The organism is Lutimaribacter pacificus (genome assembly GCF_900142185.1).
Classification (GTDB): Bacteria; Pseudomonadota; Alphaproteobacteria; order Rhodobacterales; family Rhodobacteraceae; genus Lutimaribacter; species Lutimaribacter pacificus.
The window spans coordinates 1-54,334 of the sequence record NZ_FQZZ01000014.1; the positions used below are offsets into that span (position 1 = coordinate 1).

At 64.9% G+C, this 54,334-nt stretch carries 59 protein-coding genes (1 of these 59 cut by a window edge); 38 read left to right on the forward strand and 21 right to left on the reverse strand.

Features of this window, described 5'->3' with window-relative positions; translation table 11 throughout:
- Nucleotides 1-123 precede the first annotated feature (123 nt).
- The 3 genes from F3H87_RS20330 to F3H87_RS20340 form a co-directional block, all read right to left on the reverse strand.
- Entirely contained in the window at nt 124-348 is a 225-nt protein-coding gene (locus tag F3H87_RS20330; protein WP_149789759.1) for a helix-turn-helix transcriptional regulator, read from the reverse strand.
- 106 nt (nt 349-454) lie between these two features.
- Complete coding sequence (locus tag F3H87_RS20335) at nt 455-1,135, reverse strand: hypothetical protein (RefSeq protein ID WP_149789758.1); 681 nt, start codon at nt 1,133-1,135, stop codon at nt 455-457.
- Nucleotides 1,136-1,228: 93 nt separating this feature from the next.
- Nucleotides 1,229-2,416, reverse strand: coding sequence for a site-specific integrase (locus F3H87_RS20340; protein WP_149789757.1), 1,188 nt, complete (start codon nt 2,414-2,416; stop codon nt 1,229-1,231).
- A 467-nt stretch (nt 2,417-2,883) separates the two neighbouring features.
- On the opposite strand from F3H87_RS20340, the gene F3H87_RS20345 reads away from it, so the two are divergent.
- The 6 genes from F3H87_RS20345 (at nt 2,884) to F3H87_RS20370 (ending at nt 7,914) form a co-directional block, all read left to right on the forward strand.
- Complete coding sequence (locus F3H87_RS20345) at nt 2,884-3,117, forward strand: hypothetical protein (protein WP_149789756.1); 234 nt, start codon at nt 2,884-2,886, stop codon at nt 3,115-3,117.
- 135 nt (nt 3,118-3,252) lie between these two features.
- A complete protein-coding gene (locus F3H87_RS20350; protein ID WP_223228157.1) occupies nt 3,253-3,612 on the forward strand; it encodes a hypothetical protein in 360 nt (119 codons plus the stop codon).
- Between the two features lie 104 nt (nt 3,613-3,716).
- Complete coding sequence (locus F3H87_RS20355) at nt 3,717-5,480, forward strand: SulP family inorganic anion transporter (protein WP_149789755.1); 1,764 nt, start codon at nt 3,717-3,719, stop codon at nt 5,478-5,480.
- Between the two features lie 9 nt (nt 5,481-5,489).
- On the forward strand, nt 5,490-6,134 hold the full coding sequence (locus F3H87_RS20360; protein ID WP_149789754.1) for a 2-dehydro-3-deoxygalactonokinase: 645 nt from the start codon (nt 5,490-5,492) through the stop codon (nt 6,132-6,134).
- 117 nt (nt 6,135-6,251) lie between these two features.
- Nucleotides 6,252-6,848, forward strand: coding sequence for a LysE family translocator (locus F3H87_RS20365; protein WP_149789753.1), 597 nt, complete (start codon nt 6,252-6,254; stop codon nt 6,846-6,848).
- A 103-nt stretch (nt 6,849-6,951) separates the two neighbouring features.
- On the forward strand, nt 6,952-7,914 hold the full coding sequence (locus F3H87_RS20370) for an acetyl-CoA carboxylase carboxyltransferase subunit alpha (RefSeq protein ID WP_149789752.1): 963 nt from the start codon (nt 6,952-6,954) through the stop codon (nt 7,912-7,914).
- A gap of 12 nt (nt 7,915-7,926) precedes the next feature.
- Here F3H87_RS20370 and F3H87_RS20375 read toward each other — a convergent pair whose 3' ends face one another.
- Nucleotides 7,927-9,339, reverse strand: a complete 1,413-nt coding sequence (locus F3H87_RS20375) for an FAD-binding oxidoreductase (protein ID WP_149789751.1) — start codon at nt 9,337-9,339, stop codon at nt 7,927-7,929.
- A 170-nt stretch (nt 9,340-9,509) separates the two neighbouring features.
- On the opposite strand from F3H87_RS20375, the gene F3H87_RS20380 reads away from it, so the two are divergent.
- Complete coding sequence (locus F3H87_RS20380) at nt 9,510-10,031, forward strand: glutathione peroxidase (RefSeq protein ID WP_149789767.1); 522 nt, start codon at nt 9,510-9,512, stop codon at nt 10,029-10,031.
- On the opposite strand, the gene F3H87_RS20385 is transcribed toward F3H87_RS20380, so the two are convergent.
- Genes F3H87_RS20385 through F3H87_RS20395 form a run of 3 tightly spaced genes read right to left on the reverse strand, consistent with a single transcriptional unit; the run spans nt 10,032 to nt 12,331 of the window.
- Complete coding sequence (locus tag F3H87_RS20385) at nt 10,032-11,144, reverse strand: CaiB/BaiF CoA transferase family protein (RefSeq protein WP_149789750.1); 1,113 nt, start codon at nt 11,142-11,144, stop codon at nt 10,032-10,034.
- Nucleotides 11,144-11,809, reverse strand: a complete 666-nt coding sequence (locus tag F3H87_RS20390; RefSeq protein WP_149789749.1) for a DsbA family protein — start codon at nt 11,807-11,809, stop codon at nt 11,144-11,146. Before F3H87_RS20390 ends, F3H87_RS20385 begins: the two co-directional genes overlap by 1 nt.
- Nucleotides 11,810-12,331 (reverse strand): DUF721 domain-containing protein, encoded by a 522-nt coding sequence (locus F3H87_RS20395; protein ID WP_149789748.1) that lies wholly within the window; start codon nt 12,329-12,331, stop codon nt 11,810-11,812.
- Between the two features lie 82 nt (nt 12,332-12,413).
- Here F3H87_RS20395 and mutY point away from each other — a divergent pair, with 82 nt between their 5' ends.
- Complete coding sequence (gene mutY, locus F3H87_RS20400) at nt 12,414-13,508, forward strand: A/G-specific adenine glycosylase (protein ID WP_149789747.1); 1,095 nt, start codon at nt 12,414-12,416, stop codon at nt 13,506-13,508.
- Nucleotides 13,501-14,658: an alkane 1-monooxygenase gene (locus tag F3H87_RS20405; protein ID WP_149789746.1), complete on the forward strand. Its 1,158-nt coding sequence runs from the start codon at nt 13,501-13,503 to the stop codon at nt 14,656-14,658. The genes mutY and F3H87_RS20405 overlap by 8 nt, the downstream gene beginning before the upstream one ends.
- Nucleotides 14,659-14,662: 4 nt before the next feature.
- Here the strand turns inward: F3H87_RS20405 and F3H87_RS20410 are convergent, their stop codons facing one another.
- A complete protein-coding gene (locus tag F3H87_RS20410) occupies nt 14,663-15,370 on the reverse strand; it encodes a Crp/Fnr family transcriptional regulator (protein WP_149789745.1) in 708 nt (235 codons plus the stop codon).
- Nucleotides 15,371-15,536: 166 nt separating this feature from the next.
- On the opposite strand from F3H87_RS20410, the gene F3H87_RS20415 reads away from it, so the two are divergent.
- Nucleotides 15,537-16,922, forward strand: a complete 1,386-nt coding sequence (locus F3H87_RS20415) for a cytochrome P450 (RefSeq protein WP_223228159.1) — start codon at nt 15,537-15,539, stop codon at nt 16,920-16,922.
- A 2-nt stretch (nt 16,923-16,924) separates the two neighbouring features.
- Nucleotides 16,925-18,067 carry an alkane 1-monooxygenase gene (locus F3H87_RS20420; RefSeq protein ID WP_149789766.1) on the forward strand — a complete coding sequence of 381 codons (1,143 nt, stop codon included), beginning with the start codon at nt 16,925-16,927 and terminating at the stop codon, nt 18,065-18,067.
- Here F3H87_RS20420 and ubiV read toward each other — a convergent pair whose 3' ends face one another.
- The 3 genes from ubiV to ubiT are packed head-to-tail and all read right to left on the reverse strand — an operon-like array spanning nt 18,068 to nt 20,495.
- Nucleotides 18,068-18,970: a ubiquinone anaerobic biosynthesis protein UbiV gene (gene ubiV / locus F3H87_RS20425; protein ID WP_149789743.1), complete on the reverse strand. Its 903-nt coding sequence runs from the start codon at nt 18,968-18,970 to the stop codon at nt 18,068-18,070. It lies immediately after the preceding gene.
- Between the two features lie 2 nt (nt 18,971-18,972).
- Complete coding sequence (gene ubiU / locus F3H87_RS20430) at nt 18,973-19,950, reverse strand: ubiquinone anaerobic biosynthesis protein UbiU (RefSeq protein ID WP_149789764.1); 978 nt, start codon at nt 19,948-19,950, stop codon at nt 18,973-18,975.
- Nucleotides 19,950-20,495 carry a ubiquinone anaerobic biosynthesis accessory factor UbiT gene (gene ubiT, locus F3H87_RS20435; protein WP_223228158.1) on the reverse strand — a complete coding sequence of 182 codons (546 nt, stop codon included), beginning with the start codon at nt 20,493-20,495 and terminating at the stop codon, nt 19,950-19,952. Before ubiT ends, ubiU begins: the two co-directional genes overlap by 1 nt.
- Nucleotides 20,496-20,642: 147 nt before the next feature.
- On the opposite strand from ubiT, the gene F3H87_RS20440 reads away from it, so the two are divergent.
- On the forward strand, nt 20,643-22,151 hold the full coding sequence (locus F3H87_RS20440; RefSeq protein WP_149789763.1) for a UbiD family decarboxylase: 1,509 nt from the start codon (nt 20,643-20,645) through the stop codon (nt 22,149-22,151).
- A complete protein-coding gene (locus F3H87_RS20445; RefSeq protein WP_149789742.1) occupies nt 22,148-22,726 on the forward strand; it encodes a UbiX family flavin prenyltransferase in 579 nt (192 codons plus the stop codon). Before F3H87_RS20440 ends, F3H87_RS20445 begins: the two co-directional genes overlap by 4 nt.
- A gap of 53 nt (nt 22,727-22,779) precedes the next feature.
- Here F3H87_RS20445 and F3H87_RS20450 read toward each other — a convergent pair whose 3' ends face one another.
- On the reverse strand, nt 22,780-23,637 hold the full coding sequence (locus F3H87_RS20450; protein WP_149789741.1) for an SDR family oxidoreductase: 858 nt from the start codon (nt 23,635-23,637) through the stop codon (nt 22,780-22,782).
- A 110-nt stretch (nt 23,638-23,747) separates the two neighbouring features.
- Here F3H87_RS20450 and F3H87_RS20455 point away from each other — a divergent pair, with 110 nt between their 5' ends.
- Nucleotides 23,748-24,137 carry a winged helix-turn-helix transcriptional regulator gene (locus F3H87_RS20455; protein WP_149789740.1) on the forward strand — a complete coding sequence of 130 codons (390 nt, stop codon included), beginning with the start codon at nt 23,748-23,750 and terminating at the stop codon, nt 24,135-24,137.
- Between the two features lie 21 nt (nt 24,138-24,158).
- Here the strand turns inward: F3H87_RS20455 and F3H87_RS20460 are convergent, their stop codons facing one another.
- Nucleotides 24,159-25,064, reverse strand: a complete 906-nt coding sequence (locus F3H87_RS20460; protein ID WP_149789739.1) for a LysR family transcriptional regulator — start codon at nt 25,062-25,064, stop codon at nt 24,159-24,161.
- Between the two features lie 158 nt (nt 25,065-25,222).
- On the opposite strand from F3H87_RS20460, the gene F3H87_RS20465 reads away from it, so the two are divergent.
- A complete protein-coding gene (locus tag F3H87_RS20465; protein WP_149789738.1) occupies nt 25,223-26,128 on the forward strand; it encodes an NADP-dependent oxidoreductase in 906 nt (301 codons plus the stop codon).
- Nucleotides 26,129-26,230: 102 nt separating this feature from the next.
- Nucleotides 26,231-27,277, forward strand: coding sequence for an LLM class flavin-dependent oxidoreductase (locus tag F3H87_RS20470; protein ID WP_149789737.1), 1,047 nt, complete (start codon nt 26,231-26,233; stop codon nt 27,275-27,277).
- Between the two features lie 14 nt (nt 27,278-27,291).
- On the opposite strand, the gene murB is transcribed toward F3H87_RS20470, so the two are convergent.
- A complete protein-coding gene (gene murB, locus F3H87_RS20475) occupies nt 27,292-28,278 on the reverse strand; it encodes a UDP-N-acetylmuramate dehydrogenase (protein ID WP_149789736.1) in 987 nt (328 codons plus the stop codon).
- 56 nt (nt 28,279-28,334) lie between these two features.
- Complete coding sequence (locus F3H87_RS20480; RefSeq protein ID WP_262974992.1) at nt 28,335-28,937, reverse strand: helix-turn-helix transcriptional regulator; 603 nt, start codon at nt 28,935-28,937, stop codon at nt 28,335-28,337.
- 151 nt (nt 28,938-29,088) lie between these two features.
- On the opposite strand from F3H87_RS20480, the gene F3H87_RS20485 reads away from it, so the two are divergent.
- The 4 genes from F3H87_RS20485 (at nt 29,089) to F3H87_RS20500 (ending at nt 31,072) form a co-directional block, all read left to right on the forward strand.
- Nucleotides 29,089-29,691, forward strand: a complete 603-nt coding sequence (locus tag F3H87_RS20485) for a superoxide dismutase (RefSeq protein ID WP_149789733.1) — start codon at nt 29,089-29,091, stop codon at nt 29,689-29,691.
- 60 nt (nt 29,692-29,751) lie between these two features.
- Complete coding sequence (fdxA, locus tag F3H87_RS20490) at nt 29,752-30,090, forward strand: ferredoxin FdxA (protein ID WP_149789732.1); 339 nt, start codon at nt 29,752-29,754, stop codon at nt 30,088-30,090.
- Nucleotides 30,087-30,635, forward strand: a complete 549-nt coding sequence (locus F3H87_RS20495; protein ID WP_149789731.1) for a flavin reductase family protein — start codon at nt 30,087-30,089, stop codon at nt 30,633-30,635. Before fdxA ends, F3H87_RS20495 begins: the two co-directional genes overlap by 4 nt.
- Before the next feature lie 83 nt (nt 30,636-30,718).
- Entirely contained in the window at nt 30,719-31,072 is a 354-nt protein-coding gene (locus F3H87_RS20500; RefSeq protein ID WP_149789730.1) for a DoxX family protein, read from the forward strand.
- 38 nt (nt 31,073-31,110) lie between these two features.
- On the opposite strand, the gene F3H87_RS20505 is transcribed toward F3H87_RS20500, so the two are convergent.
- Genes F3H87_RS20505 through F3H87_RS20515 form a run of 3 tightly spaced genes read right to left on the reverse strand, consistent with a single transcriptional unit; the run spans nt 31,111 to nt 33,748 of the window.
- Nucleotides 31,111-31,896: a glycosyltransferase family 2 protein gene (locus F3H87_RS20505; protein ID WP_149789729.1), complete on the reverse strand. Its 786-nt coding sequence runs from the start codon at nt 31,894-31,896 to the stop codon at nt 31,111-31,113.
- Nucleotides 31,893-33,479, reverse strand: a complete 1,587-nt coding sequence (locus F3H87_RS20510; protein ID WP_149789728.1) for an ArnT family glycosyltransferase — start codon at nt 33,477-33,479, stop codon at nt 31,893-31,895. The genes F3H87_RS20505 and F3H87_RS20510 overlap by 4 nt, the downstream gene beginning before the upstream one ends.
- On the reverse strand, nt 33,476-33,748 hold the full coding sequence (locus F3H87_RS20515; RefSeq protein WP_149789727.1) for a lipid-A-disaccharide synthase N-terminal domain-containing protein: 273 nt from the start codon (nt 33,746-33,748) through the stop codon (nt 33,476-33,478). Before F3H87_RS20515 ends, F3H87_RS20510 begins: the two co-directional genes overlap by 4 nt.
- Before the next feature lie 103 nt (nt 33,749-33,851).
- Here F3H87_RS20515 and F3H87_RS20520 point away from each other — a divergent pair, with 103 nt between their 5' ends.
- The 13 genes from F3H87_RS20520 to F3H87_RS20580 all read left to right on the forward strand — a co-directional run bounded on the left by F3H87_RS20520 (nt 33,852) and on the right by F3H87_RS20580 (nt 50,513).
- Nucleotides 33,852-34,523 (forward strand): response regulator transcription factor, encoded by a 672-nt coding sequence (locus tag F3H87_RS20520; protein WP_317511741.1) that lies wholly within the window; start codon nt 33,852-33,854, stop codon nt 34,521-34,523.
- 4 nt (nt 34,524-34,527) lie between these two features.
- The gene (locus tag F3H87_RS20525) at nt 34,528-35,877 is read left to right on the forward strand and encodes an ATP-binding protein (protein ID WP_149789726.1); all 1,350 of its coding nucleotides are present in this window, start codon (nt 34,528-34,530) and stop codon (nt 35,875-35,877) included.
- Between the two features lie 276 nt (nt 35,878-36,153).
- Complete coding sequence (locus F3H87_RS20530) at nt 36,154-36,765, forward strand: TetR/AcrR family transcriptional regulator (protein WP_149789725.1); 612 nt, start codon at nt 36,154-36,156, stop codon at nt 36,763-36,765.
- A complete protein-coding gene (locus tag F3H87_RS20535) occupies nt 36,762-38,066 on the forward strand; it encodes an efflux RND transporter periplasmic adaptor subunit (protein ID WP_149789724.1) in 1,305 nt (434 codons plus the stop codon). Before F3H87_RS20530 ends, F3H87_RS20535 begins: the two co-directional genes overlap by 4 nt.
- Nucleotides 38,063-41,185, forward strand: a complete 3,123-nt coding sequence (locus F3H87_RS20540; RefSeq protein WP_149789723.1) for an efflux RND transporter permease subunit — start codon at nt 38,063-38,065, stop codon at nt 41,183-41,185. The genes F3H87_RS20535 and F3H87_RS20540 overlap by 4 nt, the downstream gene beginning before the upstream one ends.
- Before the next feature lie 207 nt (nt 41,186-41,392).
- Nucleotides 41,393-41,770, forward strand: a complete 378-nt coding sequence (locus tag F3H87_RS20545) for a hypothetical protein (RefSeq protein ID WP_149789722.1) — start codon at nt 41,393-41,395, stop codon at nt 41,768-41,770.
- Between the two features lie 12 nt (nt 41,771-41,782).
- Nucleotides 41,783-44,071 carry a NosR/NirI family protein gene (locus F3H87_RS20550; protein WP_149789721.1) on the forward strand — a complete coding sequence of 763 codons (2,289 nt, stop codon included), beginning with the start codon at nt 41,783-41,785 and terminating at the stop codon, nt 44,069-44,071.
- Entirely contained in the window at nt 44,064-46,010 is a 1,947-nt protein-coding gene (gene nosZ, locus F3H87_RS20555; RefSeq protein WP_149789720.1) for a TAT-dependent nitrous-oxide reductase, read from the forward strand. The genes F3H87_RS20550 and nosZ overlap by 8 nt, the downstream gene beginning before the upstream one ends.
- Before the next feature lie 3 nt (nt 46,011-46,013).
- Entirely contained in the window at nt 46,014-47,339 is a 1,326-nt protein-coding gene (locus tag F3H87_RS20560) for a nitrous oxide reductase family maturation protein NosD (protein WP_149789719.1), read from the forward strand.
- Entirely contained in the window at nt 47,305-48,201 is an 897-nt protein-coding gene (locus tag F3H87_RS20565; protein WP_149789718.1) for an ABC transporter ATP-binding protein, read from the forward strand. Before F3H87_RS20560 ends, F3H87_RS20565 begins: the two co-directional genes overlap by 35 nt.
- Nucleotides 48,198-49,019 (forward strand): ABC transporter permease, encoded by an 822-nt coding sequence (locus F3H87_RS20570; protein WP_149789717.1) that lies wholly within the window; start codon nt 48,198-48,200, stop codon nt 49,017-49,019. The genes F3H87_RS20565 and F3H87_RS20570 overlap by 4 nt, the downstream gene beginning before the upstream one ends.
- A complete protein-coding gene (locus F3H87_RS20575) occupies nt 49,016-49,585 on the forward strand; it encodes a nitrous oxide reductase accessory protein NosL (protein ID WP_149789716.1) in 570 nt (189 codons plus the stop codon). Before F3H87_RS20570 ends, F3H87_RS20575 begins: the two co-directional genes overlap by 4 nt.
- Before the next feature lies 1 nt (nt 49,586).
- Nucleotides 49,587-50,513 carry an FAD:protein FMN transferase gene (locus tag F3H87_RS20580; RefSeq protein ID WP_149789715.1) on the forward strand — a complete coding sequence of 309 codons (927 nt, stop codon included), beginning with the start codon at nt 49,587-49,589 and terminating at the stop codon, nt 50,511-50,513.
- 26 nt (nt 50,514-50,539) lie between these two features.
- On the opposite strand, the gene F3H87_RS20585 is transcribed toward F3H87_RS20580, so the two are convergent.
- The 3 genes from F3H87_RS20585 to F3H87_RS20595 all read right to left on the reverse strand — a co-directional run bounded on the left by F3H87_RS20585 (nt 50,540) and on the right by F3H87_RS20595 (nt 51,565).
- Nucleotides 50,540-50,815, reverse strand: a complete 276-nt coding sequence (locus tag F3H87_RS20585) for a DUF6522 family protein (protein WP_149789714.1) — start codon at nt 50,813-50,815, stop codon at nt 50,540-50,542.
- Nucleotides 50,812-51,045 (reverse strand): hexameric tyrosine-coordinated heme protein, encoded by a 234-nt coding sequence (locus tag F3H87_RS20590; protein ID WP_149789713.1) that lies wholly within the window; start codon nt 51,043-51,045, stop codon nt 50,812-50,814. The genes F3H87_RS20585 and F3H87_RS20590 overlap by 4 nt, the downstream gene beginning before the upstream one ends.
- Before the next feature lie 103 nt (nt 51,046-51,148).
- The gene (locus tag F3H87_RS20595) at nt 51,149-51,565 is read right to left on the reverse strand and encodes an RrF2 family transcriptional regulator (RefSeq protein WP_149789712.1); all 417 of its coding nucleotides are present in this window, start codon (nt 51,563-51,565) and stop codon (nt 51,149-51,151) included.
- 87 nt (nt 51,566-51,652) lie between these two features.
- Here F3H87_RS20595 and F3H87_RS20600 point away from each other — a divergent pair, with 87 nt between their 5' ends.
- The 5 genes in view from F3H87_RS20600 to F3H87_RS20620 are tightly spaced (at most 15 nt apart) and all read left to right on the forward strand, a layout consistent with a single transcriptional unit that may run on beyond the window.
- The gene (locus tag F3H87_RS20600) at nt 51,653-52,096 is read left to right on the forward strand and encodes a group III truncated hemoglobin (protein ID WP_149789711.1); all 444 of its coding nucleotides are present in this window, start codon (nt 51,653-51,655) and stop codon (nt 52,094-52,096) included.
- Nucleotides 52,097-52,111: 15 nt separating this feature from the next.
- Nucleotides 52,112-52,597: a hemerythrin domain-containing protein gene (locus tag F3H87_RS20605; protein WP_149789710.1), complete on the forward strand. Its 486-nt coding sequence runs from the start codon at nt 52,112-52,114 to the stop codon at nt 52,595-52,597.
- Nucleotides 52,590-52,934 carry a carboxymuconolactone decarboxylase family protein gene (locus F3H87_RS20610; protein WP_149789709.1) on the forward strand — a complete coding sequence of 115 codons (345 nt, stop codon included), beginning with the start codon at nt 52,590-52,592 and terminating at the stop codon, nt 52,932-52,934. The genes F3H87_RS20605 and F3H87_RS20610 overlap by 8 nt, the downstream gene beginning before the upstream one ends.
- Complete coding sequence (locus tag F3H87_RS20615; protein WP_149789708.1) at nt 52,934-53,341, forward strand: DUF488 domain-containing protein; 408 nt, start codon at nt 52,934-52,936, stop codon at nt 53,339-53,341. The genes F3H87_RS20610 and F3H87_RS20615 overlap by 1 nt, the downstream gene beginning before the upstream one ends.
- Nucleotides 53,338-54,334 carry the 5' portion of an NAD(P)H-dependent flavin oxidoreductase gene (locus tag F3H87_RS20620; RefSeq protein WP_149789707.1) on the forward strand. The gene runs 41 nt beyond the window's last position, so the window shows 997 of its 1,038 coding nt (coding positions 1-997); the start codon lies at nt 53,338-53,340; its stop codon lies off the right edge, out of view. The genes F3H87_RS20615 and F3H87_RS20620 overlap by 4 nt, the downstream gene beginning before the upstream one ends.

Here is a 54,334-nt window from a genome sequence, read left to right on the forward strand (position 1 = left end):
CGAAATCCGAAAGGGCAAAAGTGGACGACTTTTACGCCGCCCGCGACAACACTATGCCGTCGCTACCGTGGCCGAGTATTGCTCCGCCGTTCACACCAACTCAGCGCGGGCAAAACCCGGTTGTCAGGAAGGCGGTGTGCTGGTGTTGGCCACACGTTTCTGGGCGATCCAGTCTTGAAGATCGCGGCGCGTGTAGCGCACGGAACGACCCGAAACTTTGATGAAATGCGGGCCGCCACCACGCACGCGCCAGTTTTGCAGGGCACGCACGGAGTAGCAGAGATAACTTGCGGCCTCTTTCTCGTCGATCAGGCGGTCCAGATAGTCAGTATTTTCCAGCGTCTGCATTTTTCACCTCGTTGCATCTGAATGCGATGAGACGACTATGCAGCGTAGTCGGGGCAGCAATCTAATGGCATAAATAGGCGCGTTTCCCGGTAATTTTGCCATCACCTTATTTTCTTAGGCCAAACGCACGCCTCGCAGCATCCCCGATGGCGTGGCCGGATGGAAATTCCCGACCGTTGAAACACCACAGAACCGCAGAAAGGAATTCGAAGAACGGCCCCTTGTACGGTTGGGATGCATCAAGGCCGTCCTGCCGATAACCCTCCAAAGGTCTCTTGCCGGTATGCTTTTCATAGGTCAGGGCAAGGGCCGTGATTACCTGTTCCAAACCCGCATTTTGCTTCGGTCTGCCTCTGGAAGCCTTGGTCTGGCCCATCGCAGCAGGAACGACATCGGACAGCTGGGCAACACTCTCGGCAAGGCCATCGAGGACATATTCACCATAGGACAGGCCCTCGTGCCGTGTTCCCACGGATATTTTCACAAACTCATCCGGCTCAACGTCGATACCGGCGGATTCCAACTCCCAAACCAGTTGCGGATGCATAGTCTCGATTTCGATACGCAATGCGTCAAGAGCTTTGGTCAGCCGCCGGTAGCGCCCCTTTCTGTCTTCCGCGTTGAGACGGAACTTTGGATCGGGGCCGGGGCGGTAGCGGTCCAGTGCGGCCCGCACGTCTTCCCCAAATTCCGCGCTCGCGTGTCCGTCATGCCCGCAAAGCTGCCAGAGCTGATCCATGTCGAGGCGTGCCAAAGCCGCGTGGCGGTCGAATTTATCCTTACTCATTCCTTCCCCTTCATCCGAACGACTCCCGACACCGCGCGCATCCGTTACCTATACGTAACGCGCGCCGGTACTCCGCCCCGTTACATAACGGCCTTACCTGACTACATGCAGCCGCCTTGGCTTCCCCGGCCCCTTACCTATAGCCCCTGCCAGCCGTGTGGCTACAGACCCGGCCGCACGCTGCACCGCATCGTCTTGCAGATGCGCGTATCGCAAGGTGGTTTGCAGGTTCTTGTGCCCCATGATTTCCTTGAGCGTGAACGGATCGACCCCGCTTTGCATGGCAACCGACGCATAGGTGTGTCGCAGATCGTGAAGGCGCACGTCATCAAGACCCGCAAGCCCTCGAATACGTCGCCAAGGCTTTTGGAGGTTAACCATCGGCCCGTCTTCGCTCTCGCCTAATATTACGTAAGGGTTTCCGTCGCGGCGTGGCAGGTCCGTGAGGAGATCATACGCTTCCCTAGGTAACGGCACTCGGCGTTTACCCGTCTTGCTATCGGGCAGTTCCAGATGGTGCGGCGCTACATAACTCCAGCGCAGGGTCAGGATTTCATTCAGGCGGCATCCTGTATAGATCAGCAGAATGATGGCTGACACAGTGTAGATCGTTTCGGAGCCGTCTCCGATCACCTCGGCCAAAACCTCGCCTAGCCGAATTTGTTCCGCATCTGATAGAAACCGCTTCTTCTCTTCTTCGCGGAATTTCTTGATGCGCCGGGCCGGGTTTGATCCCGCCTGACGCAGCCCCCAATCCTCGGCTAGGTTAAACAGCTTGGACAACATGCTGGCGGCACGGTTGGCCTGATAGGGCGTCTCGCGCAGACCGTGATGAAAGGCCACCACATCGGCGCGCGTAACTTCGGCAATCTGCAAAGGCCCCAGCTTGGGCCGGATAAAACGGCGAATAATGCTTTGGTAATCTCGGGCGGTGGTCGGCTTGCAATGCTGATCGACATACTCTTCAAGGAATCGGTCACAGAGGCCCGCAACAGTCGGCGCGCGGCGCTTGGCCTGTCGCACCGCTGACGGGTCGTCCCCGCGCGCCACATCGCCCAGAAGCCGCCGTGCCTCTTTGCGCGCCTCCTCAGCAGTCAGCACGCCATGCTGGCCGATGGTAACGCGCCGCGTGCGCCGGGCAGATCGGTATTGCACCAGATAGGTCTTTTTGCCGCTTGGATAGACGCGCAGCCCGAACCCGCGCATGTCACAATCCCAGACCAGATAGTCCCGTTCACCGGCTTCGAGGCTTTCAACGGCCCGCTTGGTCAGCTTGAACATTGCCAGAACACCCTTTCCTTTGCGCCTGCTTCCGGAAGCTATACGGAAGCAACTTGCGGCGAATTCTGGCGTTATTGATGAGTCATGGGCGCAGAGATGGTCAATCTAATCCCATGTTTCTAATGCATTTTTGTTAGTTTGGCGGCGATGAGCGAAATGCAGCGAAATCGTCCGGGCCGTTCTTTTAATCAGTGGGTCGCAGGTTCGAATCCTGCACGGCTCACCACTTTCAGGAATAAGATACGATTTCTCGCGGTGAGAAACCTCAGCCGCGACGGAAGTGCGCGCGGGGTCGGGCTCGGCTGGGCGGACGATACCGCAGCTTGTTGCAGAAACAGGTTTCCCGGACCTATATGAGAAATGCACCCGTTTTCGGACCTGCACGACCACCGAGGATTGGCACGCCCTGCAAAAAACGGGAATGTGCTGCACGACGCTTCACTGTCTGCCGCACCCGGATTTCTGTCATGATGCTTTTCTCCATCCTCTTTGCGCTTGTCATGCTTGCCCTCTGGGGTGCGGCTGTGGTGGGTATGTGGGTGACAACCGGGTTCCTGGGTGGTTTGGCCTTTACAGGGGTCACGCTGGCAATCGCCCGGCTGGGCTGGGGGTCCAATAAGCCCAGCCCGGAAATCGTGGGCTGGCATGGGCGCCAGCCGATTTTCGAAGATGAAGCCTGCGAACGCTGCCGGGACGATTAAGGTCGAGTTCACCGCCAGGGCGGTCCTTAACCGATCAGCGCGGGTGGCGGACTGCACGATGGCCGCTTGGGCGCGGTTATATTCTTGCATGTCCCGAAATTTTCGCAATAAAGTCAGGGAATTGCTTGGCTTTGAATGGCGCGGGCATGGTACTCGTCTGCCGAGGTGCCATTCAACACCGATCTGAAAGAAAGGACCAACGCGAAGGTGAAGCCCAGCGACTTTCATATCGGTATGGAGTTTACTTCCGACGCGGATCGGTTCAGATGCACCGACATTGGCCAACGCACGATTGTTGCAATTCGGATTGATAGCGTATCCGTCACGACTCTCACGGAAACCGGAAAGCACTCGACCCGGGTTTTAAACGAGGCCGACGCCCATGCCCAAGGGTGGTTTCTTGGCCCGCCTTACGCGGTAGCAGAGGTGGTGTTCGACGAAAACGACCTGCCAGCCTTCTGCGCGATCGAAGATTTCGGGTCGATCCGGGAGTAGCAGGGCCACGGCTCACCCCCGGCCACATCACGGCGATTCACCCCTTTAATTTATTCGGTGTTTTGAATATATCCGGTACAAACACCCGGACAGGATTGCGCCCAATGATATCGCCCCGTGTTCTTCGTACCAGGCTGGAGCGGCATTTGCCGATCCTCGAATGGTCCAGGACCTATGACCGCGACACGCTGACCTCGGACACGGTGGCCGCCGTGATCGTCACGATCATGCTGATCCCGCAATCGCTGGCCTATGCGCTGCTGGCCGGCCTGCCGCCCGAGGCGGGGCTTTATGCCTCGATCCTGCCGCTGGTGGCCTATGCCATCTTCGGCACCAGCCGCGCGCTGGCCGTGGGGCCGGTGGCGGTGGTGTCGCTGATGACGGCGGCGGCCATCGGCAACCTGGGCCTGACCTCGCCGGCGGAATACGCTGCCGCCGCGATCACGCTGGCCTTTATCTCGGGCCTGATTCTGACGGTGATGGGTGTCTTTCGCCTTGGCTTCCTGGCCAATTTCCTGTCGCACCCGGTGATCGCCGGTTTCATCACCGCCTCGGGCGTGCTGATCGCAACCAGCCAGATGAAGCATATCTTCGGTATCGACGCACATGGCCATGCCCTGCCCGAACTGCTCGGCTCGCTGCTGGAAAGCCAGCACCTGACGAACCCGATCACGCTGTTCATCGGGCTGTCGACGGTCGGGTTCCTGTTCTGGGTCCGCAAGGGGCTGAAGCCGCTGCTGCTGTCGACGGGCATGAAACCGCGCCTGGCCGATATCCTGGCCAAGGCCGGGCCGGTGGGCGCCGTCGCCGCGACGACGCTGGCGACCTGGGGGTTCGGCCTGCACGAAAAGGGTGTCGCCATCGTGGGCGAGGTGCCGATGGGCCTGCCGCCGCTGACCATGCCGTCGCTCAGCCCCGACCTGTGGGGGCAGTTGTTCGTCTCGGCGCTGCTGATCTCGATCATCGGGTTCGTTGAATCGGTGTCGGTCGCACAAACGCTGGCTGCCAAGAAACGCCAGCGGATCGTGCCCGACCAGGAGCTTGTGGGGCTTGGCGCGTCGAACATCGCCGCAGCGATCAGCGGCGGTTATCCGGTGACCGGGGGCTTCGCGCGCTCGGTGGTGAATTTCGACGCCGGCGCGGAAACACCCGCGGCGGGTGCCTTTACCGCCATCGGCATCCTGCTGGCCGCGCTGCTACTGACGCCGCTGCTGTATTTCCTGCCCAAGGCGACGCTGGCGGCCACGATCATCGTCGCGGTTCTGAGCCTTGTCGATTTCTCGATCCTCACCCGCACCTGGCGCTATTCGAAAATCGATTTCGCCGCAGTCGCCGCAACCATCGTCCTGACGCTGGGCTTCGGCGTGGAAATGGGCGTGTCGGCGGGCGTCATCCTGTCGGTCGGCCTGTTCCTCTACAAGACATCGCGCCCCCATGTGGCCGAGGTCGGGCTGGTCCCCGGCACCCAGCATTTCCGCAACATCCTGCGCCACAAGGTCGACACCCACCCCGAGATGGTGACCCTGCGGATCGACGAAAGCCTGTATTTCGCCAATGCGCGCTTTCTCGAGGATTACGTCTACAACCGCATCGCCTGCGACGAACCGATCCGGCATGTCGTGCTGATGTGCTCGGCCGTGAACGAGATCGACGTGAGCGCGCTGGAAAGCCTCGAGGCGATCAACCTCCGGCTTGCCGATCTGGGCATCAAGCTGCACCTGTCCGAGGTGAAAGGCCCGGTGATGGACCGCCTGAAGCGCAGCCATTTCCTGGATGACCTGACGGGGCAGGTCTTTCTGGCGCAATACGACGCCTACCGCGCCCTGACCGGCCCGCACCCGGTGGACAGCCGCGAGGCGGGTGAGTAAACCGCCGCCATGGCAACCACGTGGCATGCGGCGATCGACACACCGGACGGCCCCGAGATCTGGCGGATCGCGGAGGGCACGGCAACGCGTGTCGGCAGCGGAGAACCCGATCTGACAATCAGCGACGCAACCGCCGCGCAACGCTTTCCCTGCGTGCTGCAAGGCGTGGCGCCATTGATGCAGGAAACCCCGCCCGACCGCCTGCCGGCGCTGGCGCGGCTGATGACACTGGGCGCCGCCGCCGACAGCCCGAACTGGGACGGGATCGTCCTGACCCTGCTGCCCGGCAGCGCCCACTGGACCCATGTCAGCGCGGGCGAGGCGATCAGCACGCTGGGCACCCGCACGCCCCGCTTGGCCACGGTCCTGAACGCCGGGGGGCTTCTGGACCAGGCGGCGCTGAACGAGGTGATGACCCGCCCAGAACGCCTGACCGCTGCCCTCTACGCCGCGCCCGATCTGGCGCTGTCGCATCTCATCGGCGCCGATCTTGCCGCCGCGAAACGCTGGTGGCTGGGCCAGCAGGTGCGCGTTGTGGGCACGGGTTCGCTGGCACGGGCCTATGCCGATGCGCTGATGACGCAGGGCACGCCGGTCGCGGCGACGGATACCGACACCGCAATCGGCCGCGGCCTTGTCGGCCTCGTACCCTGACCTTCACTGTTCCCTAAATACTCCTGCCGGAGGCATGAATTTCGCGCGGCGCGCTGCGGCACTCAAACAATGTGACAGGCTATTCCAGTCCCGCGCGCATCGTGCGATATCACGGGCATGGATCAGACACTCTTTTCCGGCCTTGCGCTTTTTGCCTTCGTTTCGTCGATCACGCCGGGGCCTAACAACATGATGCTGATGGCCTCGGGCGCGAATTTCGGCTTTCGCCGGACGATCCCGCACATGCTGGGGATCGGGGTCGGCTTTACCGTCATGATCGTGCTGGTCGGGCTGGGGCTGATGCAGCTTTTCGATGCCCTGCCGGTTCTGCACGACATCCTGACGGTTATCGGCGTGGCCTATCTTGTCTGGCTGGCGTGGAAGATCGCCCATGCCGACATGCCGACGACCGACGGGGGCAGCGGCCGGCCGATGACCTTCCTTCAGGCGGCGCTGTTCCAGTGGGTGAACCCCAAGGCCTGGCAGATGGGCCTGACGGCGATCACGCTTTACGCCCCCGACCGGTCGTGGCAGGCGGTTGCGCTGGTGGCGGTGTTCTTCGGAACGATCAACCTGCCCTCGGTCAGCACCTGGACGGTCCTGGGCCAGCAGTTGCGGCGCATCCTGTCCAGCCGCCGCCGGTTGCAGGTGTTCAACTGGTCGATGGCCGCGCTTTTGCTGGCCTCGCTGCTCCCGGTTCTCTACCCGCACTGAGCAGCGGCAAAACGGCGGACAGGCCGACCGGTCGCCGCCCGGCACGATTGCAATTCCCGCCGCGCAGCGTCATATAGCCTGAAACGCAGGTGGAGCAGGCGGTATGACGAATTACCTCGACTTCGAAAAACCCCTCGCCGAGATCGAGGGCAAGGCCGAAGAGTTGCGCGCGATGGCGCGGCAGAACGAGGAAATGGATATCGAGGACGAGGCGGCGGCGCTGGATCGCAAGGCCGACGCGCTTCTCAAGGATCTGTACAAATCCCTGACGCCCTGGCGCAAATGCCAGGTCGCCCGCCACCCCGACCGCCCGCATTGCCGCGATTACATCGAGGCGCTGTTCACCGAATACACGCCGCTGGCCGGCGACCGGAACTTTGCCGACGATCACGCGGTGATGGGGGGGCTTGCCCGTTTCGACGACCAGCCGGTGATGGTGATCGGCCACGAAAAGGGCAACGATACGAAATCCCGGATCGAACGCAATTTCGGCATGGCCCGGCCCGAAGGCTACCGCAAGGCGGTGCGCCTGATGGACATGGCCGACCGTTTCGGCCTGCCCGTCATCACCATCGTGGACACGCCCGGCGCCTATCCCGGCAAGGGCGCGGAAGAACGCGGCCAGTCCGAGGCCATCGCCCGCTCGACCGAGAAATGCCTGAGCATCGGCACACCGCTGGTCAGCGTCGTGATCGGCGAAGGCGGATCGGGCGGCGCGGTCGCCTTTGCCACCGCCAACCGCGTGGCGATGCTGGAGCATTCGGTCTATTCGGTCATCACGCCCGAGGGCTGCGCCTCGATCCTCTGGAAAGACGCCGAAAAGATGCGCGAAGCCGCCGAAGCCATGCGCCTGACCGCGCAGGACCTGCAAAAGCTGGGCGTGATCGACAGCATCATCCCCGAACCGCTGGGCGGGGCACACCGCGACAGCGATGCCGCCATCGCCGCCGTGGGCAAATCCGTGCGCGCCATGCTGGCCGAGTTGTCTGGCCAGACGCGCGACAAGCTGATCGCCGACCGCCGCCGCAAGTTCCTCGACATGGGGGCCAAGGGCCTCGCGGCCTGAGCGCAGCGCCCGTCAATTGGCGGGCGGCAGCACCTTTCCGGGGTTCATGATGCCGTTGGGATCGAGCGCCCGCTTGATCGCCCGCATAGCCGCCAGCGCCACCTTGTCCTTGCGCCGCGCCATCGACGACAGTTTCCACTGGCCGATGCCATGTTCGGCCGAGAACGACCCGCCAAGGCGCAGCACCTCGTCCTCGACCGCCTCGGTCACCGCGTCCTTGAGGGGTGCATCCTCGCGGCTCAGCCAGACGGCGTAATGCACGTTCCCGTCGCCCAGATGCGCCACAAGGATCGGTTCGGCCCCGGGATCGAGCGCCGCCAGCCGCGTGCCCATCCGGTCGAGGAACTCGGCCACCTTATCCAGCGGCACGGCGATATCGTTGTTCGACACCGGCCTGCCCGCACCCAGGACGATCTCGGCGGCGGCCTCGCGCCGCTGCCACATCGCCTGCCGCTGCGCCTCGTTCTGCGCCACCACGGCATCCAGCAGCAGGCCCTTTTCGAACATGTCGGCCAGCGTCTGCTCCAGATGGGCGACGACGGGCACGCGGCCGTCCGGCCCCGGTTCGGAATCGCGCGGGGCGGTGGCGCCGACCTCGACCATGATGTTGATGTCGTGCATCGCGTCAAAGGGCGGGCGGTTGTCGGGGCTGAGCCGCAGATGCGCCTCGACATAATTGCGCGGCATGTATTCGAACGCCTCGACCGCGCCGCCCGTGGCCTCTTGCAGACGGTTGAGAAGCTCCAGCGCCTGATCCAGCCCCGGCACCGCCACCATCGCCGTCGCATAGGCGCGCGGTTTCGGCATCAGCTTGAGCACCGCGCCGGTGATGATCCCCAGCGTGCCCTCGGCGCCGATCAGCAGGTGTTTCAGGTTGTAGCCTGAATTGTCCTTGTGCAGCTCGCTCATCAGGTTGGCAACCTCGCCATTCGGCAGAACCGCCTCGACCCCCAGGACCAGGTCGCGCGTATTGCCGTATCTCAGCACGTTCGATCCGCCCGCATTGGTCGACAGAACCCCACCGATCATGGCCGATCCCCTGGCCCCGAAGGTCAGGGGAAAGATCAGCCCCCGATCCTCGACCGCCTTGTGCAGGTCGGACAGGACGACACCGGCCTCGACGATGGCGATGCGGGCATCGGCGCGGACATCGCGGATACGGTTCATCCGGTCCAGCGACAGCGCGATGGCCCCGTTGGCCTGCGCCCCCCCGGCCAACCCGGTATTGCCGGAAACGGGCACGACCGGCGTGCCGGTGTCATTGGCCAGCAGGACGATGGCCGCGACCTCGGCGATGCTGCCCGGACGCACGACGGCAATCGGGTCGGACGGGAAATAACCGGTCCATTCCTTCGCCCAGCGCGCACGGTCCGCGCCGGTCAACACGTTGGCCGCGCCCACGATGGCCTGCAACTGTTCGATCATGCTGTCCTCCCCTGCTGCGGCGCATGGTTGCGCGCGCCGACCGGCTTGGCAAGGGCATCGCGGGAAGGTGGAAATGCCGATCCGGGGGCTTACCTTTCCCGAATACCTTTGCGCATTGAAAAGGAGGCGCCGCCGTGATCGCCGTTCTGAAAAGATCGTATTCCCAATTGATGCTGGCCTGCCTCGCGCTGGCGGCCCTGATCGTGCTGTCGCCCGTGGCGCGGGCCGCCGATTTCAGCTTTGACTCGATCGACGGTGGCCAGATCGACCTTGCCGACTGGCGCGGCAAGCCGGTGCTGGTGGTCAACACCGCCTCGCGCTGCGGGTTCACACCGCAATACGACGCACTGCAGGAACTGCACGACCGGTACGGGGCGCAAGGCCTGTTGGTTCTGGCGGTGCCCTCCAACGATTTCCGGCAAGAGCTGGCAAGCGAGGCCGAGGTCAAGGAATTCTGCGACGTGAATTTCAACCTGACCCTGCCGATGACAACGATCACCCACGTTACGGGCGCCGTCGCGCATCCGTTTTACAAATGGGTGCGGGAGACAGCGGGCTTTACCCCCGGCTGGAATTTCAACAAGATCCTGATCGGCCCGGACGGCACCGTTCTGGAAACCTGGGGATCGCCGGTGCGCCCGACCTCGGGCAAGGTCGTCAGCCGGATCGAGGGGCTGTTGCCCAAGGGCTGATCAGCCGTCCTCGTTCAGCTTGGGCGAGGGTCGGTCCAGCGCCAGTTCCGCACCCGAGAACCGGAACGGTGCGCGCACGCCCGGCACGCCATCCAGTTCGATCTGCATTTCGCGCGCCTGCACATGCGGGTCGGCGAACACCTCGGACATGTCGTTGATGGGACCGGCGGGAATGCCCTGATCCTCGCAGCCTTTCAACAGGTCGGCCTTGGACCATTTCCGCGTCTCGCCCATCAGCAACTCGATCATCTCGGGCCGGTTCGCCACGCGGTCGGCGTTCTTCAGGAATTTCGGGTCTTCGGCCATCCAGTCGAGCCCCAGCAACCTGCACAGGCGCTGGTATTGCCCATCGTTGCCGGTGGCGATTATGATGAACCCATCGGCGCAGTCGAACACCTGATAGGGCGTCAGGTTAGGGTGGAAATTCCCGGTCCGGCCCGGCGGCGTGCCGGTGGCCAGGTAATTCATCGCCTGGTTGGCCATTGCCGACACCGCGCAATCCAGCAGCGCCATATCGACATGCTGACCCTTGCCGGTGCTCTGCCGCTGGTGCAGCGCAGCGAGAATCCCGGCAACGGAATAAAGCCCGGTGAACAGGTCGGTGATCGCCACGCCCGCGCGCTGCGGCTGGCCATCCGGGTCACCGGTGATCGACATGAAGCCCGACATGCCCTGGATGATGTAATCGTACCCAGCGCGATGCGCATAGGGCCCGGTCTGCCCGAAGCCGGTGATCGAGCAATAGATCAGGCCGGGATTGATCGCCGACAGGCTGTCGTAATCCAGCCCGTATTTGGCAAGGCCGCCGACCTTGAAATTCTCGATCAGGATATCGGCATCGCGCACCAGATCGCGCACCCGTTCCTGCCCCTCGGGCGTGCGGAAATCGACGGTGACGGATTTCTTGCCGCGGTTGCAGCTGTGGAAATAGGCGGCAGACCTGTCCTCGCCCCGCTCGATGAAGGGCGGGCCCCACTGGCGCGTGTCGTCGCCATCCGGCGCCTCGACCTTGATCACCTCGGCGCCAAGGTCCGACAGCGTCTGGCCGGCCCAGGGGCCGGCCAGGATGCGCGCGAGTTCGACGACTTTCAGCCCTTCAAGCGGCGCAGCCATCACTCACCCAGTTGTTCGTCGATGATCGCCTTGAGATCGTTCCACGACATGTTCGAATGCTTTTCGCCGTTGATCACCAGCGACGGGGTGGACTCGATCTGATCGGCCTCGGCGTTCTGCTGGAACCATGCCACCAGCGCCTGCGCCTTTTCCGCATCGCTCAGGCAGGTATCGAGCTGCTCGTCCGACAGGCCGGCAACGCGGCCGATCTTGCGCAGGTTCTCGGCGATCGCGGCGGGCTGGCCGTCGCCGATCCAGTCGCGCTGCTGCTTGTACAGCATGTCGGTGATGCCGAAGAAGCGGTCGGGCTCACATCGTGCCACCATCGAGGCCCAGAGGCCCGGACGGTCGAAATAGACATCACGATAGATGAACCGCACCTTGCCGGTATCCACATACTCCGATTTCAGCCTGGCCCCCGGCCCGACATGGAAGGATGCGCAATGCGGGCAGGTGAACGAGGCGTATTCGATCACCGTAACCGGCGCGTCCTCGGGGCCCATGGCCATCTCGACGATACCGGATATATCGACATCGCCCGCCTGTTGGGCATTCGCAGCCCCAAGGTCAGGCACGTCGCCACCCCGGCCACCGAATGACACCATCCCGGCGCCCGAGGCCAGAACAAGCGCCCCGGCCCCGATCATCAGAGTTCTGCGATCCATCTAGTGATCCCCTTTCGTTTGCCTGGCCTTGGATAGAACGTTGCGGGCCAGAACTTCAAGCGCGTCGCGCAGGCTGTTGTCGTGAACGTCCCCGGCGACCTGTGCGGCGGCCTGCATCACCTGCGGGTCGGGCGGCACTGCGCGGGGCGTTGGCGCGGGTCGGAACACCGCCTGCCCCTCGGCAAACCCGACCGGCGCGGTCTGGGTGATGCGCAGCCGCGCAATGGCGTTGTAGCCATAGACGGCATTCACCTTTTCGCGCAGCTTTTCCTTCTGCATCTCCAGCATCGTCGCCTGCGCACCTGTGGTCAGGATCGTCAGCGTTGCGCCCAGCCCCTGACGGCCGTATTTCACGTCGACCGGGCGGGCGATGCGGGCGATATCCTCGCCCACGACCTCTTCCCAATGGGTCAGAAGACGGGTAACGGCAAAACCGCGCCCCTCGCTTGCCTGCCTTATGCGCTTTTGCAAAAGGCTGGAGGTGCGGGCAAATCCGCGCGTGCTGCCTGTGTGTCGCGTCATCGCTTGCATCCTTGCGTTCCGGCCTATTCTAGGGATTGGTACGGCACGTGCCAGCAAAACCGGCGACACGGGAGAATAAACATTGCGTGACCTGCCACAGGCCAAAGAGATCCTGGCGTGGTATGACCGGCACGCCCGCGACATGCCGTGGCGTGTGTCGCCGGCGGATCGCCGCGCGGGAAAGCGGCCCGATCCCTATGCCGTGTGGCTGTCCGAGGTGATGCTGCAGCAGACCACCGTCGCCGCCGTGCGCGGGTATTTCCATCGCTTTACCCTGCGCTGGCCCACGGTGGCCGACCTTGCCGCGGCCGAGGACACGCAGGTGATGGCCGAATGGGCAGGGCTGGGATATTACGCCCGCGCCCGCAACCTGCTGAAATGCGCGCGAACGGTGGTTGAGGAGTATGACGGCCGTTTTCCCGACAGCGCCGAGGCGTTGAAGGATCTGCCCGGCATCGGCCCCTACACGGCGGCGGCCATCGCCGCCATCGCCTTCGACCGGCCCGAAACCGTGGTCGACGGAAACGTGGAGCGCGTCATGGCGCGGCTGTTCGACGTGGTGACACCGCTGCCCACCGCCAAGCCGGAACTGACCATGCTGGCCGAGGATCTGACGCCGCTGGAGCGCCCCGGCGACTATGCGCAGGCGGTGATGGATCTGGGCGCCACGATCTGCACGCCGCGCAACCCGGCCTGCGGCATCTGCCCTTGGCGTACCCCCTGCATGGCGCGGGCCGCCGGCACCGCGCCCGACCTGCCGCGCAAGCTGCCGAAAAAGGCCAGGCCGGTGCGTGTCGGCTATGCCTATGTCGGGCGCCGCGCCGATGGCGCCTGGCTGCTGGAGCGCCGCCCCGACAGCGGCCTTCTGGGCGGGATGTTGGGCTGGCCCGGCAGCGAATGGGCCGAGGTGCAGCCCGACCGCGCCCCGCCACTGGCCGCCGACTGGCAGATGCTGGGCGAAGAGGCACGCCACACCTTCACCCATTTCCATTTGCGGCTTAAAGTCCTGATCGCCGACCTGCCCGTTGACGCAACGCCGGATCGCGGGCACTTCGTCGACAGGCATGAATTTCGCCCGTCGGACCTGCCCACGGCGATGCGCAAGGTGTTCGACCTTGCCCGCAGCGCCTTTGCGGTCGAAAGCGCGGGCGCGGGCAAGGACACCGGCCATGGCTGAGAATTACGTTCAAATCCCCGGCGACCGCGCCGCGCAACTGCGTGACGCGCTGCCCTTCTGGATGAGCCTGCTGCTGATCCCGATCGCCTGGCTGGGGGCGGTCAAGGGCGGCTGGACCGTCCTCCTGCTGCCCGTGATGACGTGGTATTTCTTTTCGCTGCTCGACGCGATCCTGGGCCTGAACACCGCCAATGCCGACCCGCAGACCGACGACTCGCGCCTGACATGGTATCGCGCGATCACGCTGATCTGGCCATTCGCACAGTTTGTCACGCTGTTCGGCATTCTGTGGTATGTCACCGGGCCGGGCGATGCGCATCTGAACCCTCTGGAAACCATCGTCCTGTTCTTCGGCATGGGCGTGGTCACCGGCACGGTCGGCATCAACTACAGCCACGAGCTGATGCACCAGAAGAACGTCACCGAACGCTGGCTCGGCGATATCCTGCTGTCGATGGTGCTGTATTCGCATTTCCGGTCCGAGCATCTGCAGGTGCACCACATTCATGTCGGCACCCCGCGCGACACCGTGACCGCCCGCTACAACGAAGGGTTCCATCGCTTCTTTCCCCGCGTCCTGAGGGACTCGCTGCTGTCGGCCTTCAGGGCCGAGAAGGCCATGTTGGCCCGCCGCGACGAGCCGTGGACCAGTCCGAGAAACCCGTTCTGGCGCTACTGGGCACTGCAGGGCGCGATGCTGGCGCTGGCGCTGATCCTTGGCGGATGGGAGGGGCTGGCGCTGTTCGTCTGGCAGGCCTTCGTCGCAATCTGGCAGCTTGAGCTGGTGAACTATGTCGAACATTACGGTCTGACCCGGAAACACCTGGGCGACGGCAAGTATGAACATGTCAAACCCCATCACAGCTGGAACGCTGCGCACAAGGCGTCGAACTGGTTGCTGATCAACCTGCAGCGCCATTCCGACCACCACTACAAACCCGACCGGCGCTTTCCGCTGCTGCAGAACTATACGCAGGCGGATGCCCCGCAACTGCCCTATGGCTATCCGATCATGACGATGGCGGCGATGGTCCCGCCGCTCTGGCGGCGCTATATGAACCCACGTGTGCGGCACTGGCGCGAGATGTATTACCCCGAAATCACCGACTGGGCGCCCTATAACAAGGCACGAACCCCGACACCGCGCTGACCTTTCAACCGATGGCGCGGTTGCGCATCCCGGGGTGCCGCATCCAGACCTCGCGGCAGGCGAAGTGAAAACTGCCGTCGTCTTCGAGCCGCCGGATCAGCCGCGAGACGGTTTCGCGTTGCACCCCGACAAGGTCGGCAAGGTCCGCGCGCGACAGCGGCAGGTGCATCCGCAGGTATCCGTCTTCCTGCGTGCCGTGCCGCTCCATCAACTCGGTCAGCAGGGTGGCAAGCCGGGCCTTGTTCGAACGTCCCATCGTCGCCACGATCCGTTCGCGCGCCGCGTCAAGCTCATCGACCGCGCGGCCGGCTAGGCGGGCCAGAACCGGCGGGCTGGCGTGAACGACCCGCTCGGCATCGTGCCGCGCCACCGTGCAGACCCGCGAGGGCAGCAGCGCGCGGGCTTCGGTGCGGTGCACGCCGTCACCCAGAAAAGACCGAAAGCCGATAACGTCGCCGCGATAGGCCAGCCTCAGCAGGGAGGACGTGCCGTCGTCACGGTGGGTGCGCAGTGCGATCAGGCCGCCGGACAGGCAATAGACCCCGCGATTTTCGCTGCCTTCGGCAAAAAGCACATCGCCCGGCTGAAGGTCGCGCCGGGTGAAGCCGCGGTTCAGGATCGCCACCGATCCGGCGCCCGCAGGCTCCCAGACGCTGGTCCGGTACATCGGGCACTGGCTGCAGGGATGTGGTGTGGCATCGGCGGGTTTCATGTGTCGTCGTCCTTGCGTCCGGGGCAGTTTCACGCGCGGTCCCGGGGCGCGCAAGCGCAAACGGGGTGGCATTGTGACGCTCGTCAAAGACAAGGGGGCGGGCCTTGGGTTAACTCGCCGCGATTGAACGATTGCGCGGGTACGAGTCATGCCGCAACCAAGCCGGATAATGCCCCCCAAACCGCCGTCGAGGCCGGGGAAGGTCAGCCTGTGGCGCTATGCCCGGATGTTCCGGCAGGACATCCTGTCGGCGCAGCCTGAGCGGCTTTACCGTGCCTGGATGGCGGCATTCCGCACGCCGTTCTTCCGCTCTTACATGTGCAACGACCCGGCGCTTGTCAGCCTGGTGCTGAAGGAACGGCCCGACGATTTTCCCAAATCCGACAGGGTGCGCAGGGGGCTTGCGCCGCTTCTGGGTAACTCGGTCTTCGTCACCAACGGCGAGACCTGGAAACGGCAGCGCCGGATCATCGACCCGGCCTTCGCCGGGGGGCGCCTGCGCGACACCTTTCCCGCGATGTGGGACGCGGGCGTTGCCGCCGTGGAGAGGCTGGCGCCGCGCGCCGACGGACGCCCCATCGAGATCGAGGCCGAAACGAGCGAGGCGGCGGCCGACGTGATCTTTCGCACGCTGTTCTCGATCCCGATCGAGCACGAGCTGGCGACCGGCGTGTTCGAGGTGTTCAAGGCGCACCAGCGCACCAGCCCGGTGGCCAATCTCGGCGCGCTGCTGCCGAAATGGTTTCCGCGTTTTCACAACTGTGAAACGATACGCACCGCGCGCGAAATCCGCGCGCTCATAACCCGGCTGACCGCCGAACGGATGGACGCGATCGGGGCCGGCACCGCCCCCGACGACCTTGCCACCAAGATCATGACGACCGCCGATCCCGTGACCGGCCATCGCTTCGACACCGACGAAATGGTCGACCAGGTGGCGATCTTTTTCCTTGCCGGGCACGAGACATCGGCCAGCGCCCTGGCCTGGTCGCTCTACCTGCTGGCCATGCATCCCGACTGGCAGGAACGTGTGGCGGCCGAGGCGCGCGCGGTGATGGACCCCGGCAAGATCTACTTTTCGGCGCTGAAGAAACTCACCCTGTCGCGCGACGTATTCCGCGAAGCGATGCGGCTTTACCCGCCGGTGCCGATGATGGTGCGCGAGGCCACCCGGTGCGAACATTTCCGCGACCGCGACGTGCCCAGGGGCAGCCAGATCGTGCTGAGCCCGTGGCACCTGCACCGCCACGAACGTATCTGGGACAACCCCGACGGGTTCGACCCGGCACGCTGGCAGACCGAGAACGGCAAGGACGGGTTGCGGCGTGCCTATATGCCGTTCTCGGCCGGGCAGCGCGTCTGCACCGGGTCGGCCTTTGCCATGGCGGAGGGGCCGCTGATCCTGTCGCTTCTGGTGCGCGCCTACCGCTTCGGATGCGTGCCCGACCGCCCCGCCATGCCGGTGGCCCATCTGACGGTGCGCGGGCGCGACGGGATCTGGCTGACCCTTACGCCGCGCGACACCCCTTTGACACAGGAGACCCAAACGTGACGATGACACCCTCGGGCATGGCCTCTGCGCCGCTCCGCGCCTGGCCTTACTGGATCACCCTTACCTTCGTGCCGCTTGTCATGCTTGCCGTGCTGGCGGGCGGCTGGACGATCTGGCTAATCCCGGTCTATGGCTGGGTGCTCATGCCGCTGCTCGACACGGTGCTGGGCAAGAACCTGTCCAACCCCGACCCCGACACGCCGGACGAAGACCTGCTGTGGTTCCGCCTGCTTACCTGGGTCTGGCTGCCGGTCGAGATCGTGCTGGTCTATGGCACGCTCTGGGCGCTGACCCACGCGGTCGACCGCACGCCGGCCGAAACGCTGGGCATCATGTTCGGCATCGGCGTGACCACGGGCACGGTCGGGATCGTCTATGCGCATGAGCTGTTTCACAAGACCAACCGGTTCGAGCGCAACCTCGGCGACCTGCTCATGGCGCTGGTGCTGTACGGTCATTTCCGAACCGAGCATAACCTCGTGCATCATCCCTGGGTGGGCACCCCGCGCGACACCGTGACGGCGCGCTATAACGAAAGCTTCTACCGCGCCTTTGCACGCGCGCTTTTCACCGGCTTCGGCTCGGCCTGGCGGGCGGAAAAGGCGATGCTGGCGCGGCGCGGGCAAGGGCCGTGGACCCTGCGCAACCCGATCTTCAAATACCTCGCGCTTCAGGCGCTGTTTCTTGCCCTCGCATGGCTCGTGGCGGGGTGGATCGGCGTGGGTCTCTTTGTCTTCCAGGCGTTCATAGCCGTATGGCAGCTGGAGCTGACCAACTATGTCGAACACTACGGCCTGACCCGCCGCCACCTGGGCGAGGGCAAATACGAACCCGTGCGCGCGCATCATTCGTGGGATTCAGCGCATCGCGTCTCGGGGTTGCTGCTTATCAACCTGCAGCGTCACGCCGATCACCACCTGCACCCGCTGCGCCGCTTTCCGCTTTTGCAGGTCTATGACGAGGATACGGTGCCGATGCTGCCCACCGGCTATCCGCCGATGACGTTCCTGGCGATGATCCCGCCGGTCTGGCGGCGGATGTTCAACCCGAAAGTGCGGGCATGGCGGCGCAGGTACTATCCCGATATCGAGGACTGGAGCGACTACAAGACGCTTTCGACGCCGATGCCGCGCGCGGCAGGCTGATCAGGCGGGGGCGCCGGCCGACCAGTCGGTGCCCCGCGCCCCGGTAAGGAACCCGTCGGCCAGCCGCCCGCCGGGGACGAGTGCCTCCAGCGCCCCGGCGGCGGCCTCACCGTCCATCCCGCCGGCAAGGCGTGCGTGCCAGATGCGGCACACCTCGTCGAAGCCCTGCGATTGCGGCGACAAGCGCAGCGACGCCACGCCCGCGGCCTTCAGCGCCTCGACCTGGTGCACCGCGGACAGCGTGGCCGCCGACAGCGTCTGCACCCCGTTCATCGCAAGAAAGGCGGTATCGTCGAGTGTGCGCACCTCGAGCCCGTCGGGATCGTCTTCGCAGGCGAAAAGGCAGTTGTCCTTCGCCCGGCCATGCAGCCGCGCGTGATAGCAGCGCCCGGAAATGGCCAGCGGCGCGCGGCCATGGCCCCAGACCTCGATCGCCACGCCATGTCCGGCGGCGGCACGCGCCAGCGTTTCGACCGAGGCCAGCGGCAATTCGGGCGGCAGGCAGATCCGCGTCGCCCCGCGCGCGGCAAGCCAGGCCAGCGTGCCCTCGTTATAGACATTCACCAGCGGCCCGACCGTGAAACCCGCGCCCTCGGGCAGGTGGCTGAGCGCGGTCAGGTCGTTCACCTCTACCTCCGCACCCGCCTCTGCCAGTTCGGCGGTGGCCTTGCGTTCGCGCGGAAGGGTGACAAGGGCAAGGCTGGTCAGCGCCACCGTCTTGCCGGCGGCGGTCAGACGCTCGACCGCGGCGGGCAGGCGCGCGGCATAGAACGGCAGGCGTTTCGAACACACCAGCTCGCCCAGCACGACGCGGGCCACCGGGGCCTCGGCAAGCCGGTCGTAGAACGACTGCCAGTCATCGGCGGACCAGAAGAACGGGTTGGGACCGACGGTGAGTTCCACGCTTACCTCCAGGTTTTCTTGTAGGCGCCGGTGGTGGTGGCCCCGCCCTCGGTCAGCCGCGTAAGAAGGCCCGAAGGCACCTCGCGGCCGGCCTCCAGCGCATCCACCGCGGCGCGGAAGGCGCGCACCACCTGCCCGACATAGGCACGCGAGCGTTGCCGCCCCTCGATCTTGAGCGCGGTCACCCCCGCATCGCGCAACGCCGGCATCAGCGCCGCGGCATCCAGGCTGACGGGGTCCTCGAACAGATGCCCCTCGGCCGTGCCCGCCCGGAACACGCCCTTGCACAGCGTCGGGTAAGGCGCCGGCTTGCCCGCGGCGACGCGGTTGATGGTGAACCCGCCGAGCGTCGAGGACAGCGCGCCGCCCTCCTCGCGGTATTTCACATGGCTCGCGGGCGAGCAGACGCCGTTCATATTGGGCGACTCGCCGGTGGCCCAGGACGAAAGCGAGCACCGCCCCTCGGCCATCACGCAGAGCCCGCCAAAGACGAACACCTCGGTCTCCACCCCGGTCTCGGCGTTGATGGCGGCGATTTCCGACACCGAAAGAACACGGGGCAGCACCACCCGCCGAACCCCGAATTCGCGCCCGTAAAAGTTTATCGCATCGGCATTGGCGGCGGCGGCCTGAACCGAAAGGTGCCGCCGCAACCCCGGATGGTGCCGGGCGGCATGGGCGAGCAGCCCGAGATCGGCAAGGATCACCGCGTCGGCCCCGGCGGCCTCGGCATCGGCGACGGCGGCGTGCCAAAGCGTCTCGGCACCGGCGCGCGGAAATGTGTTGATCGCCACCAGCACCTTTGCCCCGTGGGCATGGGCAAAGGCCACGCCCTCAGCCATCTCTTCGCGCGAAAAGTTGAGCCCCGGAAAGTTGCGCGCATTGGTTTCGTCTGCGAAACCGCAATAGATCGTATGCGCCCCGGCCTGCACCGCTGTGCGCAGGGCCGCGGGCGTGCCGGCGGGGCAGACGATTTCCATCACCATGCGCCAATCTCCTCGGGCCGGCTGAGACTTACGCCCGTCATGCGTTCGGCGACGCCGGCCAGCCTGCGGACCGGCCCGGCAAACGGGCCGGAAAGGCGGGCAATCTCGCCCGACAGGTCAATCTCGGCATCGTCCACCGCGTTGCGCAGGGCCAGCGCGGCGGCGGTATCGCCCTCGATCACCAGGTCGCGCGAAAAGAACAGCGCATCGCCGTCATAGGCCCCGTGTACGAGGCCAAGAAGCGCGGCCAGCGGCCCGGCGATGCGCGTCGTCCCTTGCCCCGGCCGCCCACACACCCCGACCCGCACGTCACCCCCGTTCGGCTCAAGACAGATGACGAAGGGAAGATCTGTCGGGTCGAGCACGAAGCGGGCGCGGTCATGCGGGCCGAGGCGGCGGATCAGCCCGGGATGGGCCACCGCTATGCGCCGCACCGTCCTTTCCAGCGCCAGCGCGACCGGCGTCCTCGGCAACAGGCCGAGCGCGGCGGCAAGGGCCGGCGGAACGCGGGGGATCGTCGGGGCGGTATCTTGGGGCACGGACAAACCTTTCGTAGGCACGCGTGGCAGGGCCGGACGCGCAGACCCTTGGTAAGGGATCGGCCGCGCCACGGAATTGACGATCGTCAATTCCGACCGGATTTTTTTCTGCTACGCCCCGGCCAAAGACCTGAGCGGAGATTTCCCCTGCGCACCCTGCCGCCCTTTCCCGACCTGCGCGCCTTCCTTGACTGGAGCGCCGCCCGGGGCCAGTTCGCCGCCGTGGCCGAGCCCGTGCCGCTTGTTCACAGGATGACGGCCGTGCACCGCGCGGTGCTTGAAAACGGCGGGCCGGTGCTGCGCTTCGACGCGCCGGTGCAGGGCGATGGCGGGCGCGCGACAATGCCCGTGGTGGTCAATCTTTTCGGCACCGCCGAACGCGTCGCCGCAGGGCTTGGCGTGACGCCCGAGGGGATCGACGATCTTGGCGCTTTCCTTGCCGCGCTGCGCAGCCCCAGCCCGCCCGATGGGTTGCGTGACGCGCTTTCGCGCTGGCCGATGCTGAAGGCGGCGCTTGCCACCCGGCCCAAGGTGCTGCGCCGCGCGCCCGTGCAGGAGGTGGTCGCCGAAGGTGCGGAGGTCGATCTGGGCACGCTGCCGGTTCAGACCCATTGGCCAGGCGATGCCGGGCCGCTGATCACCTGGCCTGTCGTCCTTACCCGCCCGCACGGCACGGCCGCCGGGGATGCCGGGCGATACAATGCCGGGGTATACCGGGCACAGGTGATCGGGCGCGACCGCGTGATCCTGCGCTGGCTGCCCCATCGCGGCGGCGCGGCGCATTCCCGTTCCTGGATGCAGGCGGGCGAGGCGATGCCCGTGGCGGTGGTGCTGGGCGCCGATCCCGCCACGCTGCTGTCCGCCGCCCTGCCGCTGCCCGAAACGATAAGCGAGCTGACCTTTGCCGGTGCGCTGGCCGGGGCCCAGCCCAGGCTGGTGCCGGCCAGAACCGTGCCGATCCTCGTGCCCGCAGGGGCCGAGATCGTGATCGAAGGGTGGGTCGCCCCCGGCGAAACCGCCCCGGAGGGCCCGTTCGGCGACCACACCGGTTATTTCAACGCGGCCGAGCCCTTTCCGGTGATGCAGGTGAGCGCGATCACCCACCGCCGCGATCCGGTCTACCTGTCCACCTATACCGGCCGCCCGCCCGACGAACCGGCGATCATCGGCGAGGTGTTCAACCGCCTCGCCCTTCCGACGATCCGCGCGCAGGTGCCCGAGATCCGCGATGTCTGGCTGCCGCCGGCGGCCTGTTCCTATCGCATGGCGGTGGTCAGCATCGACAAACGCTATCCCGGTCAGGCCCGCCGGGTGATGATGGCGCTTTGGGGGATGCTGCCGCAGTTCAGCTATACCAAGCTGGTGGTGGTGGTGGACACGGATATCGACCTGCGCAGCTGGGACGATATCGCCTGGGCGCTCGCCACGCGGATGGACCCGGGGCGCGACCTCATGCTGCTGGAGAAGACGCCGATGGATTACCTCGATTTCGCCTCGCCGGAACCGGGCCTTGCGGGCAAGCTGGGCATCGACGCCACCACCAAGATCGGGGCCGAGACAACGCGCGACTGGGGCACGGTCATGCGCACCGACCCGGCCGATGCCGCCTTTGCCGAGGCGCTTTTGGGCCGGATCATGCCGGGATCGGGCCAATGACCGCGCGCGTGGTGCTGGGGGTTTCCGGGGCGTCGGGCGCGGCGACAGGGCTGGCCGTATCGCGCCGCCTTGCCGCGCTCGGGGCCGGGATCGACCTTGTTCTCAGCCCGGCCGCCCGCCGCACGCTTGCCCAGGAGGTCGGCCCGGAGGCCGAGGCCGAGATCACGGCACTGGCGACACGGGCGCACCCCATAGAGGATATCGGCGCCGAGATCGCATCGGGATCGGCGCCCGTCGCCGGCATGATCGTCGCCCCCTGTTCGATGCGCTCGCTTGCCGCGATTGCCCATGGTCTTGACGACAACCTGCTGACCCGCGCGGCCTCGGTCCAGCTCAAGGAGCGCCGCCGCCTTGTCCTTCTGGCACGCGAGGCGCCGCTTACCCTGGCGCATCTGCGCAACATGACGGCGGTGACCGAGATGGGGGCGATCGTCATGCCGCCTGTCCCCGCCTTCTACCTGCGGCCCGACAGCCTTGATGCGGCCGTCGACCAGATCGCCGACCGGGCGGTGGACCTTCTGGGCATCGCCGCCCCCGTGGCGCAGGCATGGCGCGGCGAGGTATCCGGCGGATAAACGGGCGGGCGACCGCTGCGCCACCCTGCGCAGCGGCCCGTGCCAGGCAGGGATCAGCCGAGGATCGCCTCAAGCGTCGCGCGCATCGGCGTCGTCGGCCGGCCGATCAGCCGGCTCAGATCGTCGCTGTCGGACGCCAGCGCACCGTTCGCGGCCTTGGCGTCGCTGTCGGCCAGAACGGCCGCCAGCCCCTCGGGCAGGCCCGCACCGACCAGAGCATTCTTGTAGCTCTCTTCATCAAGGTTCACATAGGCCACGTCCTTGCCCGACAACTCGCTCAGCAGGGCGGCGTATTCGGAAAGGGTAAAATCGCTGTCGCCGGCCAGTTCATAGGTCTTGCCATCATGCCCGTCACCGGCCAGCACCACGGCGGCCGCTTCGGCGTAATCCTGACGCGGGGCCATGGCAAGACGGCCATCGCCGGCCGCACCGAAATGCTGACCGAGGCTCAGGGCATGGTCCACGCTGCCCGATGTGTTTTCAGAATACCACCCGTTACGCAGGATCGCATGGGGGATGCCGCTACTCCGCAGCGCGGCCTCGGTTTCAAGATGTTCCTCGGCCAGCGCCATGCCGCTGTGATCCGCGTTGAGGATCGAGGTATAAGCGATGAAACCGACACCGGCAGCCTTGGCGGCATCCAGCACGTTCTTGTGCTGCGCGGCCCGCTTGCCGACCTCGGAGGCCGAGATCAGCAACAACCGGTCCACACCGGCAAACGCGGCGCGCAGGCTTTCGGGATCTTCGTAATCGCCCAGGCGTGTCGCAATACCCTTGGCCTCATACGCCTTGCGCGCTTCGTCCGACCGCACGAGGGCGACGATGTCCCCGGCGGGTACGAGGGTTTTGAGGTGGTCCACGACAAGTTGCCCCAACTGCCCCGAAGCGCCGGTCACGAGATAGGTCGTCATCTTCTTTCCTTTCAGGTCTCGAATCGAATATAGGTCTCAATTAGAGACCATTGTCGCCGCGTGAAAGGAGGCAGGTTTTTGGAACAAGGTAACAGAAAGGGAACCTTGCGATGCCCGTCGTGACGGAAACCCGGGTCGATTTCTGGCAGGCCCACGGGATAAACCCCGACAATTGCCCGGTGCGGCAGGTTCTCGATCATGTTTCGGCCAAGTGGCCGGTGCTGATCCTGATGGTGCTTGGCGGCGGCCCCCGACGCTTTAACGAGTTGCTGCGCGCGCTGCCGGACATCTCGAAGCGGATGCTGACGCAGTCGCTGCGCAACCTCGAACGCGATGGCATCGTCAGGCGCGAGGTATTTGACACCAAGCCGCCGAGCGTAAGCTACAGCCTGACGGAACTGGGGCAGGGTTTCCTTCCGCGCGTGCTGGCGCTGGCCGACTGGGCGGAAACCAGCATGCCGCGGATTCTGGCGGCGCGCGACGCCTATGATCGCGGCTGAAGTGACCCCCGCTGCCAATTGTTAGGAAATCGTCGCCTCTTGTCCGAAATCGCCGGTCAGGCGCTCGATCAGCCAATGCCCCGCGGGTCCGGGCGGGGTGTTGACCTTGTGTGCGATCTGCAGCGGATAGTGGCCCTCGCGAAAATCCGGCACATCCAGATGGACCAGGCGCCCCGCCGCAATATCCTCGCGCACCATCGGTTCGGGCATGACACCCCAGCCGGTGCCCGCAACCAGCAAAGCATGCGCCGATGTCAGGTCGCTGACCCGCCATGTCGCGCTTGAGATGATGACGCAGGCCCGCTGATCGGCTTCGACGGAATCGGCAACCACGATCTGCAGATGATCGCGCGCGGCGGTATTGAACCCCTCGCGCGCCAGCGGGTGATCGGCACCGGCCACCGGGATGATCCGAACACCGTCGATCTGCGTCACGGTCAGCCCTTCGGTGTTCATGTGAAGCGCACCGCCGATTCCGATCTGGGTCTCGCCGCTGCGCACCAGACGCTCGACGCCGCCCAGCGCCTCCATGCGGATGCGCAGGGGAACGGCGGGAAACTCCTGATGGAACGCCCCGAGGGTTTCGGCAAGGCGATACTGCGGCATGATCTGATCCACGGCGATCGTGACCTCTGCCTCCAGCCCCTCGACCAGCGCCTTGACCCGCGCCCGCAGCATGTCGGCGCCCTGCACGACGGCGCGCGCCTCTATCACGACGGCCTGACCCGCCTGCGAAAGCGTCGGCCGCCGGCGGGTTTCCCGATCGAAAAGGTCAAGGCCAAGCTGGTTTTCCAACGTGTCGATGGCATAGCTGATCGCCGATGTGGCACGGCCGAGCTTTCGCCCGGCAGCGGCAAAACTGCCGGTATCCACGACCGTAAGAAGAACCTGCATCTGATCCAGGCTGAGCGCCGGCGCCACTTTCATTTCAGATTTCCTGAACATGATTTTCTAAACTGTACAGGTTTTTTTACAGAAACGGACTCACTAGATCAACCGTCAAGGCACCCGGCCAAGCCCCGCCGGGCGCGCGCCGGATGAAACCGGCCACCATGGCCGGGCAACACAGTTAAAAGGAGATCGTCGTGAAAGCAGTCCAGTTCAATGAATATGGTGGCCCCGAGGTTCTGAAAATCGTCGAGATCGCCGAGCCGCACGCTGGCGCCGGCCAGGTGCGGATCGCGGTCCGGGCCGTGGGCGTCAACCCGGCGGAGTGGAAAATCCGGGCCGGGCTTTTCGGTGATTTCATGCCCGTTACCTTTCCCTCGGGCGTCGGTTTCGAGGCGGCCGGGATCGTGGATGAGGTCGGCGAAGGCGTGACCGGTGTCTCGGTCGGAGATGCCGTTTTCGGGTTCGGGACCAACACGGCGGCAGAATACGCGGTGCTGACCAGTTGGGCCACCAAGCCGGACGACATGCCGTTCGACGTAGCCGGAGGTCTGGTCGTTGCTTCGGAAACGGCGATACGCTGCCTCGACTACGTGGGGGCGAAAGCCGGCGATACCGTGCTGGTCTGCGGCGCCGCGGGCGGGGTGGGCTCTGCCCTGGTCCAGATCGCGCGGGCGCGCGGGATCACCGTCATCGGCACCGCAAGCACGCCGAAGCACGATTATCTGAGCGGGCTTGGCGCCATTCCGACGACATATGAACCCGGCCTCGCGAGCCGCGTAAAGGATCTGGCACCGCAAGGGGTGGATGCCGCGCTCGACCTGGCCGGCGCGGGCATCATCCCCGAACTGGTCGAGATCACCGGCGATCCGGCACGGGTTCTTTCCATCGTCGATTTCACCGCCCCCGAACACGGCGCGCAATTCTCACCCACGCCCCAGGATCACCCGGAACGGGCGTTGGCCGAGGCGGCCCGGCTTTATTCCAAGGGCGCCCTGAATCTGCATGTGGAAAAGACCTTCCCGCTTGCGCAACTTGCCGACGCTCAGGCGCTCAGCGCCGAAGGGCACGTCACGGGCAAGCTGGTCATTTCCGTCGGCTGACCCGAGGGACGGGATGCACCTGCGGTAAACATCTGAAAATCACTTGTGGCACCCGGGCACGATCACCTTTGCCCGCGTGCCCAGCCCATCATGCGAGGCCCCATGGAAATCGGAATCTTCACTTTTGGCGATGTCGGCACCAATCCACGCACCGGACAGTTCGTCGACGCCCCCGAACGCCTGCGCAACCTGGCGGAAGAGATCGTTCTGGCCGATCAGGTCGGGGTGGACGCGTATGGGCTGGGCGAACATCACAGGGCCGATTATGCTGTATCGGCGATTGCCGTGGCGCTTGCCGCGGCGGCGACGCAGACAAAACACATACGCCTGACCAGCGCGGTATCGGTTCTGAGTTCCGACGACCCGGTGCGGGTGTTCCAGCAATTCGCAACCCTGGACGGCCTGAGCGAAGGCCGCGCCGAGATCATCGCCGGGCGCGGCGCCTTTACCGAGTCCTTCCCGCTTTTCGGCTATGACTTAAACGATTACGACGATCTGTTCATCGAAAAGCTGCACATGCTGCTGGAAATCAACAAGCAAGAGCATGTGCGCTGGCCGGGCACCCGGCATACCCAGCCGCTCAACGGGCTGGGTGTGTATCCGCGGCCCCGGCAGGAGCAGCTTCCGATCTGGATGGCGGTGGGCGGGACGCCGCAATCGGCGGCGCGTGCAGCCAATCTCGGCCTTCCCGCAGCCTTCGCCCTGATCCTTGGCGGCGAGTGGGCACGGATCGCGCCGATGCTCCAGCTCTATCACCAGACGGGTCACAGCGCGGGGCACGACACGTCCCGCCTGAAGACTTCGCTGAACGTCCACGGCTTTGTCCATGAAAGCATGGAAAAGGCGCTCGACATCTATTACCCGGCCCACGCCGCCTGGCAGGAGCATATGGGGCGCGAACGCGGCATGACCGCCCAAAGCCGCGACATGTTCACAAGGTTCTCGGGGCCGCGCGGCGGATATTTCGTCGGCGGACCCTCGGAAGTGGCCGAAAAGATCCTGGCCGCCCACGAGGTGCTGCGGTTCGACCGCATCATGCTGGAGCTGGGCATCGGGATAATCGACCATCGGGATATGCTGGACGCCATCGAGATTCTCGGCACCCGCGTCATCCCCGAGGTGCGCAGGGCGCTTGCAAACGGAGCATAGGGGCAGCACGGCCTTCAAGTCAGCGTAACGGGTTCCTGAACCAGGGTAACACCGAAACGGTCCCTGACCCTCTGGATCGCCAGTGCGGCCAGGTCCTGCACATCGCCGAAGGTCGCGCCGCCGTGGTTCACAATCACAAGCGCATGTTTCGCGTGGAACCCCGCACCGCCGAGCCGATGGCCCTTCAATCCGCAGGCCTCGATCAGCCAGCCGGCCGACAGCTTGATCCCGCCGGGAACCGGATGCCCGGGCACGCCGCCGACCTCCTGCCGCATATGGGCGGGAACGATCGGGTTGTGGAAAAACGATCCGACATTGCCGGTGATCCGCCAGTCCGGCAGCTTCGCGCCCCGGATGGCGAGCACGGCCGCCATGATCGCGCCGGGATCGCTGGCGTCCGGCAGGCCCTTCAGCCCCGCATGGCTGAGCACCGGCCGCCAGTGACGCGGCAGCGAAAGGGTGACCTCGGTCACGATATACCGGCCCGGTTCATCCTTGAAACGGCTGTGGCGATAGGCGAAGCGGCAGGCGTCCTTTCCAAGATGCACCAGATCGCCCGTCCGGGTATCAAGCGCCGTCAACTCCTGGAAAACGTCCGAAAGTTCGATGCCGTAAGCCCCGATATTCTGGATCGGCGCAGCGCCGACCGTTCCAGGAATGCCGGCCAGATTCTCCAACCCGCCGATCCCCTGACCGACCGTCCGGCGCACCAGATCCGACCAGTCCTCGCCCGCGCTGGCCGTCACGCGGACACCGCCGGAAAAGCCCTGTTCGATGCGACAGCCCCCAAGGTCGATCCTGCCGACCACGGCGTTGACGGTTTCGGCAAGGACGCAATTGCTGCCACCGCCCAGAACGTGAAACGGCAGATACCTGGCCCTGGCGAATTCGATCATCCGCATGATATCGCCGATATCCGAGATCACACCACCGTACAGCGCGCGCGAGGGCAGGCCCAGCGTGTTGTGCCCGGACAGGTCGAAACCTTCGGTCAGGGTCATTGACCGCCTCGCAAGCTAGGCGTTCCCGGTCTTCGGGCCATGTCCCGCGAGAAATTTCACGGCCGCGCTTCCGAGATCAGATAGGTGCAGCGGCGCCCGCCGTCGACGATGTGCTCCACCCGCTCGACCGACGTGCCCTTGCCAAGGATGCTTTTGAAAACTGCCTTTTCGGCGCGGCAGAAGCCCTGGCAAAAGGTTGCGGCGGCACAGATCGGGCAATGGTTTTCAATCAGCCGGAACGCGCCGTCCCCGGTTTCTTCGACCGTGGCCATGTACCCTTCGATACTGCGCAGTTCGGCCAGTTTTGTCACGCGGTCCTGCAAATCGGTGCACTCGGCCATCGCGGCCTTGTACCGGGTCTCGGTACCCGCCTCGCGCGCGGCGATGATCTGGTCCAGCGCATCCGGGCCCAGCACATCCGAGATGCTGCGCAGGATCTCGACGCTCAGCGCGGCATGGGTGTCGGGAAACCGTGCCTGCCCCGCCTGCGTCAGATGCCAGTGAACCGCCGGACGCCCGCGCCCCGCGCTGCGGCGCTCTTCGGTGACCAGCCCGTCCTCGAGCAGTTTCAAAAGCTGTTGCCGCGCCGCCTCGCCCGTGATCTGCAGCATCTCGCCTACCTGCCCCGAGGTCAGCGCACCATGCATCTTGAGCACCATCAAAATGCGTTCCGAAGGGGCTCGCGGCGACCATGCAGTTTTTTCCAAGTCATCGCTTGACATATTGTCCCCGATGTTTTTCAAAGCATCTACTTGTTTTAATATCGAGGTGAGGCGCACTGTGCAAGTGTCCGCTCACAAGGAGATGAAAATGACCTTCAACCTTCCCTCACTGAACTACGCACATTCGGCCCTGGCCGAACGCGGCATGAGCCAGGAAACCCTTGAACTGCACCATGACAAACACCACCAGGCCTATGTGACCGCCCTGAACGGTTTTGTCGACGCCAATGCCGACCTTCAGGGCAAGTCTCTGGAAGAGATCATTGCCCTGACCTATGGCGACAGCGACCGCGCGCCGGTCTTCAACAATGCCGGCCAGCATTGGAACCACGTCCATTTCTGGAACGCGCTTTCGCCCGCGGGCGGCGGCATCCCCGGCGCTCTCGAAACGAAGCTGGTCGCCGATTTCGGATCGGTCGATGCGTTCAAAGAGGCGTTCAAGGCCGCGGCCATCGGTCAGTTCGGTTCGGGCTGGGCCTGGCTGATCCAGAAATCCGACGGCAGCCTGACCGTGACCAAGACCCCCAACGGGGTGAACCCGCTGGCCACCGGCGAGGGCACCGCCCTGCTGGGCCTCGACGTCTGGGAACACAGCTATTATGTCGATTTCCGCAACCGGCGCCCGGATTACGTGACCAACTTCCTCGACAACCTGGCGAATTACGAATTCGCCGAAGCGAACCTTTCCTGACAGGACACCGCCCGCCGCGATCATCCGTGGCGGGCGGGCAACGCGCGACTGGATGCCGGAATGACCTATGTCGTCACTGAGAACTGTATCGCCTGCAAACACATGGATTGCGTCGAGGTCTGCCCCGTGGATTGCTTTTACGAAGGCGAGAACATGCTGGTGATCCATCCCGACGAATGCATCGACTGCGGCGTGTGCGAACCGGAATGCCCCGTTGACGCGATCCGCCCCGATACCGAGCCCGAGGCAGACCGCTGGGTTGATTTCAACCGGAAATACGCCGAAATGTGGCCTGTCATAACCCAGATCGGTGTGCCGCCGGAAAACGCGAAAGAGATGGACGGCGTGCCCGACAAGCTGGAAAAGTTCTTTTCACCCAGACCGGGGAGTGGATCATGAGTGTCGATCCCAGCAAATTGACCGCCGCATCGGGGCTGAAGCTGGACCCGGCCTTTCGCAGCGATGTCGCCATCGCGGATTTCCGTGATGCCATGGCCTCGCTGGCCGCGACCGCCTGCCTTGTGACGGCGCGGGACGACGAGCGCCGCCTGGGCCGCACGGTGACGGCCGCCTTTTCCCTGAGCGCGGAACCGCCGGCAATCATGGTCTCTATCGACAGGCGCGCGGCGCTGGCCGATGCGATCCGCCGGCGCCGGGGCTTTTCCTTTGCCCTGATGTCCACGGCCCAGCGGGACGTGGCCGACGCCTTTGCCGGCAAGGTGCCTGCCGAGGGCCGGTTCGAGCATGGCGAATGGCAGGACTGGCCTTCGGGTCATCCAAGGCTTGGCGGGGCGGTCGCCGCGATGGATTGCGCCGTGATCGGCGAGATCGAGCTTGGCGGCCATGTGCTTTTCGTCGGCGGGCTGAGGGAAATCGCCCTCAACCGCGAGGCGATGCCGCTGGTCTGGCATCACCGCCAATACAACGCCATCCACCCGCTCTGATGCGCGGGTATCCGATCAAACCGGCCTTCGTGGCCTGACGACGCAGCGCATGGCATGATAAACAGGCCAGGAAAGGCACGCACATGAAACGATTTTCCCTTCGGAACCTTTTTGCCTGGCTTCTGGCCGCCTTCTTCGTGATCGGCGGCACGATGAACATCTTTGCAACCGAACAAATCCTCGCCGATTACGACCGCTGGGGATATCCGGGCTGGTTTCACTATCTGACCGGGACGCTGGAATGGGCATCGGCGATCCTGATGATCTTTCCGGCCACACGGCTTGCCGGCAGCGCCCTGGCTGGCTGCGTGATGCTGGGCGCCGCCGCCACGGTTCTTTCGCACGGGGAATATGGCCATGCCGTGCCGCCGCTGGTGGTTCTGGCCCTCGTGTGCCTGAACCTCTGGCTGACATGGCGCGCACGGAATACGGCCTGACATCACCGCCCCGGCAGGAAGGCACAGCCATCGGGCCGCTACTGCACCGCGCCGGGCCTTGCCTTTCCGTGTGAACCCGCCACCGGGACAGGCCCGCATTCTTCATGGCGCGGCGGGCCCTTGCGCATGATCAGCCATGCCGCGCCCAGAAGATCGGGAATACCGACAAGGCCGCGCCTGAGATTGCTGTATTTCGACTGGCCGCCCTGACGTTCCCGATGCGTCACATCGACAGTTTCGACCCGCCACCCCTCGCGGAGCATCATCGCGGGCATGAAGCGATGGATGTGGTCGAACCACGGCAGATCCAGATACGCCTCGCGGCGAAAAGCCTTCAGCCCGCACCCGCTGTCGCGGATGTTGTCCCTGAGCAAGGCGCCGCGCAACCCGTTGGCAAAGCGCGAGGCAAATCGCTTCGCCACGGTATCGCGCCGCAGGATGCGCTGCCCCTGCACCAGGCCCAGCGCGCAGACCTCGGGGGCGGTGCTGCGAAAGGGGGCCAGCAGGGCGGGAATCTGGTCGGGCGGGTTCTGGCCATCGCCGTCCAGCGTCACGATCAGGCGGCCATGGGCAAAGCGAACCCCCTTGCGGATGGACGCCGACTGTCCGGCGGACACCTTGTTGTGCAGCGGGATCAGCCAGTTGCAGCGCGCCGCCAGTTCCCTGAGTTTTGCATCAGTGCCGTCCGTGGACCCGTCATCGACGACGATCACCTCGAAGTTTTCGCCGCTGAGCACCGCGCCGACCTCTTCGATCAAGGGGGCGATGGCGACGACCTCGTCCTTTGCGGGGATGACGATACTGATCATGTTCGGATCGCTCATGTCTGGCCTTCCTTTCCGTCGGATATGGCAGTGCGATAGATGCCGTAGCGGCGGTCGCGGAAATTCACGACCTTCCAGGGGTCTTCGGGCAGGCGGAACCGCTCCAGCCGCGTGACGAAGACCCCGCCCGGATGATCCGCCTGCCAGGCCCGGACCTCGTCGGTGGTGTAGAGAACCGTAATGGGCCGGGTGGCGCGGGCGGCAAAGTTGAACTCGGCGTGATAGGTGCCATCGCCATAAACGGCGAAGCCTTGGGCCTCATGGGCTGCGGCGACCTGCCCGATCACGCGCGCATCATAGGCGTTATAAACCCCCGTGAACCGGACAGTCAGGCCCAGACAAAGGACCAATCCGAGCGACAGGATGGCCCCACCCCGCAGGGGTGATGTGCTGAGCGCAAGGCCGCAGATCGCAAGAAGGCCCAGACCGACCGCGAGAAGCGCGAGCTTCGGCTCGAGCAACGCGGTCAGCCCGAAGGTGTCGATCACGCCAAGACCCGCGAGCCCGAAAACTACGCCCAGAAGCGCGACCGGCAGCGCCGCCAGCCAGACACGATGCACGCCCTCACCGGGCAAGACCCGCGCTACCAGCAAGGCCATGGCGGGGAGTTCCGGCACCAGGTAGTGCAGTTGCTTGCCGTCTATAAGGCTGAACAGCGCGAAAGCCGGAACAACCCAGCACAGGATCAGACGCAGCCCCGGCCCCGACCAGCCGGCGCGCAGCGAGGCACGCCAGATTTGCGGCATCCAGATCCATGGGAAAAGCAGCAGCGGCAGGGCCAGCAGGTACCAGTAGATCGGGCGCGAATGCGCGAAGGACTGAGTGATACGCCCCGCGCTCTGCTTCCACAGGATCGCGTTTCTGTATTCTTCCCCACCCTGTATGATGGCGGGCAAAAGCCACAGCAGAACGATGGCCAGCCCCGCAAGGATCGCAATCCCGATCCCCGCTCCAAGCTGCCCGGCCGTAACCGGCCCCGCCTCTTCTGCCATTTGCCGCCCCCAGACCGGCATCAACACCGCGACCGGCAGCAGGTGGATGAAGATGACCGGCCCCTTGGCCAGCGTGCCCAGCGCAAGGCCAAAGCCGAAAACCAGCCAGAACTGCCAGCGCGAGCTGCGCGCAACGGCAACAAGGCTCATGACACCGACAAGCACCGCCACCGTCAGGGCCGCATCGAACATCAGCGACCCGCCGAAAACCACAAAGGCAAAGCTGCCCGCCAGCGCCCAGGCCGCGCGCCCCGCGATCCCGGTTTCGCCCGGCCAGATCCGTTGCGCCAGCCGCGCGGTCAGGAAGATCGCCAGAAGTGCAAAGGCCGGACCGACCACGCGCGCGCCAACCTCTGAAACGCCGAACATCGCCCAGACCAGGTTGATGCTCCAGAACAGGAGGGGCGGCTTGTGGGTATAAAGCGCGAAATTCTTGGTCGGCACGAAATGATCGCCCGACTGGAACATCTCCCACGCGACCGCGATGTACCGTGTTTCATCGACGGGCAGCAAAGGGCGCAGGAATATCCCGGCCAGCGCGACGATGGCAAACAGCGCCAGCGCCCCCCCGGTACGCGACGCTGTCGTCATGCTGCCTTTTCCCGTGCCGAGCGCGCCAGCAGCATCAGGTTCCGCAGGTAGATGAAAAGACCCATACCCTGCCCCAGGATGAACACCGGGTCCTGCCGGTAGAGCGCATAGGTCAGCAGCGTCAGACCGCCGGCCAGCGACAGCCACCAGAAGGCGACCGGCACCACGCTTTCGCGGCGGCGTTCGCTTGCCAGCCACTGAACCAGAAAGCGGGATGTGAACAGGAGTTGCCCCGCGAATCCGACTACGATCCAGAATGTATCCGACATCGGCCTGTGTCCTTCTGCGTCTGCCCGTGATTTCCTGTGCGTATGGCAGTGGACACTTACGCGAACCTGACGGATCGCTTATAAGAGCCGGGAATTTTCGGGCGTGCGAGGCGCGATGCGGCTTTTGGTGATCGAGGACGAGACTGGCCTGGGCAGGGCCGTGTGCGAACATCTGCGCAACGCCGGACATGCGGCGGACCTTGTCGGCGATCTGGAATCGGCGCAGGTGGCCGTTGCCACGACGCATTACGATCTCTTGCTTCTCGATCTCGGGCTGCCGGATGGCGATGGCATCGGATTTCTGCGGGCGCTGCGTCGCGGCGGTTTTTCTCCGCCCATCCTCATCACCACGGCCCGCGACCGGATCACCCAGCGGATCGAGGGGCTGAAAGCCGGCGCCGACGACTATCTCGTCAAGCCGTTCGATCTGGACGAGTTGCTGGCCCGGATCGAGGTGAACCTGAACCGTGCCAACATGACCGTCACGACCATGCGCGAATTCGGCGCGATTTCGATCGACACCAGCACGAAGCGCGTTGTCCTGAACGGCGCGGCCGTCGATATGACCCGGCGGGAATGGAGCCTTGTCGACCGTCTGTCATCGCGGCCAGCGCGCGTCTTTTCCAAGGCCGAACTTGAGGATTCGCTGTACGGTCACGGTTTTGAGGTCGAAAGCAACTCGATCGAGGCCATCGTCAGCAGGGTCCGCGCCAAGCTTGGGAAAAGCGCGATCGTGACGGTGCGCGGGCTGGGATACCGGATGGGCGGGGCCTGACGCGATGAGAGCGGGCAGCCTGTCACGCCGGATCGCCGCGCTGACCACCATCGGCTTTGCCGTGGTGGTGTTTCTTGCGGTTTTCGTGATGGCCGCCGTTCTGCGCGAGGAAGCGAACGAACAGCGTGACGAGGTATTGCGCGAACTGGCCCCCTTCGTGGCGGCCATGTTCTCGGATCTGGACGGGCAGCCCGAAACGCCGGATCGCCTGATGAACGGCGGCATCGTGGCACGACTGGGTGGCCATCTTCCGTTCTTCGGCATCGCGCTTGTCGCGGGGGATGGCGCGGTTCTGCTCAACTGGCAACTGCCTGACAGGCTGCCCGATCCGCGGCAGGTCGGCACCGACACGTTCTGGCAGTCCGATACGCACCGTTTCTACATCGGCGCGGCCGATGGGGACGGACGGGTCATCATACTCGGGGACGGTTTCGAGGAACGCCGCGAAGCCTATTCCGAAAGCCTGATCGCCTTCGTCGGGCCGATGCTGCCCCTGATACTGATCGCGTTTCTGCTGGTCCGCTGGATTTCGCGTGCCTCATTGCGCCCGCTTGAGGATCTGCGCGCAGAAATCGCACAACGCGACCGTGGAGCGCTGAACCCGATCGACGGCAGCCGTATGCCGCAGGAACTGCGCCCGATGGTGACCACGCTCAACGGATTCATGTCGCGACTTCTGACGGCACTGGCCGCCGAGCGCCAGTTCGCCGCGAACGCCGCGCACGAGCTGCGCACCCCTCTTGCGCTTGCCCTCGCCCGGCTACAGAGGATTGAGGCGGAAGGCGGCAATGCCCACCCCGGGCAGATCGCCGAGTTGCGTGACGCCATCAAACGCATGACCCGCACGGTCGAACGGCTGCTGCAACTCGCCCGGGCCGAAACCGGGCCGGACCAGGATGGGACGACATGTGACATGGGCGAGGTTCTGGGGCTTCTGGCGCAGGAGCGGTCGATACAGGCGAACGAGGGCCGCCTGGTGCTGCATCTGCCCGATATCCCGGTCATCGCCCGGATCGGCGCGGACGATTTCGCAATCATCGCGGCAAACCTGCTGGATAATGCGCTGCGCTACGCGCCGTCCGGGGCCCGGATCGCCATTTCGCTCGACACGGACGGCACCCTGTCCATCGCCAATCCCGGCCCGGTGATCCCCGCAGACGATCTGCCCGGCCTGACCGCCCGCCACAAACGCCGCGACACGCGTGGCGGCGGGCTTGGCCTGGGGCTCTATATTGCCGATACACTGGCCCGCAAAGCCGGCGGAGACCTGTCCCTGCACTCGCCCGTGCGCGGCCAGCCGGACGGGGTCGAGGCGGTTCTGAACCTGCCGGTCTGTACGCCCGAGGATGCGTGAAACAGGGTAAACGCCTTGTATGTGCGTGCCCGATTTGCGAGCATACCGTTTCATGACAGCCAAGATCGGCTTGGAGCCTCGAACCGACATTTCAAGTTAAACGCAACAGAGGGCACGCAGGGCCGCGATCGGGCGATCCGACGGCTGTGGCCAGCGTTTTATGGCACCGCCCCTTAGCCTTGGGTTCGGCCGCTTGATGCACCTCCAGGGTACGTGCATCTTGAACATTCCAGTCATTTAAGTTAGTAAGCGATCACTAACTAATGGTGAAAACCCGTGTCAGGAACCCGCAAACCCGCCGAGGATCGCAAGACCGAGATCGTGGATACGACCTTGCGGTTGCTGGCGAAAACTCCAATCGAAAAGCTCTCGACCTCGCATATCGCAAGGGAAATCGGGATCACTCAGGCCGCGATCTTTCGGCATTTCCCGACCAAAGCTGCACTCTGGGGTGCGGTTCTGGAAACGGTCGAGGCGCGTGCGATCGCGGCATGGGATACCGCGACGGGGGTATCCCCCGAACCGATGGCGCGGCTGCGCGCCACAATGCGGGCACAGCTCTCGCTGATTGCCGAATGCCCGGCTATCCCTGTACTCATCTTCAGTGCCGGACGGATCACCGCCGAAATGGCCATTCATCCGATTCATCTGCGGATCGTTCAGGGGCTTCGGATGCGAATACTCGATCCCCTGCGCGCCGCCGCCAGCCGAGAAATTTCCACGCCTTCCCCCGAGGATGGCAGCGACCTTTTCCTCGGCCTGTTGCAGGGCATCGTTTTTCGCTGGCGACTGACCGATGGTGGCTTCGACCTTGTTGCGGAAGGGATGCGGCTTGTGGATATCCAGATCGCACTGATGACAGGCTCAACGAACGGACAGAGGACATGAAACGCTCTCGTATCCTCCGCCTGCTGCCACCGCTGGCCGTGGGATTGGGCATTGCCGCTTGGCTGATCGCCGGTTCGGAGCCCCCCGTGCGGGTGGACGGCGGGGTGCGATCCGTCACCGCCAGGACGCAGATCGTCGAACCCCGGCAAGTGTCCCCGATGCTGCGGGGCTACGGCACGGTGCGGCCGGCCCGCAGCTGGCAATCCGTGGCCGAGGTTGCAGGAGCGGTAACCTACAGGCACCCGGACCTGGAAACCGGTAAGATCATCCCGGCGGGAACCCGGGTGCTGACCATCGACCCGACCCGTCATGAATTTGCACTTCGCCAGGCCGAGGCGGATCTGGCCACCCTTGCGGCCGAACTGAACCAGCTTTCCGTCGAGGCCGGGAACACCGATCGCATACTGGCCATTGAGCGGGAAAGGCTTGACCTGGCCGAGACCGATCTTGAGCGAATACGTGCATTGGTCGGGCGCGGAGCAGCGCCCCAAAGCCGGCTGGACGAGCAGGAACGCGCGACCTTGCAGCTTCGCCGCACCGTGCAGGAGCTTGCAAACACGTTGGACCTTCTCCCGGTGCGACAGGCCCGGCTCAAGGCACAGATCGCACGGGCCGAGGCCGCCCTCGACCGCGCGAAACGTGATCTGGCATCGACACATATCGAGACCCCTTTCGCTGTCCGTATCGGCAAGGTCCATGTGGAGCTTCACCAATTCGTAACGGCGGGTGGTGCCTTGATAACGGCGGACGGCATAGACCGCGCCGAAGTCACGGCACAGATTCCGATCGAGGCTTTTCCCCGACTCGTCGGTGCCGTCACGGATGGAATCGACCTCGAAACCACCGACCAGGAAGCAGTGTTCGCCCGGGTAGACGCCAGGCTGCGGCTTGTTTCCGATCAGGGTCAGGTCTGGCAGGGACGGGTGATCCGCATCGAAAACGCACTCGATCCGCAGGCACGTTCAGTACCCGTCGTCATAGGGATCGAAGCACCCTATGAGGGCGCGCACCCGCCGATGCGCTTGCCGCTGGTACCCAACATGTATGTCGAGGTCGTGCTGTCGGGGCCGCCGGGGCCGCCGGAAATCACCGTTCCCGCCAACGCAGTTCATGATGGCGACACGGTATATCTGCGTGACGACCAGGGGCTTCTGTCTTTCCGGCACATCGAAATCGGCTGGCGTCAGGACGGAATCGTCGCGGTTACGGCAGGGCTCGCACCCGGCGACGAAGTGATCCTCGACGATATAGTGCCGGCGCTGCCTGGTTTGCGCGTCGTTCCGGCAAAGACCACGCCATGATCGGCTGGTTCGCCCGTCACCCGACCGCGGCAAACCTGCTTCTGGTCCTGATAGCCACGGCCGGGATCATGGCCGCACCTTCGCTGAAGCGGGAAACTTTTCCCGATTTCCGCGCCACCGAGGCCGAAATCACCGTGGTCTACCGGGGCGCGGCGGCAACCGAGGTCGAAGACGCAATCTGCCGTCGTATCTGGGACGCGGTCGAAGCCGTCGAGCATCTTGAGGAGCTGACCTGCACCGCCCAGGACAACGCCGGTCGCGCGATCGCCACGATGGCAGCGGGCGGCGAGGCCGGCCGCTTCGTGAACGACCTGCGCACGGAGGTAACGGCAATCGACGACTTCCCCGACGGGTCGGACCCGCCGATTGTACGCCAGTTGCATCGTACCGATATGGTCGCCTCGGTCGCGGTATCGGGTGACATGTCGGTATCGCAGCTCGACCGCTACGCGGCCCTGCTCGAAGACAGGCTCTCGGCGCTGCCCGATGTTGCGAGCGTGATCAGGACCGGCATCGGCGAACGGCAGTTCAGGATCAGCATATCGCGGGCGGTGCTGTTTCAGCACGGGCTGACGGCGTCGGGTCTGGCCGCCCGTATCGGAGCACAGAGCATCGACCGCCCGCTCGGCACGCTCGAAACGCCGGATCAGGAAATCGCCCTGCGCTTCACCGACGAACGCCGCACACAGGCGGCGCTGTCGGACATTGTCGTGGTGTCGAAACCCAACGGTGCCGAGCTGAAACTCGGCCAGATCGCGCATATCGAGGAACATTTCAGCCCGGAGGAAGAGCGCGCACTTCTGGATGGGCGCCGCGCGATCTTCCTGCAAGTGAACAAGTCCCTCGGGGCCGATTCCCTGCGGGTCTTCGACCGTGTGAGCGATCTCGTAGCCGCCGAGCGGGCAACACTGCCCGGTTCGGTTCATATCGGGATCGTTCAGGACATGACCTCGATCGTGCGCGACCGTCTGGCCATGCTGGTAAAGAACGGCGCAATCGGACTTATACTCGTCGTCGCGGTCATGAGCCTCTTCTTCCGACCGGGATATGCCATCTGGGCGGCGATGGGCCTGCCGGTTGCATTCCTCGGGGCGTTCGTCGTCATGGCGCTGACGGGATTGTCCCTGAACATGATCACGCTTGTGGCACTGCTGATGGCGATCGGGATCGTCATGGACGATTCTATCGTGATCTCGGACGCCATCGCCGATGCCGCGGCAAGCGGGGCGTCACGGCGCGATGCGGCAATCGAGGGAACCATGCGCGTACTGCCCGGCGTGCTTTCTTCCTTTGCGACGACCGTGGCGATCTTCGCACCGCTTTCGTTTCTTTCCGGCGAGCTTGGCGCCGTGCTCGAGGTGCTGCCCATCGTCCTGATCGCGGCGCTCACCGCCAGCTTGATAGAAGCCTTCTGGGTCCTGCCCCACCACCTTTCCCACAGTCTCAGGGTCGCGGAAACAAAAGCCTCTGCTGCCCGCAGACGCTTCGAACGCGGTTTCGCTTCGCTACGCGACGGCGGGCTTGGACGGCTTGTCGATGGGGCGGTCGCGTGGCGCTACCTCGTGGCCGGAACGACCGTTGCGATGCTGATCGTGACCGTGGCGCTGCTACGGGGCGGCTATGTCCAGCGCGAAGCGCTGCCCGAAATCGACAGCGATGTGCTGGAAGCGCGCATCCTGATGCCGCAGGGCACTCCGCTCGGCCGGACGGCTGAGGTGGCAGAGCATGTCGTCACCGCGCTCGAGCAGGCAAACGCCCGGCTGACACCGGCTCAACCGGATGGCGCGGCACTGGTGCAGGCGGTTCAGGTCTTTTTCAACCGCAACGTCACCGCCGGGGAAAGCGGATCGCATGTCGCCACGATCTCGGCCGATCTTCTCGGGGCCGAAAGCCGGTCGACCACACTCGACGAACTGATTGCCGCCTGGCGGACAGGCATAGGCTCCGTGCCCGGCGCCATCTCGGTCACACTGACCGAACCGGGGATCGGGCCACAGGGGCGCGCGGTGGAAATCCGTCTTTCGGGCGCGGATCTGGACCGGCTCGAAGGCGCCGCGAATCGGCTGCTTGCGGAACTCGAAACCTATGCGGGGGTCTACAACACGATACACGATCTGCGCCCCGGCAGGCCCGAGTTGCGCCTTTCCCTGGCGGCGGGTGCCTCTGCATCGGGGCTGACGGCGGCAGAGGTTGCCACCCAGATCGGCACAGCGTATCTGGGTGGCATTGTCACCACTGTTCAGGACGGCGATATCGCGCACGAGATCGAGCTGGAGCAGGCCGCCCGCGACAGGGCATCCTATGAAGATCTCGCCACATTCGAGATTCTTCTCGCCGACGGGACACCCATACCCCTCACAACTGTCGCCACCATCGAGGAGACCCGGAACTGGGGCACCGTTACCCATGTGAACGGACGGCGCACGGTCACGGTTCAGGCCGACGTGGACGGCCGGATCGGAAACGCCGACGCGATCGTCTCGGAACTCGCCGAAGGGTTCCTCCCCGGGCTTGCCGCAGAATTCCCCGGCCTGTCTGCCGAAATCGGTGGCCAGAATGCAAATTCTGCGGAAACCGTGGGTTCCATCATTCGCGGTTTCCTGATCGGGCTGGTGGGAATCTACGTGATACTCTCGTTCCAGTTCCACAGCTACGTCGAGCCTGTGATCGTGATGCTCACGATTCCGCTGGCGCTTGTGGGTGTGGTTCTGGGGCACATGGTTATGGCCTATAACATCTCGATGCCTTCGATCATGGGCGCGGCCTCTCTGGCGGGGATCGTGGTCAACAATGCGATCCTGCTGGTTCAGGTCATCAAAAGACACACCGGCGAAGGGATGGGCGGTGCGCAAGCGGCAGGCCTGGCCAGCCGAGAGCGTTTCCGCCCCATCCTCGTATCCGTTTCGACAACGATGATGGGGATGGTGCCCCTTCTGGCGGAAACAAGCACCCAGGCCCAGACCGTAAAGCCTTTGGTGATTTCGGTCGTTTTTGGATTGTTGTCCGCCTCGGTCCTGGTGTTGATCGTGTTGCCGGCATTCTATGCCATTCTCGACGATATGGGTCTGACCGCGAAGAAACGTCCGGCCGGCCCCGTTGAACCGAATCTGCCCGCCTAATCCCGGTGGTATGACATAAAGTCTCGGGAAAATTTCGGCGATGCCCGTCGGCACTGGCCCGAATGACGGCGCACCGGCCCGCTTTCCGGCAAGAAACGGACGTCGTGCGGGAACAGCAAAAATCCGCGCCTTCAGGGGTTTGGCGAAAAATTCCCACGGTTGACTTTTGTCATGTTGTATCCGGGTAGCGGTAGATAGGGGATAGGTATGCGTCACCGGTTGCCCGATATCCTTCATACAGCGTTTTTTGCGCTCGCACTGATATTCGCCGGTGTGTTCAGCGCTTTTGCCGAGGGTGCGACCGCGCTCGGTCATCATGGCGTCACCACCATGGTGATATGCGGCGACGAGACCCGCACGGTGACAATCGACCGTTCCGGCAAGCCGGTAGAGCCGTCCCGATCCTCCGTATGTTCGCTCTGCCCGGACTGCATCCTTCATGCCGCCGCCATGCCCGCGGCATCGGACCTTTGGGTACGCCCGATCCGGTTCGCACATGGCATCACGCCCCGCATCTTCGCCATTCGCAACGCGGATGTCACGGCACGGTGGCATCCTGCCCGCGGCCCACCGAACAAGACCTGACCGATGATTGCCATGATACGCCCTATCCTCACGTCACCGATTCCGTTTCCCCGTGCTTCTGCAGCACATGAGCCCGCAGCCGTCACAGGGCGTATCGCAGCTCTTGCCACACTTGTTCTTCTGACAGCTTTCACGATCCTGTCGGGGTCGTCCGGCGCCCATGCGCAGGCCGCGTCCTCCGTTCTGTCCAGGTTCATCGACGATATCGCCCCTGGCGAGCTGGTCGAGGGGGCCGACGCCTTCGGTCCGATCCGCGAGGACATTCCGGTCGCACCGGTCATGCAAGGCGATGAGCGGATCGCCTGGGCCTTCATCGCCTCGGATTTCGTGGGAACCACGGGCTATTCCGGCAAACCCATTCACACCATGGTTGCCGTCGATGACGATGCGATCGTGCGGGGTGTCAGCCTGGTCAAACATTCCGAGCCGATCGTGCTGATCGGTATCCCCGATTCCAAGATTCAGGCGCTGGCAGCCGATTATGCCGGGCTCGATCTGGTGGCCGAGGCCACGTCGGGTGGAACGGCCCACGATCTTGAGATTATCGCAGGCGCCACCGTGACCATCATGGTGATCGACGATTCCATCGTGCGCTCCGGCCTGAAAGTGGCCAGGCAGCTCGGGCTGGGCGGGCTCAGCGCCCCCGACGCCCCGAGCGGCCCGCGATTCGAGATCGACCCCGAAGCCACCGCCGCGACAGACTGGATGACGCTGGAGGGCAACGGAACCCTGCGCCGCCTGTCGCTGGATGTCGGCCAGGTGAACGCCGCGTTCGAAAAGGTCGAGGACCCGCGCGCCGCCGCGCGGCCGATCAACGACCCGCCCGAAACCACGTTCATCGACATGTATATGGGGCTTGTCTCGGTTCCCGCCGTTGGCGAGGCGTTGCTGGGCGCTGCCGAACACGCAAACCTCCAAAGGTGGCTGGACGAGGGCGATCACGCCATCATGATCGCGGGCCGCGGGCTCTATTCCTTCAAGGGGTCGGGATATGTCCGCGGCGGTATCTTCGACCGCATCGTATTGATCCAGGGCGACCTTTCGGTGCGTTTCCGTGACCGGATGCATCGCCGCCTGGGCGATATCGCGCCCGACGGTGCGCCCGAGTTCACGGAAACCGACCTGTTCAAGATCCCCGCCGATACCGGGTTCGACCCCACCGAACCGTTCCGCCTGCAATTGCTGGTGCAGCGCGACGTGGCCGCGATCGAACGGGTCTTTACCACCTTCGAGATGGGCTATCAGCTGCCCGACGCATATCTGCGCGCCTTGCCCGCCCCGACCCCTGCGCCAGAGGCGAGCGCGGCGCAGGCGGTGGCCGAACAAGAGGAGCACGCGGCGCAATCGGCGCTGTGGAAACGGATCTGGCAGGACAAGACAGCCGAGATCGTGGGCCTGTCGGTCATGCTGTTCATCCTGACGGTGGCGTTCTTTTTCCAGGGCTTCCTGACCCGGTCCGAGCGCGTGACCTACTGGTTCCGCATGTCCTTCCTGACGGTGACGCTGGTGTTCCTGGGCTGGTATGCGAATGCGCAATTGTCGGTGGTCAACCTGATGGCGCTGTTCGGTGCGCTGACGACCGATTTCAGCTGGCAGGCGTTCCTGCTCGATCCGCTGACCTTTATCCTGTGGTTCGCAGTGGCCGCCGCCCTGATCTTCTGGGGGCGCGGGGCCTATTGCGGCTGGCTGTGCCCGTTCGGGGCCTTGCAGGAGCTTACCAACCAGATCGGGCGCAGGCTGGGCATTCCGCAATGGACCCTGCCCTGGGGGCTGCATGAACGGCTGTGGCCGCTGAAATACATGATCTTTCTCGGGCTGTTCGGCGTGTCGCTCGCCTCGATCGAACAGGCCGAAGCCCTGGCCGAGGTCGAACCGTTCAAGACCGCGATCGTGCTGAAATTCGTCCGGGCCTGGCCCTTCGTGGCCTATGCCGCCGCGTTGCTGATTGCCGGGCTGTTCGTGGAACGGTTCTATTGCCGCTACCTTTGCCCGCTGGGCGGGGCGCTGGCGATCCCGGCGCGGCTGCGCATGTTCGACTGGCTGAAGCGGTACAAGGAATGCGGCAACCCCTGCCAGACCTGCGCGAACGAATGCTTCGTTCAGGCGATCCACCCCACGGGCGAGATCAACCCCAACGAATGCCTCAACTGCATGCATTGCCAGGTGCTTTACCAGTCGAAAACCAAATGCCCGGTCGTCATCAAACGCGTCAGGCGGCGCGAAACCGCATCGCGCGGCGCCGCCGAGGCGGGCCGGTCCATCGAAAACCATCCTAACCTGAAGGAGAAGACCAATGTCTGACTCAACACCGAAAAAAGGCATCAGCCGTCGCGGAATGCTGGGGGCGACCGCAGGAGGCGCGGCACTGCTGGGCGGCGCGGGCGGTGCGCGACTGGCCTTGCTGGGCGCCACCGCCGGGGCAGCCACGGCGGCCGGCACGGGCACGGCCCGGGCTGCCGAGGGCGCGCTCAGCATCGCGCCGGGCGAACTGGACGAGTATTACGGCTTCTGGTCCTCGGGCCAGACCGGCGAGCTGCGCATCCTGGGCTTTCCGTCGATGCGCGAACTGATGCGCGTGCCGGTGTTCAACCGCTGCTCGGCAACGGGCTGGGGCCAGACCAACGAAAGCCTGAAAATCTTTGACGAAGGTATGCTGCCTGAAACCAGGGCGTTCCTCGCCGCGCAGGGCAAGCGGGTGCACGACAACGGCGACCTTCACCACCCGCACATGTCCTTTACCGACGGCACCTATGACGGGCGTTACCTGTTCATGAACGACAAGGCCAACACGCGCGTGGCGCGGGTGCGCTGCGACGTGATGAAATGCGACAAGATCGTCGAAATCCCGAACGCAAAGGCGATCCACGGTCTGCGGCCGCAGAAATTCCCGCGCACCGGCTATGTCTTTGCCAATGGCGAGGACGAGGTGCCGATGGTCAATGACGGTTCGGTGCTGGACGAGCCCGACAAGTATGTGAACTTCTTCACCGCGCTTGACGGCGACACGATGGAGATCCCGTGGCAGGTGATGGTGTCGGGCAACCTCGACAACACCGACTGCGACTACCAGGGCAAATACGCCTTCTCGACCTCCTACAACTCGGAAATGGGCATGAACCTGGCCGAGATGACCGAGAACGAGATGGACCACGTGGTCGTCTTCAACCTGGCCGAGATCGAAAAAGGCGTGGCGGACGGGGACGTTCAGGTGCTGAACGGCGTGCCGGTGATCGACGGACGCAAGGGGCAGAACAAGAAATACACCCGCTACATCCCGATCCCCAACAGCCCCCACGGCATCAACACCGCGCCCGATGGCGTGCACGTCGTGGTCAACGGCAAGCTGTCGCCGACATGTTCGGTGATCGACGTGACCAAGCTGGATGCGCTGTTCGAAGAGGATGCCGACCCCCGGTCGTGCATCGTGGCCGAACCCGAGCTTGGCCTCGGGCCGCTTCATACCGCGTTCGACGGCAAGGGCTTTGCCTATACCACGCTGTTCCTCGACAGCCAGATGGTCAAATGGGACATCGCCAAGGCGGTGCAGGCCTATGCCGGCGAAGAGGTCGATCCGATCGTGTCCAAGGTCGACGTGCATTACCAGCCGGGTCACAATCACACCACCATGGGCGAAACCAAGGAGGCCGATGGCAACTGGCTGATCTCGCTCAACAAGTTCTCGAAAGACCGGTTCCTGAATGTCGGGCCGCTGAAACCCGAGAACGAACAGATCATCGACATTTCGACCGATGACATGAAGGTGGTGCATGACGGACCGACCTTCGCCGAACCGCATGACGTGATCCTGGTGCGGCGCGACATCGTGAATCCGGTCAATGTCTGGGACCGCAACGATCCGATGTGGGCCGAAACGCGGGCGCAGGCCGAGGCGGACGGCGTAAATATCGACGACTGGACCGACGCGATCATCCGCGACGGAGACAAGGTGCGTGTCTACATGACCAGCCAGGCGCCGACCTTCTCGCTTGAAAAATTCGAAGTGACGCAAGGCGACGAAGTCACGGTCATCGTTACCAACCTGGACGATATCGACGACCTGACCCACGGCTTTACCCTGAACAACCACGGGGTTGCCATGGAGGTCGGGCCGCAGGCAACCGCCTCGGTCACGTTCACGGCGGCCAAGCCCGGCGTATACTGGTACTATTGCCAGTGGTTCTGCCACGCGCTCCATATGGAGATGCGCGGCCGGATGCTGGTCAAGCCGAAGGACGCCTGATCCATGCCGCTCCGCTTTCTCATTCTGATCGTTCTGCTCGCCTCTGCCGCCCATGCGGAGGACGTGCAGGTGCCGGCAGAAAGCGGAGCCCTGAAAGCCGCCGTCGCCGGGGCCACCCCCGGCGACGTCCTGACCCTGTCGCCGGGCCGCCATGAAGGCCCGGTGACGCTGTCGCAACCCATCACGCTGAATGGCGGGGGCAAGGCGACCGTCGATGCCGGCGGCCGGGGTTCGGTCATTACCGTGACGGGCGAAGACATCACCGTGCGCGGCCTGACCGTTATCGGCTCGGGCAGCGATCACCAGACCATCGATTCCGGCGTGCAACTGACCAAGACGGCCCGCCGCGCGGTGATCGAGGACAACCGCATCCTCGGCAACCTCTATGGCGTGGACATCCACGGCGCCGATGACAGCATCGTGCGCGGCAACGTCATCGAAGGCCGGCAGGACCGGCGGATGAACGACCGTGGCAACGGCGTCTATGTCTGGAACGCCCCCGGCGCACAGGTGGTGGGTAACGACATCCGCTATGGCCGCGACGGGATTTTCGTCAACACCTCGCGCCGCAACACCTTCCGCGACAACCTGTTTCGCGACCTGCGTTTCGCCGTTCACTACATGTACGCCAATGACAGCGAGGTGTCGGGCAATATCTCGATCGGCAACCACCTGGGCTATGCGCTGATGTTCTCGGACCGGGTCAAGGTTCTGGACAACCTGTCGCTGAACGACCGCGACCACGGGCTGATGCTGAACTATGCCAACAATTCCGACCTGCGCGGCAACCTCGTGCGCGGGGCGGACAAATGCACCTTCATCTATAACGCCCATCGCAACCTTATCGTCGCCAACCGCTTCGAGGGGTGCGATATCGGCATCCACTTCACCGCCGGATCGGAACGCAACGCGCTGACCGAAAACGCTTTTATCGGCAACCGGACGCAGGTGAAATACGTCGGCACGACCGATGTCGAATGGAGTTTCGAACGTATCGGCAACTACTGGTCCGATCATGCGACCTTTGACCTGGACGGCAACGGGATCGCTGACAGCCCGTTCCGCCCCAACGACCTGATGGATCACATATTGTGGTCGCAACCCGCCGCCGCCCTTCTGGTGGGCGCCCCGGCGGTGCAGCTTATTCGCTGGTCGCAATCCAGTTTTCCCGCCACCCTGCCGGGCGGCGTGCTGGACAGCCACCCCCTGATGACGCCGGTACGGATCGCGGTGCCGGACGACATGGCCGGCCTGATCGCTCAAAGCGCCGGAAAATGGCGCAACGGAAAGACAGATGACACAGAGTTTGATCCTCTCGCAGCTCACTAAGAGCTATCAGGACACGCAGGCGCTGCGCGATGTCTCGCTCGACGTGGCGCCGGGTGAACGTGTCGCCCTTCTGGGTCACAACGGCGCCGGGAAGTCCACGATGATGAAGATCGTCCTCGGGCTCATCCCCCATGACAGCGGTACGGTGAGCGTGCTTGGCGCGTGCCCGGGATCGGGCGTGGCGCGGGCAGGCGTCGCCTACCTGCCCGAGAACGCGGCCTTCCACCCGGCGCTGACCGGGCTGGAGCAGATCCGCTACTACCTGCGCCTGCGTGGTCAGCCCGCCCGCATGGCCACGGACCTTCTGGCGCGTGTCGGGTTGGCGGACGCCGCGAAACGGCGGATCGGCACCTATTCCAAGGGGATGCGGCAGCGGATCGGACTGGCGCAGGCGCTGATCGGTAAACCCCGGCTTCTGGTGCTGGACGAACCCACCAGCGGGCTCGATCCGGTGTCACGGCGCGATTTCTATGCCCTGCTCGACGAGCTGGCCGCCGAAGGCGCGTCTGTCCTTCTGTCCAGCCACGCCCTGACCGAGGTCGAGGCGCGCACCGACCGGCTGGTGATCCTTTCGCAGGGCCGGGTGGTCACGCAGGGCAGCCTGGCCGACCTGCGCCGCCAGGCCGCGCTGCCGATCCGGCTGCACGTGACGCCGCGCGATGGACAGGGTCCCCGCCTGGCCGAAGCCCTGCCGCAAGGGCGCATGAACGGAACCGGCCTGCACATGAGCTGCGCACAGGACGAGAAGCTTCCGACGCTGTCGCGCATCGCCGGGCTGGGCGACATGGTTCGCGATATCGACGTGATCCCGCCAAGCCTGGAAGACATCTACAGCCACTTCAGCCGGAGGGACGGACAATGACCCGGATACTGGCGACGGTCTCGACGGAATTCACGATCGCCCTGCGCAACAGGTGGGTGGCGATCGCCATCGCCATGATGGTGGTCTTTTCGCTGGTTCTTTCGGCGGCAGGGTCTGCGCCCACCGGGGCACTCGGGGCGGACAGGCTGTCGGTGACGGTGGCCAGCCTGACATCCCTGTCGGTCTACCTGGTTCCGCTGGTGGCCCTGCTGATGTCCTTCGACGGTGTCGCCGGCGAGGTCGAACGCGGCACGCTGCCGCTTGTGCTGACCTACCCCATCTCGCGCGCCGAACTGCTGCTGGGCAAGCTGGTGGCGCATCTGGCCGTGCTGGCGCTGGCGGTGGCCGCGGGCTATGGCAGCGCCGCGCTGGCGGCCGTCCTGATGGATGCAGACGCCGCGCGGGGGCTGCCCGCGCTCTGGCGGCTGATGTGGTCCTCGGTCCTGCTCGGGGCCGCGTTCCTCTGCCTCGGTTATGCGCTCTCGGCCCTGTCGCGGCGGCCCGCGGGGGCGGCCGGGCTGGCCATCGGCCTGTGGCTGGGCATGGTCGTGCTTTACGATCTGGGCCTGCTGGCCGCCGTCGTGACCGATGGCGGCGGGTGGTTCACGACCGAGCTGTTCCCATGGCTTCTGGTCGCGAACCCGGCCGATGCGTTCCGCCTGTTCAATCTTGCCGCCTCCGAGGCGACGGCCGCCGCCGCCGGCATCGCGGGCGCGGCCAATTCGATCCCGCCGGCCCATGCCCTTCTGTCGCTGGCGCTCTGGCCGCTGCTGGCCCTTGGCGGCGCGGTTGCGATCTTTCGAAAGGTGACACCATGAGAGGATTTCTTGCCTGTCTGTGCCTCGTCGCGCTTGCCGCCTGCCAGGAGGATACTGCCGGACCCCCTCCGGCGGTCACCATGACCTCGTCGGCGGTGGGTCATTTCTGCCAGATGAACATGCTGGAGCATCCCGGCCCCAAGGCTCAGGTCCACCTCAAGGGCCTGCCGGGCGCACCGCTGTTCTTCAGCCAGGTCCGCGACGCCATCGCCTATCTTCGGATGCCCGAACAAAGCCACGAGATCGCCGCCGTCTATGTCAGCGACATGGGGCAGGCGCCAAGCTGGGATTTTCCCGGCCCCGACAACTGGATCACTGCCGACAGCGCGCATTACGTTCTGGAGTCGGGTCGGGTGGGCGGTATGGGCGCCCCCGAACTGGTGCCCTTTGCCGATACCGACGCCGCCCGCGATTTCATCAATCGTCACGGCGGGCGGCTGGTTGCGTTGAACGAAATTCCCGACGACGCCGTGCTGGCCCCCGTTCAGACGGCAACGCCGGACGGAGCGGATGACGGCGATTTCGCCGAACGCCTGCGCGCGCTGTCAAAGGAAAGGACGAACTGACATGCAGACCCTCTCGCGCCGCCGCTTTCTGACCATCGCCGCCTGTGCCGGGGTGTTCGGCACACGGGCTGCCGCCGACATACCCGTGACGCAGTGGCAAACCACCGCGCTTGGCGCGCGCACGACGCTCAGCCTTGCGCATTCCGATGCCGGGCGCGTCGCCGATCAGGTCTTTGCAGAATTGCGCCGGCTGGAAGGCATCTTCAGCCTCTACCGGCCCGACTCCGCGCTCAGCCGGCTCAACCGCGACGGCAGGCTGGCGGCACCGCCCTTCGAACTTCTGGAATGCCTCGGCCTTTGCGATCGTATCCACAACGCCACCGGCGGGCTGTTCGATCCCACGATCCAGCCGCTATGGGCCGCCCATGCGCAGCAACACGCGACAGGCAAGGCCGATCCCGACGGGATCGACCGGGCGCGCGCACTGGTCGGCTGGCCGCAGGTGGCGGTCGACAGCCAGGCGATCACCCTTGCGCGGCCGGGCATGGCGATCACGCTGAACGGCATCGCGCAGGGCTATATCGCGGATCGCATCGCCGCGTTACTGACCCGGCAGGGCCTGACCGACCTGATGATCGACACCGGAGAGCTGCGCGCGCTTGGCGGGCATCCGCAGGGTGGCGACTGGCCGGTGACGCTGGAAACCGTCGATGGCGGGCGCTCGGGCCGCGTGCGGCTGCGCGACATATCCATGGCCACCTCCTCACCGGCGGGCACGCAGTTCGATACCGTGGCGGGGGCCGGCCATATCCTCGACCCGCGCACCGGGCAGCCCGGCCGCGCGCCTTGGCGCCTGGTCAGCGTCACCGGCCCCAGCGCGGCGGTGGCCGACGGGCTGAGCACGGCGATTTGCCTGATGAAGGATCGGGACACGATCGGGGCCGCGCTCTCGGGCTTTTCCGACATGACGCTGGTACACCTGTCCTGACCGGACAGATATCGGCACGGCGCGGATCAGCGCGGCAGGGCGGTATCGCGGTCCCGGGCCGGAAACGTCGATTTCGACAGGACGGTCCCGTTGCCATCCACGGTCAGCCGCAAGGCCCGCGCGCCGGAGAAGAAGGTGATCCGCCAGCGGCCTTCATCCTCGCCTTCACCCTTCTCGCTAAGCGTCGTGACACGCCCGTCGCGCATCCGCTCCCTGACCTCGGTTTCGGACAGGCCGAACGCCGCCGACAAAAGCTCGGCATCAACCTCGAAACCGTCAGGGTTCTTCGTGACCTCGCTCATGTGCGGTTCCGCCAGTAATTGTTCGCTGCGGCAACCGTGGCGAAATGCGTCGCAACCACATGGCTCACGGCGATCAGTGCATCCGCGTCCTCGGCGTATTCGGGCCGCAGCCTGTCGCGCACCGCGGCATCGGGCTGGGTTGCCTTGACGGCCACGCGGGCCAGTTTGACGGCAAGGTCATAGCCGTCCTCGGGCGTTGCGGTCTGGAGCGTCGGGAGCCAGCTTGTCATCGTTCTTTCCTTCCGTTTCGGGTGGGGTAAAGGGGCCGGTCAAATGCCGGCAGGATCGACACCGACAGGCCGGCCCGGCGTCATTCTGCCGTGCCTTTCCGCATCATGCCGCCGCCCTTTCCGGCAGGGCGATATCGGCAAGCGTGGACTGGTTCAGATCGTCGATGAACCTGGCCTCGGCGCGGCGCAGCCTTGCCTTGAGACGGCAACACCCCTCGATACTGCAATTACCGCTGTCGGGCCCGAAACACTCGACCAGCGCCTGCCCCTGTTCGAGCAGCCGCACGACATCGCCCAGCCGGATATCCGACGGGTCGCGGCACAGCACGGCCCCGCCGCTGCCGCCCCGGCGGGTTTCGACGATGCCGCCCCGGGCAAGCTGCTGCATGATCTTGGTCAGGTGGTTGCGCGACAGGTCGAATTCCCCGGCCAAATCGGCGGTCGAAAAGGCACGGCCGGGCGCGCTGGCCATCCGCATCAGCATACGGAGCCCGTAATCGGTGAAGGATGTAAGACGCATGAGACCTCATGGATGGGTTAAATTGGTATTTACAATACCTATTAACGAATATACATCTGAGATCAAGCCCAAACAGCGGAGTCGCTCATGTCGCCCGATGAGTCTGGAATTCTGTCCGCCCGCCCGCGAATGACCGCCGAGATCATGGCGCGGACCGGGCTGGACGAGAACAAGCTGACCGAACTGGTGCATCGTTTCTATGACAAGGTGCGCGCCGACGCCGTTCTCGGCCCGATCTTCGCCGCCCGGATTTCCGACTGGGGCCCGCACCTGGAGCGGATGGTGGAGTTCTGGTCCTCGGTCGCACTGATGACCGGCCGCTATCGCGGTGCCCCGATGCCGGCCCACGCGACCCTGCCGGTGGAGTGGGATCACTTCAAACGCTGGCTGGTGCTGTTCCGAGAAACCGCGGCCGAGACCTGCCCGCCCGAAGGCGCCGCGCATGTCATCGAACGCGCCGAGCGGATCGCACGCTCGCTGTACATGGCGGTCGAGGACGCCAGGCCCCGAACCGTTCCGTCCCTGCTCTGATCGAAGGATACCGACATGACGAAACCGATACCCCCGCAAGATCCCGCCGGCCTCACCCGCTATATCGAGGCGGAGTATCATGCAAAGCACCGCACCCAGCTGCCCGAACTGGCGGATCTGTCGGAAAAGGTGGAAACCGTCCATGCCGGGCGGGCGGATGTCCCTGCCGGGCTGGCCGAATTGCTGCACCGGATGATCGGTGAGCTTGAGGTGCACATGAAGAAGGAGGAGCTGATCCTGTTTCCCGCCATTCGCAACGCGGCACCGGGGCTGGACGCGCCGATAGCGGCGATGCGCGCGGATCACGACGACCATGAGGCAGAGGTCGAACAGGTCCGGCAATTGACGAACGGCCTGACATTGCCGGAAGGCGCCTGCCGAAGCTGGACGCGGCTCTATGCCGGGGTCGGTGAATTCCTTGACGACCTCGCGGCCCATATCCGGCTGGAAAACGATGTGCTGTTCCCGCAATTCGAAACCCATGGCGCAGATCATGTCTGACCTGCATCTTCCCAGGCCGACCAGGGACCTCGTCGAGCGGCGTCATGCCCTGGCACCGGAGACCGAGGACGCCTTCCGCGCCTTTTCCAAAGCGGTGTTCGCCGAGGGCGCGCTGGATACGCGCAGCAAGCAGCTTATCGCCGTGGCGGTCGCGCATGTAACCCAATGCCCGTGGTGCATCGAGGGCCATGTCAAGGCGGCCCGGCGCGCGGGCGCCTCGGACGAACAGGTCATGGAGGCGATATGGGTCGCCGCGGAAATGCGCGCCGGCGCCTCCTGGGCCCATGCGCTGAAGGCGGTGGAGGTGATCGGCGACACGGACAAGCGGGACAGCTGATGCCGCCGGCAAGGCCGCCCATCCCCGACGCCCCCGGCAAGCGTATCCGCGTCAAGCGGATCTATCGCGCGGCACGCCTGTCGGACGGCAAGCGGATACTGGTCGACCGGCTCTGGCCGCGCGGCGTGGCAAAGGACCGCGCCCGGCTGTTTCAGTGGCATAAGGAGATCGCGCCGAGCGATGAGTTGCGGCACTGGTTCCACGGCGATCCCGATCAGTGGCAGGCGTTCACCATGCGCTATCAGGCGGAGCTTGCCGCCCATGACGATTTGGTCCGCGAACTTGCCGGATACGCGCGCGAGGGCGTCGTCACGCTGCTTTATGCCTCGAAGAACGAAGCGCATAACAACGCCATCGTGTTGCGCGATTACCTGCGCCAATGGCTGGAACGGGAGGGGCAGACATGACGGACCGGCAAGACACCCCGCTGCACACACCGCTTTGCGACCTGCTGGGGTGCGACCAGCCCGTGCTGCTGGCCGGAATGGGCGGCGTTTCCCGTTGGGAACTGGCTGCCGCCGTGGCCAATGCGGGCGGCTACGGGATACTGGGCATGGTGCGCGAAGACCCGGTCCTGATCGCCGCAGAGGTTACCGCGCTGCGGGGCGCGACCGACCGGCCCTTTGCCGTCAACCTGATCCCGGCGGCGACCGAGCCGCGGTTGCTCGACGCGCAGATCGCCCGCTGCCTTGATCTTGGCGTGCCGGCCTTCAGCTTTTTCTGGGACGTGATGCCGGACGTGGTGGCCCGCGTGAAACGTGCCGGTTGCCTTGTCCTGCACCAGGTCGGCACGGTCGAGGCCGCGCGGATCGCCGAAGAGGCCGGGGCGGATGTGATCATCGCGCAGGGCGCCGAGGCGGGCGGTCACGTGCACGGGCGGCACCCGGCCTTCGGGCTGGCAGAGCAGATCCTTGCGCAGACCGACCTGCCCGTCGTCATCTCGGGCGGGATCGCAACGGGCGAGGGGCTTGCCGCCGCGCTGGCCATCGGCGCCGATGGCGTGCAATGCGGAACGGCCTTTCTGGCGACCGACGAATCCTTCGCCCACCCCTATCACAAGTCCCGCATCGTCGATTCAACGGGCGACGACACGGTGCTGACCGATGTCTTCGTGCTGAACTGGCCCAAGGGTGCGGCAGTGCGGGTGATCGCCAACAGCGTGACCGAGGGGCTGGAAGGGCATTACCTGGGTCACGATCCCGACAGCCTGCCGCGCGAGGCCATCGCCCGCGACGGCGATCGGCCGCGCCTGCGTTTCAGCACGGATTCGCCCCTGCGAACCACGACCGGCGATCTGGAGGCGATGGCGCTCTATGCCGGTCAGGGGGTGGGTGCGCTCAACGATGTCCCACCCGCCGCCGCGCGTCTGGACGCCATGGTCGCGCAGGCCCGCCATATCC

Excerpts from the sequence above, each read along its gene's own strand:
- F3H87_RS20505 (WP_149789729.1), bottom strand. The coding sequence starts at position 31,896 with ATGAGCGATCCGAACATGATCAGTATCGTCATCCCCGCAAAGGACGAG.
- F3H87_RS20535 (WP_149789724.1), top strand. The coding sequence starts at position 36,762 with ATGAAACGCTCTCGTATCCTCCGCCTGCTGCCACCGCTGGCCGTGGGA.
- F3H87_RS20545 (WP_149789722.1), top strand. The coding sequence starts at position 41,393 with ATGCGTCACCGGTTGCCCGATATCCTTCATACAGCGTTTTTTGCGCTC.
- F3H87_RS20560 (WP_149789719.1), top strand. The coding sequence starts at position 46,014 with ATGCCGCTCCGCTTTCTCATTCTGATCGTTCTGCTCGCCTCTGCCGCC.
- F3H87_RS20365 (WP_149789753.1), top strand. The coding sequence starts at position 6,252 with ATGGATCAGACACTCTTTTCCGGCCTTGCGCTTTTTGCCTTCGTTTCG.
- F3H87_RS20345 (WP_149789756.1), top strand. The coding sequence starts at position 2,884 with ATGATGCTTTTCTCCATCCTCTTTGCGCTTGTCATGCTTGCCCTCTGG.
- F3H87_RS20485 (WP_149789733.1), top strand. The coding sequence starts at position 29,089 with ATGACCTTCAACCTTCCCTCACTGAACTACGCACATTCGGCCCTGGCC.
- F3H87_RS20445 (WP_149789742.1), top strand. The coding sequence starts at position 22,148 with ATGACCGCGCGCGTGGTGCTGGGGGTTTCCGGGGCGTCGGGCGCGGCG.
- F3H87_RS20455 (WP_149789740.1), top strand. The coding sequence starts at position 23,748 with ATGCCCGTCGTGACGGAAACCCGGGTCGATTTCTGGCAGGCCCACGGG.
- F3H87_RS20510 (WP_149789728.1), bottom strand. The coding sequence starts at position 33,479 with ATGACGACAGCGTCGCGTACCGGGGGGGCGCTGGCGCTGTTTGCCATC.
- F3H87_RS20330 (WP_149789759.1), bottom strand. The coding sequence starts at position 348 with ATGCAGACGCTGGAAAATACTGACTATCTGGACCGCCTGATCGACGAG.
- F3H87_RS20450 (WP_149789741.1), bottom strand. The coding sequence starts at position 23,637 with ATGACGACCTATCTCGTGACCGGCGCTTCGGGGCAGTTGGGGCAACTT.
- nosZ (WP_149789720.1), top strand. The coding sequence starts at position 44,064 with ATGTCTGACTCAACACCGAAAAAAGGCATCAGCCGTCGCGGAATGCTG.
- F3H87_RS20550 (WP_149789721.1), top strand. The coding sequence starts at position 41,783 with ATGATACGCCCTATCCTCACGTCACCGATTCCGTTTCCCCGTGCTTCT.
- F3H87_RS20500 (WP_149789730.1), top strand. The coding sequence starts at position 30,719 with ATGAAACGATTTTCCCTTCGGAACCTTTTTGCCTGGCTTCTGGCCGCC.
- ubiU (WP_149789764.1), bottom strand. The coding sequence starts at position 19,950 with ATGGAAATCGTCTGCCCCGCCGGCACGCCCGCGGCCCTGCGCACAGCG.
- F3H87_RS20585 (WP_149789714.1), bottom strand. The coding sequence starts at position 50,815 with ATGAGCGAGGTCACGAAGAACCCTGACGGTTTCGAGGTTGATGCCGAG.
- F3H87_RS20460 (WP_149789739.1), bottom strand. The coding sequence starts at position 25,064 with ATGAAAGTGGCGCCGGCGCTCAGCCTGGATCAGATGCAGGTTCTTCTT.
- F3H87_RS20540 (WP_149789723.1), top strand. The coding sequence starts at position 38,063 with ATGATCGGCTGGTTCGCCCGTCACCCGACCGCGGCAAACCTGCTTCTG.
- F3H87_RS20525 (WP_149789726.1), top strand. The coding sequence starts at position 34,528 with ATGAGAGCGGGCAGCCTGTCACGCCGGATCGCCGCGCTGACCACCATC.
- F3H87_RS20390 (WP_149789749.1), bottom strand. The coding sequence starts at position 11,809 with ATGGATCGCAGAACTCTGATGATCGGGGCCGGGGCGCTTGTTCTGGCC.
- F3H87_RS20590 (WP_149789713.1), bottom strand. The coding sequence starts at position 51,045 with ATGACAAGCTGGCTCCCGACGCTCCAGACCGCAACGCCCGAGGACGGC.
- F3H87_RS20410 (WP_149789745.1), bottom strand. The coding sequence starts at position 15,370 with ATGAAACCCGCCGATGCCACACCACATCCCTGCAGCCAGTGCCCGATG.
- F3H87_RS20495 (WP_149789731.1), top strand. The coding sequence starts at position 30,087 with ATGAGTGTCGATCCCAGCAAATTGACCGCCGCATCGGGGCTGAAGCTG.
- F3H87_RS20470 (WP_149789737.1), top strand. The coding sequence starts at position 26,231 with ATGGAAATCGGAATCTTCACTTTTGGCGATGTCGGCACCAATCCACGC.
- F3H87_RS20420 (WP_149789766.1), top strand. The coding sequence starts at position 16,925 with ATGACACCCTCGGGCATGGCCTCTGCGCCGCTCCGCGCCTGGCCTTAC.
- F3H87_RS20610 (WP_149789709.1), top strand. The coding sequence starts at position 52,590 with ATGTCTGACCTGCATCTTCCCAGGCCGACCAGGGACCTCGTCGAGCGG.
- F3H87_RS20595 (WP_149789712.1), bottom strand. The coding sequence starts at position 51,565 with ATGCGTCTTACATCCTTCACCGATTACGGGCTCCGTATGCTGATGCGG.
- F3H87_RS20580 (WP_149789715.1), top strand. The coding sequence starts at position 49,587 with ATGCAGACCCTCTCGCGCCGCCGCTTTCTGACCATCGCCGCCTGTGCC.
- F3H87_RS20565 (WP_149789718.1), top strand. The coding sequence starts at position 47,305 with ATGACACAGAGTTTGATCCTCTCGCAGCTCACTAAGAGCTATCAGGAC.
- F3H87_RS20350 (WP_223228157.1), top strand. The coding sequence starts at position 3,253 with ATGGCGCGGGCATGGTACTCGTCTGCCGAGGTGCCATTCAACACCGAT.
- F3H87_RS20360 (WP_149789754.1), top strand. The coding sequence starts at position 5,490 with ATGGCAACCACGTGGCATGCGGCGATCGACACACCGGACGGCCCCGAG.
- F3H87_RS20575 (WP_149789716.1), top strand. The coding sequence starts at position 49,016 with ATGAGAGGATTTCTTGCCTGTCTGTGCCTCGTCGCGCTTGCCGCCTGC.
- F3H87_RS20370 (WP_149789752.1), top strand. The coding sequence starts at position 6,952 with ATGACGAATTACCTCGACTTCGAAAAACCCCTCGCCGAGATCGAGGGC.
- F3H87_RS20385 (WP_149789750.1), bottom strand. The coding sequence starts at position 11,144 with ATGGCTGCGCCGCTTGAAGGGCTGAAAGTCGTCGAACTCGCGCGCATC.
- F3H87_RS20615 (WP_149789708.1), top strand. The coding sequence starts at position 52,934 with ATGCCGCCGGCAAGGCCGCCCATCCCCGACGCCCCCGGCAAGCGTATC.
- F3H87_RS20355 (WP_149789755.1), top strand. The coding sequence starts at position 3,717 with ATGATATCGCCCCGTGTTCTTCGTACCAGGCTGGAGCGGCATTTGCCG.
- F3H87_RS20395 (WP_149789748.1), bottom strand. The coding sequence starts at position 12,331 with ATGACGCGACACACAGGCAGCACGCGCGGATTTGCCCGCACCTCCAGC.
- F3H87_RS20405 (WP_149789746.1), top strand. The coding sequence starts at position 13,501 with ATGGCTGAGAATTACGTTCAAATCCCCGGCGACCGCGCCGCGCAACTG.
- F3H87_RS20570 (WP_149789717.1), top strand. The coding sequence starts at position 48,198 with ATGACCCGGATACTGGCGACGGTCTCGACGGAATTCACGATCGCCCTG.
- F3H87_RS20375 (WP_149789751.1), bottom strand. The coding sequence starts at position 9,339 with ATGATCGAACAGTTGCAGGCCATCGTGGGCGCGGCCAACGTGTTGACC.
- murB (WP_149789736.1), bottom strand. The coding sequence starts at position 28,278 with ATGACCCTGACCGAAGGTTTCGACCTGTCCGGGCACAACACGCTGGGC.
- F3H87_RS20340 (WP_149789757.1), bottom strand. The coding sequence starts at position 2,416 with ATGTTCAAGCTGACCAAGCGGGCCGTTGAAAGCCTCGAAGCCGGTGAA.
- F3H87_RS20380 (WP_149789767.1), top strand. The coding sequence starts at position 9,510 with ATGCTGGCCTGCCTCGCGCTGGCGGCCCTGATCGTGCTGTCGCCCGTG.
- F3H87_RS20335 (WP_149789758.1), bottom strand. The coding sequence starts at position 1,135 with ATGAGTAAGGATAAATTCGACCGCCACGCGGCTTTGGCACGCCTCGAC.
- fdxA (WP_149789732.1), top strand. The coding sequence starts at position 29,752 with ATGACCTATGTCGTCACTGAGAACTGTATCGCCTGCAAACACATGGAT.
- F3H87_RS20605 (WP_149789710.1), top strand. The coding sequence starts at position 52,112 with ATGACGAAACCGATACCCCCGCAAGATCCCGCCGGCCTCACCCGCTAT.
- F3H87_RS20480 (WP_262974992.1), bottom strand. The coding sequence starts at position 28,937 with ATGGTGCTCAAGATGCATGGTGCGCTGACCTCGGGGCAGGTAGGCGAG.
- F3H87_RS20515 (WP_149789727.1), bottom strand. The coding sequence starts at position 33,748 with ATGTCGGATACATTCTGGATCGTAGTCGGATTCGCGGGGCAACTCCTG.
- F3H87_RS20600 (WP_149789711.1), top strand. The coding sequence starts at position 51,653 with ATGTCGCCCGATGAGTCTGGAATTCTGTCCGCCCGCCCGCGAATGACC.